Origin of the sequence: Pseudomonas boreofloridensis (assembly GCF_030580795.1) — a bacterium.
Taxonomy (GTDB): Bacteria; Pseudomonadota; Gammaproteobacteria; order Pseudomonadales; family Pseudomonadaceae; genus Aquipseudomonas; species Aquipseudomonas boreofloridensis.
The window spans coordinates 56,374-114,044 of the sequence record NZ_JAUQOQ010000012.1 but is presented as its reverse complement, the minus strand read 5'-3'; the positions used below and the strand labels follow the sequence as shown (position 1 = coordinate 114,044).

Below are 57,671 nucleotides of genomic sequence, written 5' to 3'. Positions count from 1 at the left end.
CCTGTTGCGCCAGCTCCAGGAGATCACTGGCAGCTATCCGTTAGCATTTCCTGGGCGTAATGACCGATCGCGACCAATGAGCGAGAACACGGTGAACAAGGTGCTCTCGACCATTGGTTATGAAAACCGACAGACAGGGCATGGCTTCCGCCACCTGCTAAGCACCAGCCTGAACACTCGTGGCTACAACAGCGATTGGATCGAGAGGCAGTTGGCTCATGGCGATCAGGATTCGATCAGGGACACCTACAACCACGCCACCTATCTTCAGCAACGTCGCAGCATGATGCAGGAGTGGGCCGACTCGATTGATGCGCTGTGCGCCGGCGCCGATGTTGTAGGCATCAAGCGACATGCGTAACCCACACCGATCAACCTACAGCCATCTGAGCTGCGGCTGTTCCTGGCAGAGCACCTAAGGAGCCTGTAATGACCACTCAACCAACCGTGAATTACAGCACCTGGGCGCTCCGCGGCGACGACCAAGCCGACTGGTATGAGTCGTATGCCAATAGATCGGTGTTCGAGCTCTGCGACGCGGCCTCAATCCTGGCCAATGTTCAGCCTGAGTACCCTGGCAAGTTGGATTCCGAGCGTGTCGCTGCCATCAGCCAATGGGTCGAGAAGCTGAAAGACAACATGCACGACCTGCTCGCACCAGTTGGATACAACCAAGACAACCCGCTTCATCATCGCGTGTCACACCAGAAGCTAAGGACTTGGTGTGCGGAGGCCGGTGCCTACTGGCCAATCCCCGAGCGAGCTGCGGATCGGATTGCTTCGCTTGAGCGAGAGCTTGAAGAAGAACGAAAACTCAGAATCAGGGCCCAGCACATTCAAGACCCGGTGATGAGCCCCTTTGTACAGCAGAATCAAAGCCTCACAGTGCCCCCAGTCCTCAAGCTTGGCGAGCCCGAGGACGTCTATCGCCACCTTGATTACCTGACCGCAGACCAGGCTCTGGACTGGATGAAGCGCATATCTGGCCACCATGTGGAGAGGGAAACACTGTGGGCAATGGTTGGCTTCGATATGTGCGATGCCTTCATGGACGGTCGAGCGGTTCGAGGGCTTACATATGCTGCAGAAGGAGAGTTTGAGCACTGGGAAGTATTTGGTCTTGGCATTTGCCAAGTAATGAATGCTGTTAGGCCCGTTGACTGAACGAAGCAACGAAACACTAACGCCCGTTCAACGATCGTTAGCCAGGGCCGAAACCTCTCTGCGTTGCTCGTACACGCTGCCGGCAAAACGCATGGAGAGGATATGAAAACCACATTCATCCTGTTGGCCCAGTACGACGGTCTGGCGGTAATCCCGCTTGAACGAGTATGCGCCGACTATTTCGGGCATCTGACGCCAACGAAAATGAAGATGAAAATCGCCAAGGGTGAGATCCAGCTCCCGTTGATCGCCATGGAGAAAAGCCAGAAAGGCGCCCGCGGTGTTCACTTGAATGACCTCGCAGCCTACATCGACGCCAGAAGAGATGAGGCGCTGAAAAGGGTAATTTGAACGCCGCCGTTCCGCCCTTTACTGCTCCGCGCGAAAAGGTGGGATTCCCCCACATTTAAGTGGCGAGCCAAGGCGTCTATGTACTTCAGGGTGTCCGGCAAGCGCAGCCATTCAGCTGGCTTCTTGCCGAACCGCTTGGCCACATCTGTAGCATCGATCCAGCCGTCACTGTTGAAGCGCACCGGCTCGCCGTCGTACTGGAAGGGGATGATTTTTGACATACAGCGTTCTGGTTCGGGAGCGACCCTAGCCTGCCACCACCGACCATTCGGGCGACGGTGGACAAAGCTTTGGTGGGGTGGGCTGTCGGTCTCCCGACGATCAAAAGGAATCGTCATTCCAAATAAACTTGGTCAGCCAGCTTTACCAAATATTTTTTCGAGCGAGTCCTTGAGATGTTTATCCATTTCTTCTTCAGGCATTGAGAATGTAGGCAAATTTTCCAAGTTATTTTCCTCCTTTGCATCAGCCACCGTAGTGATGAATTCGTCATCGTAGACAATCACCTCGGCGCCCTTTGCAAATCCCTTGCCTTTACCTTTGAACGTAGCCGTCCAGAAAGAAGCGCTCTCTGTTGCTATCAAGTCAACTACAAATGACCGAGATACGAGATCACATTTATCCATTTTCCCATCGACCGGACGCCCCAATAGAACCCAATCAATATGCTCACTCTTCTTTGAGTAGCAGACACTAAAAATATAATACTCAATCATCACATCAATCCGCATCCTGCCGCCTGAGATTAGGCCCAAGCATAATGAGGGCGCTTCCGCGTCTTTCAAGGGTCAAGATGGCCGTTTGCCATCAGTTAATGCCGATGACGGCAGTCCATCTCCACCTGCGCCTTCCGTCATCTCATCAGTCAGCAGTGTGGCTGGGGCGGCATATGCCTGACCAAGGCCGGCCATGTCAGCGGGGTCACGATCCGGCGTAACGGATTCAGCCTTTGCTGATCCGCTTTCCCGTCTTCCGATGCAGGATTTGCCGCTTTCGATGCAGCTTGTGCCCCTTCTGTTGCAGCCTGTTGCCCGCCTCCCTGCAACGATATCAAGGCCCACCGGCTCGACGCGGGGCGCCAGCGCATCCTGCTCAGCAATAAGATGGGTGACGCTGATCCGGGAGAATCAGTTGTTCGGGGCGAGCGCACGATGTAAAACACTCATCTTCAACGGCACTGGATGGCCAATGGAAAACAAATTCTTAACAGGTACCACGGCTGTACTGGCCGCACTGCTGATATCAGGATGTGTTAAACAGCATGCTAAGTGGCACGAGGTGCCACTGACCCCCTCCTTCCCGTTTCCCTATGTCTCGCCGACTGCTCACCCAGAACCCAGGCCCGGAAACCAGTTGACTCCCAACCAGTCTCTTGGCACCTCACCAATCACGCCAACTGGGCCTGCGTCGTCATACAACGGCACCAGCTACTCTCGATCATCTGGCGGCAGTTCTGGATTTGGCGGTGGCAATAGTGGTGGCGGCTACAGTGGAGGCTCATATCTGAGTCGCGGGGCACGGGTGACGCTCGCCATTACACTGTTGTTTCTGATCTTCGTAGCGCCTTGGCTGTGGTTCCTCTATCCGTCTTGGAAGCGTGCAAGAAAGTCCAATGGCCCGGTTACCCCGGCCGCCCCGCCACCGCAAGCTCCGCAAATCCCTACGCGTGAAACTTGGGACGCCCTTGGCCTATGCCCTGATTGCGGTAGCCGCATGGTTGCCCGGGTAGCCAAGCGTGGTAGGCACAAGGGAAAATCATTCTATGGGTGCTCCAAATTCCCTAGGTGCACGGGTATCCGGCAAACGATTCCAGATCAGTTGCCGGCGGCGGCTTCAAAATCTGGAGCCCTGGACGGCACGGTGTCACCTGGCTCCCACCAGTGACTCTGACCGAACTCGCGTAGAGCACAATGCTGGATGCCGTTCAGATGCCCTGGCAAGAGCTCCGGGGATTCCCGCATCACTCAGGGTGCCTAAGCTCTCCGGCGTGCTCTACCGCTGCAGCTCTGGTACTGACTACCTTTTCTCTCGCCCACGCTAGTACCTCTGCCTTGATCCAGGCAACAGTACGAGGGCCAAGCTTGATCTGTCCTGGGAAATCCCCAGCCTTCATCTTCTCGTAGATCGTACTCCTGCCCATTCCTGTGATCCTCTTGACCTCACGCAGCCTGATGAACTCGATATCGTCTGCAAAGTGCTTTGTCTCGCCTGCAGGACAAAGGGTTGCTCCTTTCATCTGTGTAACCTCCAGCAACGGGTTGGTTTGATCGCCAAGAATCTCGACGATGGCAGAAGCCTCGACCGAGTAAGGCCCGAGGAGCGTAGTCGCTGGTGAGGACAACCCCCATCCAAGGATCTCCGCGGCGGACATGGGGCAACCGGAAGTCAGTCTGGAATCACCTTCGAAGCGCGGCTGGTAGCTTGACTTGATGTCTATCCAATCAGAGCGTCAGCTTATCGACAGCCGCAGAGCGCGGCAGGAGGCTTACATGGAACCCGAGATTATCCACATCCCCGAGCTGGCGAAGATGCTCGGGCGAACAGAGTCATCGATCCGCAGTGCGCGGCAGGATGGGGCCAGCTGGCTGCCGCCGTTCTTCAAGCAGGGCAAGCGCCTGTGCTGGCGGGTCGCGACGGTGCGCAAGTTCCTGGAAGAGTACGAGCAGGGCCAGCATGTGCCTGCAAAGCCAGGCCGGAAACGCAACGCGCCGCCGACTAATACTCAACCCAATACTCCGCTTACACAAAGTTCACTCACGCGCAAGCGAGAACTAAAAAACTTACTCCCCTGAACGCGCCTTCCTGCTATCTGCAAGCGCTCTAATTATACCCTCTATCATTTCCTCCCTACCCTTCAAGGTCGGACGCTCCTGAGTGCCGGCCTCTTTTAGCAGTAAAAGCATTTCCTGCACCTCATCTGCAGACGAGGATAGATCACCCTTCCACCTAGATAGCATCTTTACTTTAAGCTCATTGAGCGACATGAATTCAGAGTTTAACGATCTAATTTTTTCGTAATTACCTTTTGAAATTGAATCCTGGGGCCTAATAAATTCACCATTAAAATCAACATATAATGATGCATTTTTTAAGCGATTAGACTCCTTATGAAAATCCTTTTGCACGGCTTTAAACGCAGATACTGCGGCGGTGGCATCGTCCACTTCGATTGCCGCAATCTCAGCCTCTGAACGCGGAAGAAAATACGCGTTCATTTTGTTCTTGCTTTCATGTCGTCTAAAAGCACTGGAAATACCTTTGACACTTACTTCCCCGCCAGATAAGCACTGGACAACCGCGGCGCACAAGATTTCAATCTTCCCACACTCTTCCATTGAAATCTGATGCATAAGGTACGCCCTAGGAAACGCCCCCACGTCAGCCAGAACTCCCCCCTCATAAAAAAGTCGATCCGCATTTTCAAAAATGCTCAATGCACCATCTATCAACTTCAGCGCAAACGCTTCCTGCTCAGCTGTAATTTTCATTGACTATCCACTTGTGAATCCATCCAGCGCTAATCCTGCTCGAACGGCGCATCCTCTACAAGGACTTCGACAAACGATGACTGAGAGTTTCGATGAGAAAAACAGGTTTCAGCCAGCCTCCACAGAAGCGTACCAGTGTGGTCATCACCAGTCCCTTGCAGGTGCGGAGGATTAGAAGCAGCGATGACGTAAACGGTGGAAATGCTCCCCTAGCGGCGTCATAGGTGTCGGAAGCGGGAAAGGAATGCTTTGTGTAGTGAGTACACGAGCCCAGGCACAGAGCCGCTTGTGCCAGCCTTTGCTCCCACTGCACGCTAGGATGAATACTGTCAGCAGGGTGGCCTGGCATGCCTCACGCGATACTGAGAACAAAAAAGCTGAAATCAATCACAGGGGTGATGGGGTCAGGTCGACATACGTTCCGAGAAATACCAACTCCGAATTCAGATGGAGCGCCCAGCATGCATATCTGTGGTGCTACAAGCTCTGCCGAATTGGCCCGGGCAGTTCTGACTAGGCTTCCAATGAAGCGACGGAGAGATGCTGTGCTCTGCATCGAATACTTGATCACCGCGAGTCCAGAAGCCTTCAAGAGGCATGGCGGTGCGATGCCAGACACCGGCGGTTACTTTTATCGAGCCATGGCCTGGCTAAGAGCGCGCCATGGAGCAGCAAACATTGCCTGCGCGGAGCTGCATCTGGACGAGAGGACTCCGCACCTGGTTGCTTACATCACGCCTCTTACTCAGGACGGGCGGTTGTCGGCTCGTGATTTCCTCGGAGGCCCCGCGAAGCTACGCAAAATGCAAACCGACTTCCACCACTCGTGTGGTGAGCCTTTCGGCCTGTCTCGCGGTATAGAGGGCAGCAAGGCCTCACATCAGAAGATTGCGCAGTATTACCGGGCGCTCGCTGCTCCCAAGCCAGTAGTTACCCGAGCAGACTTAGCAGCGGCTGCTGTGGGGATATACACGCAGAGCTACATGGCACTACTTGGTAGGGCCAAGGCTTCAGCTACGCACGTTAAGCTCCAAGCTAAGGCCATGTTGGCTTTGCGGGAGCGTGAGGCTGCCCTAGGGCGTTGGCAGGTTCAGCTCAAGCACTCTCAGCGGAGGCTTGAGGATCGGGAGCTTGCGCTGGAAAGACAGGCGGATCGGTTGAATGAAGTTGACCGAGCGCTTGAGCTCGCGCTGCTCAAAGCAGATTACGAGCGCACACGGGCTGACGAGCTGGAGCTAAAACTTTGTAGCGCAATCAAGAAATCACCCATCCTCAATATGGGAAATATGGCTCTCTAGGTCCGGTGAGAGCCACTTAAAAAGTACCTAGCAGGTGCGCCAAACAGCGAGTTAAGCAGAGGGCACAGGCGCCTCCTGGCCTTGTAATTCAGCAATCAACTCTTTCTTACTCACGCCATCGAGATCTGCGCGCTGGGTTTTCAATTTTTCCAGCAGGTAATCATTTGTCAGCTCGAACTCATCAAAAATAGTCGCCCATGTTTTTACATATGCCTTCACCTTGTCATCACTTGTGACCAGCCCTGGCTCGCCATGAATCTGCATACCGCGGCATCTACTATGAATCAGACTCCCTTTGCTGGAGATATTCCTGCCAACCAAAATAAGCTCAAACTTCACATGCTCGCTATTAAAAACAGGATCATTACTTAACACGGAGGCGTACTCATCGAGCTGCTGCAAGTGCTTATTGTTTAGAGAAATACCTGGCCGTTTTATTTCAATTATTACGCAACGAAAATACTTCCGTCCTCTTGAGTCGAATTCGGGTTTCTTCCTAGCCAGAAAAAGATCGACCTGTCGCTTAGCCCCCACAAGGTCTACACCCACCTCTAAATCCATCTCTTCGACAATGCCAACACCTGTGACCTGGGCGCGTAATCTCTCTGAAATCTTAGTGAAGGTATCTTCTTCTGCACCGAGAATGTCGTAGGACGGCCCGAACAGCCAAGTATTATTCTCAATAACCTTTTGAAGATCGGGAGTTTCCAAAACCTCACGAAAATGCACATTTATAATTTGCTTCAACTGCGCAATAGCGTGCTCTCGATTTTGGAGCACCTCTATGGTTTCAATGACATTGTTAAGCTTCGTTTTATTCAGCTGAATGGCAAACTGTTTTATTGACGCTGCATCTAAGCTTAGAACGCTCTCTAATACCTCTAACATCCCATCATTTTCATTCGAGACTGAAAGCTTGTCTAGCAGCCTGATTATTAGCCTTCGCTGCCGCTTACTGCTCCGCATCAAAACAGTAGGATCACGAACTATCACACTTTTTACGATACCCTTAACATGATTAAGTCTCCAAGCGCTTTCGGCAGAGTCTAAATCATCATAGGTTGGAAAATCCCCATCCTGTTCGTACCGATTAACCTCTTCCTCTGCTTGCTGGACTAAGAACTCACTATAATTGTCGCGCAAAAACTCATTCAACGCCTTAGTCAATGCACGATAAGCTTTAGTTTGGAAGAAATTAGAAAATGGTTCAGACAGCCCTTGATCGCTGACAGAGTACCTTTCAAACAAATCAGACTTCACATAGATGCTAGTGAAATAACCGGGCTTCTTGTTTAGACTACTCAGTTGCTTATTCAAAACCTTCAATGTCGACGAAACAAAATTTATAAACGACTTTTCACTACCCGGACGTTCATGCCAACGTATCAACTCCACACTGAAATCTTGGCCATCCACTGAAACAGCGTGCGTGTATATGCTATGCGATGGAGGTGTAATGCTCTTACCATTCAAAGTCAATGACTTATGAGGAAGCAGTATTAAATGCCCGCCAAACTCTCTACTGAAATCATGGATCAGCTCCGCCTCAACAGGAAGGGCTTTCTGAAACCCTCGAATCTCTACACATGTACCCTGAGGGTAAGAACTCAGCAATGCATGCGTAGTTTCTGGCCGAATGGTGACACCAACAATATCGCTAAGATTCGAGCTCTCCACGCTAATTTTCGCGTCTTCGCCCTCGTGCCTTGTATACCAGGTTGCGGAATTTCCTATTTTACTGAAAGCCAATCGCCCTCGCCCTTGCGAGCCATGGGTATCATAGGAATCTTTCTTCAAAGAGTCATTAAAGCGCCGAAAGTTCTCGTGCGGCTTTCTGAAATCAATCCCAACCCCATCATCCACAACTGTTATAGACTCAGTGCCATGAGCTTCGTTCTCCGTAATATTAACTTTCACGGCATTTGCTGCAGCATCGAAGCCGTTCCAGACAAGTTCAGAAATAGCTTGCCAAGGCTCAACAGATTTGAAGTGCTTTTGTATTCCGCTGTGGGTAATTGCATTAGAACCTGAGAAGTCAAAAGCAGCGAATTCCTTTTCCAACGGTGGTTCCTCTTGTGGTGCAAAATGGCAATGTGGCTGGATTCAACTCCAGAGCTGTCTTGACGTCGAAGGCATGCTCTTCAAGCTTATGCTCAATCCAAACCAGCATGCCCTTTCAGGTCTACTACGACGTCGACACTCCTCCAGTGGGCCTCGAACCTAGTCGATGAGCGCAGTGGCGCTGGAATATAACAAAGGGTGGCAATCTGATTGCAAGACAATTTCAGAATGAGCCTCACACGTCCTGAGCAACGGACTCCATGACGCAGCTGTCGCTAAGGTGAGCATGATGACTGGAGGAGTTTTGCTATTGACATCACTGAAGCGCGCTGCCTCGCGCGCGCGCGCGTTTGGGGAGTTCAATATGACCAGGCGAAAGGCGCCAGCGAAGCACATCGATTGGTTTCAGGTGATTACTGCGCTATCCCGCAAAGGTTATTCCATGCAAGCCCTGGCAGATGAGCTGATGGTGGCCCGTACCACCCTCATAGGTTGGCGCCAGGGGGCAGAACCGCCCCATTCGGGTGGCGATCGCCTGTTGACCCTGTGGAGCCATGCAACCGGCCTGGAGCGCACACGGGTGCCAACCGTAACCATCGATGACTGGTGGGCCTTTCACGCGAAGTGAAAGTCAACTGGCCCTCACCATCGCTAGTTCGGAAGGCTGGGGGAAGGTACTCTGCCTGCGCGATGACAAGGAGCGTAGTTATGACAACAGAAATAATTTCGATGGGGCAAGCCGCTGCAATCATTGGCTTCATCAGTGCCGTATTTGGCCTGTACCGAATACTGGTGCAAAAGAAAGACGCCGTGATCCAGTTGCTCAAAGAACGTCTGGCCCAAAAGGACGAGCAGATTGCAGCGTTACAAGCCCAGACACCCGACACGTTCGTATCCATCCTCAATGATCGGATCAAGGTCACCCAGGATGAAATTTGCCGCCTCAAAGCCGATGAAGACACTCATCGGAGCGAGATCAAGCTGAAGGTGGAAGAGCTCCAAGGCATTCAGGGCAAGCTGTCAGTCCTATCTGATCTGATCCGTGAGAGCGATTTGATATGCCCCCACTGCGGCGATCCGTTGGCGGGCCGCCATGTACATACGATCTATGGAGGCAGGGACGGTGAACAGGAGGCGGACATCCTGATCAGTAACTACGAGTGCGGGTACTCGATCGCAGACGATGGCAAAGAGCTGTCCCGCTGCCAACATCACGTGCCGACATAGGCCGCCGCGGCAGCTCTAGAAGGTTCAAAATCCCTTGGGAGAGAAGCCACGAGAGCTAATGTGAGTACATTTGTGAGTATGATTAAAACCATACACGTATAAAATGCTTTTAAATCATGGAGATACAAACCAAATTAGGGTCTCCCTCGGGCACCATGATTGAACAGGAAACCGACCTTAGGGTCGGTTTTTTTGTGGGCGGGTTTTGGGTTTTAAACGGCCAGACCAGAGAGGGCATGCGAGACGGTATGGCGCTGCCTGTGCGACGCCGAGCCGGACATGGCCGGATTCTCATGCTGTTGGGTAAGGCACCTCAGTTCACGGACGCTTTCAGGGCCGGAACCATGCCAACACCTGAACTGAACACCGCGTAGTCCAGCCCCCAGAGACTCGGCTCTTGATCTTCGTCGAGCGGGTCGTCATCGCCTAGGAACATCGCCAGCCGCTTTTCATAGTCGAACTGGGAGTGCTCAACGCCACCCGTAGACAGGCGTGACGATCCTGCGCAGCCTGCCAAACTGATAAAGAACAACGCGGTGGACATTATGAGTAATGCGCGCAGTGTTTTTCTCATCATCGAAGCCTCACCCGCTGAAACCGTCTACGGATTGCTCGCTGCTTGCCGCCATTTCTGCCTGGTCGGCCCTGATGATTACAGCCCGCTGCCTTTCGTAGGCATCCAGAGATAGCCCTTGACGCTGCAGCGCTTCCAGCCGCAACTGGCGCACTTCCTGCGCAGTATAGGGACGTAGTTCGGGATGGGTGGCACAGCCTGCAAGAAGACTGAGACCAACAACAGTGATGACAACCAGAAGAGGACGGACAATGGCGTTCATGGTGCAGCATCCTGTGCCTGACATTCGAGGGTCTCGAATCGATGGATCAAGCTTATGAGGCGCCGCACAAGGTGAAAAATCGTCCCGCTTGATAGTTGCTATCACTGATTCGAACTGTTCTGCGAGGCGGCCTGGGATCGATTTCTGAGCTGCCTACACGGCAGTGAACTCATGGCGTGGAGTTCGAGGGCGTCGGCCCTGCTTTCTGAGCTGCCGTGTAGGCAGCTCAGAAAGACTCATAATCAGCAAGCCGTAGCTTCAACTCATCACCTGCCGAATAGGCAGCGTAAAAATCGATACATCAGCCACACAAGCCGCCTGCCCGTACCCGGTAACCCACCGTGAAACAGGCTGGGCACATCTTTGCCTTACAGCTCCGACACCGTCGTCCCCTGCCCAAACACCCCTGCCATCGCCTCAACCACCACCTTCACCCGCGCCGTATGCGCCAGATCCTGATGCAACACCAGCCACGCTTCATAAGGCGTGGCACGCCGGCGCTGCGGCCATAGCCGCGTCAACTGAGGATCGCGCGCCGCCAGATAGTCAGGTAGTTCACCCAAGGCCAACCCTGCCCGCACGAACGTGGCCAACATCAAGCTGGAGTCCAGCTCGGCCACCACCCGCCCCTGCTTGATGGGCACGCCCACCAGCGTCCCGTCCTGGCGCTCGGTCACCCCGGCCTGGTACAGGGCAATGTCGTGTCCGGCGAAATGGTCCTGTGGCTCTGGCGTGCCATGGCGTTCGAGATAGCCGCGAGTGGCATACAGCCCCACGTCCCAACTGGCCATCCGCCGCACGATCAGATCCGGCTGCTCAGGACGCACGGTGCGCACGGCGATGTCGGCCTCCCGGCGCGCCAGATCCAGCAGTCGGGTGGTGGTGGTCAGGATCACGCGAATGTCGGGATGGCTCGCGCGCAAGCGCTCGATCGCCGGGACCAGGAAATCGACGGCCAGCGCATCGGTGGTGGTGACCCTCACCTCGCCCTCGGCGCGTGCATCGGCGCCCTCGCTCCGACGCTCGAACGACACGGCCATGCGCTCCATGTCCTGCGCTTTGAGCAACACATCCCGGCCGGTCACGGTCAGCGTCAGGCCACTGTTGCTGCGCAGGAACAACCGACTGCCGAGTGTGCGCTCCAGCCCGGCCAGGCGTCGGCTCACGGTGGTCTGGTCGATACCCAACTGCTGCGCCGCGCCAGTCAGGGTGCTCGCACGATGGACAGCAAGAAAAATACGTATGTCATCCCAGTTCATGATCACCTTCTACGCACCTGCAAAAATGCAGCCGATGACTGCATTGGCGTGCATTTTCACATGAACCCAGCCTGTCTAGCATGTGCCGCTTTCCTTCAACTCACTACGACAGCCGGCCTGTCATCCGGGAGCCTCATGCCTCGTTCCTCATTCATCCTCGTCGTCGCGATGCTCAGCGCCTTCGGCCTGATCGCCTCGGACGTCTACTTGCCCGCCATGCCCAGCATGACCCACGCCTTCGGCATCGCCGAGTGGCAGATGCCGCAGACCGTGTCGTTCTATCTGCTGGCGCTGGCGGTATCGCAATTGGTGTACGGCCCACTTTCCGACCGCTATGGCCGCAAACCGGCATTGATGGGCGCCGGCCTGCTGTACCTGGTCGGCTCGCTGGGCTGTGCGGCGGCGGGCAGCTACTCGGCATTTCTGGCATGGCGCATGATCGAGGCGATGGGCGCCGCTGCCGGGCTGGTCATTGGCCGCGCGCTGATCGCCGATACCTGTGACAAGCGAACCTCGGCCAAGGTCTATGCGATCGTCTACCCACTGGTGTCACTCTCCCCCGCGCTGGCGCCGGTGATTGGCGGACACCTGGCGGCCCAGTTCGGCTGGCGCGCAGATTTTCTTTTCGTCGCGGGATTCGGGGCTGTTGCACTGCTTTTGGCCTTGATACGACTCCCTGAAACGCTGCCGGCAGCGGCGCGTGTACGGACCAACCCCTTCAACGGTTTCAGCCAAGTACTACGCGACCGTGGCTTCCGCCGCTACACCCTGGTGGTCTGCGCGATCTACTGCGCGTGGTTCGTCTACCTCACGCAGTCACCCTTCCTGCTGACACGCGCAGGGCTGAGCGAAGAACAGATCGGCTGGATGTACCTGCCGCTGACAGCGGGCATCATCGGCGCGAATTGGCTGACGAAACGCGGGTTGGAATACTGGCCCTATGACCGGCTGGTGGCCGCCGGGGTGGTCTGCTTCGTGGTTGGCGGTGTGGTCTTTCTGGGGGTTGCAGCGATGGACTGGCGAAGTGCGGCCGGGGTGGTGCTGCCGATGTGCCTGGTGAGCCTGGCCAATGGCTCATCATTGTCACTGTCCGTGTCGGGAGCCATCGCCGCAGAGCACGGCCATGCCGCCACCGCCTCTGGGCTGGTGGGTTTCTGTCAGATTGGCAGTGCCGCGCTGATGGCCATGGCGATCAGCGCAGTGTTCGGGACCAGCCTGGCTGTGCTGGCGGGGGCCGTTGCGATGTTCAGCCTGATCGCGCTTGGCGCGTGCCTAGGGGGCTGCTTGCATCATGGGCGCGACTGAGTGGTTCGCCACTCCTTACTCAACACCGCATACTGATAAGTATTCTCGTACACCGGCACCCCGTGATCGTCCTTCATGAACGACACGAACTCCATGAACAGTCCCTCCCGGCGCATGCCGAGCTTTTCGCAGAGTCGCTGGGACGGCAGGTTGGTGTCCTCAACGTAGGCATACAACCGTCGCAGGCCCCGTTCGTTGAACAAATAGTCCACCAGCGCTACCGCCGCCTCGTGCGCATAGCCCTGCCCGGCGAAGCGGGGATTGAAATTCCAGCCGATGGAAAACGTGTCCGGCTGGTCCTTTTCCGGGTGAGCGAAGACATCGCCGACCAACGCGCCATCGTGCTTGAGACACACGGCAAAGTATTCGTTGTCGATACCGCGCTGCTTCGCTTCTTGCGCGGCAGCGGCCGTGTCGGACAGCGCCAGTGAGAAAAAGCAACTGGCGGTCGGTCGATGCAGGTAGTCGAACAGCGCGGCGGCATCACCCTCGCAGAAGCGACGCACGATCAGTCGGTCGGTTTCATACAAGGTTGCGGGGGTATTCACGGAAAACTCCTTAACGGCGGCTCAACGCCAGCCGGGCAGCGAACAGGATGAACAGCACGCCGGTGGTGCGATCCATCCATGAGACCACCGAGCCCTTGCGCAGCACACCGGACAACGAGCGGGTGGCACCGATCAATGCCGCGGCCCAGAGCAGGCCGAGCACCACGTGAATGGCGACCAGGCCAAAGGTCCAGGTGATCAGCGGTGCCCCCTGGGGGATGAACTGCGGCAAGAACGACACATAGAAGATGCCGATCTTCGGATTGAGCAGATTGCCGAGCATGCCCCTGAGGAACCAGTTCCGCGTGGGACGTGCGTCTTGCTCGGCCGGGGCCAACGACTGCCGGGGGCGCAGCAGCATGTTCAGGCCCAACCATGCCAGATAGGCCGCGCCGCAGTACTTGAGTATGTCGTAGGCCAGTTCCGACACGGCGATCAAGGCGCCGAGACCGAAAGCCACCGCCGCGCCCCAGATGAAGCAGCCGGCGTTGATACCCAGCGCGGCGCGCAGCCCCTGCGCGCGGCCTTCGACGGCCGATGTTCTGAGGATCAGGGCCGTATCCAGGCCTGGGGTGATGGTCAACACTGTGGCGGCGAGGGTAAAGGCAAGCAGGTTATCGGCGAGGGTCATGGCGAGTCGGCCTTGTGGACAGTTGGCCTAGCGTAGCCTGTGGGAAGGGTTTTCCGTAGTCCGGGCGCGGGTAAATTTCAGTATTTTCTTCATCGCCTGTAGGCCATCTTTTGTTCGACGCGGACGGAAAATTCGCGCTTGTCGGCGATCACAGGCCGCTGCCAGGCGGCGTCTGAAATGGCTGGCTCAAGCCGCCGCCGGCGCGTCGGCTACCCCATTGCTTTGGCTACGCAGCAACAGCAACAAGCTCCAGACCTTCACCACCTCGGCGACGAGGCTGAGGAAGAACACCAGCCATCCCGCCGTCTCGATCAGCGGATCGGGCCAGAACAGCGCAACCGGGATCGAGGGCACCAGAATCACCCGAAACGGCGCCTGCGCCAGCCCGAGATAAGCCGCCATGCGCGCGCCTTTCAGAAAGAGACAGGCGCTGATGAACACCGTCAGATAGACCGCCAAGCTGGCGAAGCCAATGGCGTAGGCGAGTTCCGCATGTTCTGACGCCAAGGCCAGAATGCTGTGCAGGTCGGTCCAGAACGGGATGTCACCGCGACGCAGGCTGTCGACCACATAGACCAGGACGATGAGCATATCCATCGCCCCCCAGCCCAGCTGAGTGAACCGCTGAAATCGCTTGTCGGTCAGGCTCAAAGGTGCATCTCCTTTCGTGTCCATGAAGGCTGTCCGCGAGAGCGCGAACCGCCGTGCCGCTGCATTTAACGGCGACTCAGCGGTCAACGCATGAGGATGCGGGAGAGATAACCTGTGGGATGTATCTGTGTGTGTTGTCGGTATGCCCATGGTCACAAAAAGAAAGAGGATCCATCGTCCAGGTCCTATCAAGCGGCCGACGGTTGGCTGCGCGCCACCACGACCCGGTTGCGCCCGGCGCTCTTGGCTTGGTACAGCGCCATGTCCGCTTCATGCAGCCAGCCATCGGCACTGAGCTGGTGCGCGCCGTAGGCGGCGATGCCGATGCTCAGGCTCAGCCGCTGCTCCGGCAGGTCGGGATGCCTATAGCACTCCACCGCCTGGCGCAATCGTTCGAGGATTTCCTCGGCCTGGGCCAGGCCAGCGCCGGGCAACATCACACAGAATTCGTCTCCGCCATAACGGGCCACCAGGTCGGTCTTGCGCAGGTGCGTCGGTAGCAGCGCACTCAGGGTGCGCAGGATGTCGTCGCCCATCAGGTGGCCATGAACGTCGTTGATCTGCTTGAAGTGATCGATGTCGATCAACGCCAGCACACTGGCTTGGTCGGCGCGGCGGCAGCGCTGGAATTCGCGTGTCAGCAGGTCTTTCCAGGCGCCGTGGTTGATCAGTCCGGTCAGGCTGTCGGTCTGGCTCAGGCGCGCCAGGGCGCGCTTGTGCTGGCCCAGTTGAACCGTGACCTGGTAACAGATCAGGCCGATGGCCATGGGGTAGATCAGCAGGATCGGCAGGCAGGCCAGCATCTGCGCCTGGGTGGTGGGCGGAAACAGCGGCGGCCCGTACAGCCACAGACCCAGCGCGATACCCAGCACCTGGGCAATGACGGTCTTGACCAGCATGTGCCAGCCACCGGCGGCGATCTTGTCCATGGCAATCATCGACAGGATGATCACGCTTGGCAGCGGGTTGAGCCCCATCGCCCCGGCCCAGCAGCCGCCGGCGAAGCCGTCGAATACCAGGTTGCGCTGCTCGGCGACGAAAGGCTGCCGGGAGCGTCGAGCGATCTGGTAGGCCAGATGTGGCCAAACGAAGCCATGCAGCCCGAGCAGCGTCCAGACCCACCACGCCGGTTGCAGGGGCCACAGGCCAATGAGCACGCAGAAGAAACCCAGACCGGTGCCGATCGCACGTGGCGGGTACATGCGCTTGGCAAAAGAAAGGCCCTTGCCCGTTCGCTGGTTCATCGGGAATCACCGAAAAAAAACTGTCCTGGGTTGCACCGGACAGGCAACCAGGCTGGCGACAGGCCCTGGGGTTCGGCGTTTTGGCATTGTGCCACTACTGAAAAGGGGAGTTCAAACGGGAGGGGCCGAATCCTACGCATTTCATCAGCCTTCGGAAAACTGAACCGTTTAACGTTCCCATCCCTCTGCGCGAACCTTACCCCGCCCCCGGCGTCCGATCCTTCATCCGCTCCATGAAGAGATCCCTGCGTGAAAAACTACCTCGTGCGCAAATACCGCTTGGTGTTCAAGACCTTCAACTACATTGGCTGGTCGCTGCTGTGGCTGCTGCTCTGGGACATCCTGGTGACCCTGGACTTCATGCTGTTCCTCGACAGCAAGTTCAGCCTGCCGCTGATCCCGCTGACCCTGCTCGGCTCGGCACTGGTGGTGCTGGTGAGTTTTCGCAACAGCAGCGCCTACAACCGCTGGTGGGAAGCGCGAACGCTGTGGGGGGCGATGGTCAACAGTTCGCGCAGCTTCGCGCGGCAGGTGCTGACGCTTGTGGACGACACCGACGACGGGCTCAATCCGGTGAAAGCCACGCTGCTGCGCCGTCACGTGGCCTATGTGAACTGCCTGGCCGCGCACCTCAAGGGCGAGCCGTGCCCGGCCGAACTGATGGCGTTCATCCCGCAGCACGAATTCGAGCGACGCAATGGCTCGAACAATTTCGCCAACGACATCCTCGCAGGCTCCGCCGCCTTGCTCTCTCGTGAGTACAAGGCTGGGCGGCTGGACAGCATTCGCCTGGCACGGCTGGAGTCGACCCTGGTGGACCTGTCCAATGCCCAAGGTGGCATGGAGCGGATCGCCAATACCCCGCTGCCCTACCCCTACGTGTACTTCCCACGGCTGTTCATCACGCTGTTCTGCGTGATCGTGCCGATCGGCCTGGTGGAATCGCTGGAGTGGTTCACGCCGCTGGCCTCGACCGTGGTCGGCTTCATGCTGCTGGCGATCGAACGCATCGGTACCGACCTGCAGAGCCCGTTCCGCCGCAGCGAGCACCAGATCACCATGGACACCATCTGCGAGACCATCGAGCGCAACCTGGAGTCGATGCAGCGCGAAGCGCAGTGCGGCGAGTGGGCGCCGTGACGAGCGGCGCCAGTTCGCGGCTGAAGACCCGCAGGGTCAGGCGCGTACGTAGCGCTGGCGCAGTACGTCGCTCAAGGTATCCACCAGCAACACCAGCACCAGCATGCCGATGATCACGGTGCTGGCCTGCGCCTCCTGGAACAGGCTGAGGGTGGTGTAGAGCATCTGCCCCAGCCCGCCCGCGCCGACGAAACCGAGCACGCTGGCCATGCGGATGTTGTTTTCCCAGCGGTACAGGCTGTAGGCGAGCCACTGCGGCCACAGGTTGGGCAAGGTGCCGAAGCAGAACGCCGCCACCTGCCCACCGCCCTGCAGGCGGATGGCCTGCGCAGGCTCGGGCGGTGCGTTTTCCAGCGCCTCGGCGAACAATCGGCCCAGCACCCCGGCTGTGTGCAACGCCAGGGCCAGGGTGCCGGCGTTCGGGCCAAGCCCGGCCGCCAGCACCGTCAAGGCCGCCCAGACCAGTTCCGGAATTGCCCGCAGCGCATTGAGCAGCAGCCGCGCTGCGCCTTGCAGCGGCCAGCCGAAACGCCCCGCCGCCGGCAACGCGAGCAGCAACCCCAAGAGCATCGCCAGCAACGTACCCAGGCCGGACATGGCCAGGGTTTCCAGTGCTCCATGGCCCACCGCGCGCAAGTGCTCGGTCGAGAGGTCAGGGCTGAGGAAGCGCGCCGCATAGTCAGCCATCTGCGCCGAGCCGCCGTTGCCCAGCACCGAGGCCAGGTCCAGTTGCAGGTAGGCGAACGACGCCACCACGGCGGCCAGCAGTGCCAGCAGCACCAGCCAATTGGTCACCCGCTTCACGCCAGCCTCCCGCGCAGCAGGCGGCTCAGGCCATCAGCCAGGGTCACCAGCAGCAGGAACGCCAGCAGCATGCTCGCCACCTCGGCGCCGGCGAACATGCGCATCGACAGGTCGATCTGCTGACCGAGCCCGCCAGCGCCGACGAAGCCCATCACCACCGACGCGCGCACCGCACACTCCCAACGGTAGACGCTGTAGGACACCACCTCGGCCGCCGCCAGCGGCAGGATGCCGTAGGCGAAGGCCGCCAATCGCCCGCTGCCACCCTGCATCAGGGCATGCGCCGGACGCTGGTCGACCGACTCGAAGATCTCGGCATAGACCTTGCCGAGCATGCCGCTGTAGGTGATGGCGATGGCCAGCACCCCCGCCGTCGGTCCCAACCCGACCGCCCTGACGAACAGCAGCGCCCAGACGATTTCCGGCACGCTGCGCAGGAACACCAACAGCCCGCGCACCGGCAAGCGCGCCAGTTGCGACCATGGCCCCGGCCGGCCACCGCGCGATGCGGCACGCAACGACAGCGCGCGACTGGCGAGCAGGCTGGCGGGCACGGCCAACAGCAACGCCAGGGCCATACCGGCCGTGGCCACGGCCAGCGTCTGCACCGTCGCCTCCAGCAGCAAGGCGAGGAAATCGCGATCATGGGCCGGTGGCCAGAACGCGCCGAGAAAGCTGGCCATCTGCTGCCGGTTCTCGGCCTGCAGCAGCACCCCCGGGTTCAGCTCGCTCAGTTGCACGCCCGGCCACAGCACCGCCAGGCACACCACGGCCAGCAGCAGACGCGGCCAGGCCGCCGGATCGCGGGCATCGGCCTTCAGCATCGTGGCATCTGCACCGTCAGGGTCGGCGCTACGGTCACTGGCGCCGTCAGGTGCTCGTTGGCATAGAGCTCGTCGAGCATGCTCTGCGCGACCGCCGCCGCCGCACAATCGAACGCCACCTGGCCGTCACGAATGCCGATGATGCGCGGGAAATGCGCCAGCGCCAGGTCCACCGCATGCAGGCTGGCGACCAGGGTCACGCCCCGCTCGCGTGCATGGCGGTTGAGCAGGCCCAAACTATGCTCGGCCAGTACCGGGTCCATCGCCGAGACCGGCTCGTCGGCCAGCAGCACCTCAGCCTGTTGGTACAAGGCGCGGGCGATGCCGACGCGCTGCAACTGACCACCGGACAACTGCCCGCACTGGACGAACACCTTGTCGGCCAGCCCCAGCTCGGCCAGCACTTGGCGTGCGCCGGGTACATCGGTGGGGTGCAGCAGGTTGAGCAGCCCGCGCAGGGTGCCCCACTGCCCCAAACGTCCGGCCAGCACGGCGGTGACCACCCGTTGGCGCGGCGGCAAGGGCGGCGCCTGGTGCACCAGCGCAACCCGCGTGCGCAAACGCTGGCGAGCGCGGGCCGACAGTGCCCAGGGCTGTTCGCCGAGTAGGTGCAGGCACCCGCTGCTCGGCTGCACGGCGGTGGCCATCAGGTGCAGCAAGCTGGACTTGCCCGCGCCGGACGGGCCGATCACCGCCACCCGCTCGCCGGCGTCGATACGCAGGTTGACGTGGTCCAGGGCGCGAACCTGGCCGTGGCGCAGCCCCGCGCCCTGCAGTTCGATACTCACTTGAGCAAGCCGGCCTCACGGGCAGCCTGCTCGGTGCCGACGTAGTTCTCCGGCTGGGTTTCGATGAAGCGGCTGGCCGCCTGCAGATCGAGGATCGCCTTCTGCTCGGGCTTGGCGGGATCCAGGGCGAGGAAGGCTTGCTTGATCTTCTCTTTGAGCGCCGGGTCCATGTTGCCGCGCACCGTCCAGTTGTAGTCGTAGTAGGTCGGCGTGGTCGCAAAGACGCGCACCTTGGTGGTGTCGACCTTGCCGGCATCGACCAGCTTCTGCCAGACGCTGGCGTTGAGCACACCGGCATCGACCTTGCCGGCCTGCACCCAGGCGACGGTGGCGTCGTGGGCATCGGAATAGGCGACCCGGCTGAAGTAGCTTTCCGGCTTGATGTTGTCCTGCTTGAGCATGAAGTAGCGCGGCATCAAGCTGCCGGACGTCGAAGAGATCGAGCCGAAGGCGAAGGTCTTGCCCTTCAGATCGGCCAGGCTCTTGACCTCGGGGTTGGCGGTGATGAACTTGCTGGTGAACTGGGCATCCTGCTCGCGCTGTACCAGCGGTGTAGCGGTGGGATCTTTCAGGTGCACCTGAACGAAGGTGAAGCCGCCCAGCCAGGCCAGGTCGAGGCGGTCGCTGGCCAGCGACTCGACCACCGCCGGATAATCGGCCACCGGCACGAACTGCACCTTCATGCCCAGTTGCTGCTCGAGGTACTCGCCCAGCGGTTTGAACTTGCGCAGCAACTCGGTCGGCGCTTCATCGGGAATGGCGCTGACGCGCAAGGTCTCGGCAGCCTGAGCCACCACGGCACAGCAAGACAGGACGAAGCCGGCGGCCAGCGCCAGGGGACGTTTCAGCACGGGAGGGGTCTCCTTTGGAGACAGCTGCGAGCGGTGAGCTGCAAGCTGCAAATGAACGCGGATCGCGGTTGGGTGTAGCTGGGCATTCTAGCCGCAAGCACGCACGACTGCTTCATCTTGCCGCTCGAAGCTTGAAGCTCGAAGCTGCTCTATTGCTACACTCGCGCATTCATTCGATTGCGAGGTGCCCATGAGCGAGCCGATTCGCCTGACCCAGTACAGCCACGGCGCAGGTTGTGGCTGCAAGATCTCTCCCAAGGTGCTCGACGTCATTCTGGCCGACAGCGGCAGCCAGGCGCTGGATCCCAAGCTGTGGGTCGGCAACGCTTCGCGTGACGACGCCGCCGTGTATGCGCTGGACGATGAGCGTGGCGTGGTCTCGACCACCGACTTCTTCATGCCCATCGTCGACGACCCCTACGATTTCGGCCGCATCGCGGCCACCAACGCCATCAGCGACATCTACGCCATGGGCGGCGATCCGCTGATGGCGATCGCCATTCTCGGCTGGCCGATCAACGTGCTGCCGCCTGAGGTCGCCCGCGAAGTGATCCGGGGTGGTCGCGCAGTGTGCGCCGAGGCCGGCATTCCGCTGGCCGGCGGGCATTCGATCGACGCGCCCGAGCCGATCTTCGGCCTGGCCGTGACCGGTGTGGTCGGCAAGCGCCAGCTCAAGCGCAACGACACCGCCACCGCAGGCTGCACGCTGTACCTCACCAAGCCGCTGGGCATCGGCATCCTCACCACCGCCGAGAAAAAGGCCAAGCTGCGTGTCCAGGACCAGGGCCTGGCGCGCGACTGGATGTGCACCTTGAACACCCCCGGCAGCCGCTTCGGCAAGCTCGACGGGGTCAAAGCCATGACCGACGTCACCGGCTTCGGCCTGCTTGGCCACCTGGTCGAAGTGGCCGAAGGCAGCGGCCTCACCGCGCGCCTGCAATTCGACGCCGTGCCGCGCCTGCCGGGTGTCGAGCACTACCTGGCCGAGGGCTGCATTCCCGGCGGCACGCTGCGCAACCACGAGAGCTACGGTCACAAGATCGCCGCCTTGACCGATGAACAGAAACACCTGCTGTGCGACCCGCAGACCAGCGGCGGCCTGCTGGTGGCCGTCAGCCCCGAGGGCCAGGCGCAGTTCCTCGCGGTGGCCGCAGAACTCGGCCTGGACCTGGCGCCGATCGGCACCCTGGTCGAGCGACAGACCTACGCAGTCGAGGTGATCTGATGCGCCCCGACTGCACCGACTTCCACCCGCTGTTCCTCGATGACGTGCCGATGATGGACATGCGTGCGCCCATCGAGTTTGCCAAAGGCGCCTTCCCCGGCGTGGTCAACCTGCCGCTGATGAACGACGCGGAGCGGCACAAGGTCGGCACCTGCTTCAAGCAGCAGGGCCAGGGCGCGGCCATCGCCCTGGGCCATCAACTGGTCAATGGCGCAGTCAAGCAGGCGCGCCTGGAGGCCTGGGCGGCCTTTGCCAGTGCCAACCCGCAGGGCTACCTGTACTGCTTGCGCGGCGGCCTGCGCTCGCAGATCGTCCAAGGCTGGCTGAGAGAGGCCGGTATCGACTACCCGCGCATCAGCGGCGGCTACAAGGCCCTGCGCAACTATCTGCTGGATACCACGGCACAGGCGGTGGCGCAGTGCGACTTCGTGCTCATGGGCGGGCTCACCGGCACAGGCAAGACCGACGTCCTGCTGCAACTGGATAACGCGCTGGACCTGGAAGGCCACGCCAACCATCGCGGCTCCAGCTTCGGCAAACGCGCCACCGCGCAGCCGGCGCAGATCGACTTCGAAAACCAGTTGGCGATCGACGTGCTGAAGAAACGGGCGCGTGGCGTGCAGCAATTCGTGCTCGAAGACGAGGGGCGCATCGTCGGCAGTTGCGCGGTGCCGCTGCCGCTCTACCAGGGCATGCAGCGCTATCCGCTGGTGTGGCTGGAAGATAGCTTCGTCCAGCGTGTCGAGCGGATCCTGCGCGATTACGTGATCGACCTGTGCGCCGAGTTCGTCGCCTTGCACGGCGAGGATGAGGGTCGCCAGTTGTTCGCTGAACGTCTGCGCCACAGCCTGGGCAACATTCGCAAGCGCCTGGGCGGCGAACGTCTCCAGCGCCTGCAGGCGCTGCTGGACCAGGCCTTGGACGAACAGTTGCGCAGCGGCGACGTGGACCTGCACCGGGGCTGGATCGAAGGCTTGCTGAACGAGTATTACGACCCGATGTACGCCTATCAGCGCGAGGCCAAGGCGCACCGCATCGAGTTCGCGGGCGATGGCGTGGAGGTGCGCGAATATCTCAAGGCACGGGCGCAGCGCGAGCGGCCACCGGCACGCTGACAGCGCCTCGGCGCCGCGACCGCAGACGTCCCGGCGCCACGCCTCGAAGCATTACTGCTCGGGCTTGAGCAGACGCTCCATCTCCGCCGCGCGCTCCTGGGTCATGTCCATCACGCAGATGCCTTGCTCGACGCTGGCCATGCTGCCGCCGCTCAGTTGCGCGTGGAAGCCGCAGTTCTTGTCGCGAAAGGCAATCCAGTCGCGCTGCACTTCACGCAGGCGCTTGACCTGGGCGATCTCCAGCTTGCGGATCAACTGCTTGTAGGCGGTGTTCAGGCGTTGATCCTGCACGCGGGTTTCGTCGGTGACGCAGACATTCATCGCCAAGGTGCTGGCGGCCTTGTCCATGCACTGGACATAGCTCGGGGAATTGTCGTCGGCCTGGGCCGATGTGGCGAAGGCCAGCACGGCGTACAGCGTGGCAAAAGCATAGCGAGTCATCGAAGCGGGTCCGTTGCGTGAAGAGGATGCTGAGCCTAGCAGTGTCAGAGACTTTGCGCAGGCTCAGGCGGCATCAGCACCTGATCCACCTCGAAGCGCAGCGACGGCAGTTGTGTGGCGACATACAGCGTGAGCGCCAGGGCCGCAATCACCACCACGTCCACCCAGTTCCAGCCCGGCACCTCATCGGCGCGGCGGGCCTTGAAGCACCACCAGAGCTGGCCGGCGCAGAACACCAGCATCGACCCCAGCCACAGGTAGAAGCCGAGGCCGAAACCGGTGATGTCGTGGAAAGCGTAGCTGCGGTTGTCCGGCAGACGCTCGATGGTCAAGCTGCCGATTGCCAGGTACAGCGCCGCAGCGCCGACCAGCAACGCCAAACGCCGAAAGCGCCGATGGGCGAGCACCGCCAGCGCCAGCAACGGGTTGGCGAACCAGGCGTACACATCGAAGGCCACGCCCCAGGGGCCGTAGAGCAGCATCTGCAAGGCCGGCATCTGGCGCCCGACGTCCATCAGCGCGCCATCGAAGAACAGACTGGAGAGGTACAGCAGCAGGCTGAGACTCAGGTAATAAGCGGGCAACCGGACACTCCACGGGCTTGAAAGCGAACGCCGACCTTACCGCACCCACGCCTCAGGCGACAGGCGGTTCCAGCAGCAGGCCGTAGAGGCCCGAGTCGGACAGCTCTCCAGCCACGCACCAACGCGCACGCAAGGTGCCTTCCAGCACGAAGCCCTGACGCTCCAGGGTGCGCGCCGAGCCTTGGTTGCGCGGGTCGATCTCTGCTTCCAGACGGCGCATGTGCAGGGTGTGGGCCAGGTAGTCGATGAAGCAGGTCAGCGCCTCGTCCATGTAGCCCCGGCCCTGCACGGCGCGGGCCAGGCAGTAGCCGATCTCGCCCCGGCGCGAGTCGTGATCGATGTTGAACATCTGCACCATGCCGATCAGCTCGCCGTTGTCGCGCCGGTACATGCCCAGCTTGAGCAGCGTGCCCGTCGCATAGGCTTCGCGGTCGGCGGCCAGGGCGCTTTCGGCCTCGGCCAGTTCGGTCCAGGGCGCGTGATACCAGTAACGCATCACCTCGGGGTCGGCCATGATCGTCAACCAGCGCGCCGCATCGGCGTGGCGCATGGGCCGCAACTGCAAGCGCGGGCTGTCCAGGCACAGGTCACTGGGGAAACTGCGGAGGTGGATCACGCCGAACTCCTGTCCAAAGCTGGGAAGATGACAGTCTAGCGTCAGTGGCGTGATGAAAGTAAGTCGATGTAACCGTGGGCGCGGCCTCCTGTTGACCTGTTCCTGGAGCCTTGCACGACCGCTCCCACACACCACCACTGCCCGAGCTCTGCCAGGCGCAACGACACCCCGTTCAGAAGCCCATGCTGAAACTCACCACCACACCGTGGTCGCGGCCCTGATTGGACAATTGCCCCGAATACCCCACGCCCAACTTGCCGCTCTCGCCCACAGCCACGTCGAGGCCAGCCTCCACCACCGCCGCGTTGCGCGCGATCGCCACGCCTTCACTGCCGAAACTCGCACCCCCGCCGATGAAGCGCGACTTGGCCTCGGGCTGGGTATCACCGAAGGCATGTCGCCAACCGACCGAAAGCCGTGGGGTGACCTCACTGCCGTTGTCCAACGTGATGCGCTTACCGACGCGCACACCCACCGTGGAGAAGGTCACGTCCTGATCGACCTTGGCTTTCAAACGCCCCGCCCCGCCCTTCTCCCGCGCACTGTCGCTGTCGTGGTTGACATAGGCCAGTCCGGCGAATGGCTCTACCGCGATACCGCCCGCGTCCAGGGCGTAGCCCACCTCGCCGAACACCTGCGCGGTGCGCGCCTTGTACTTCGCCTTCAGGCGATCGTCGTAAGCGCCCGCCTGCACATCGCGCTTGGTGTCGATGTCATGCCAGGTGTAGCTGGCCCCCAGACGCGCAGCGAAGGCGTCCATCTGGTAACCCAGGTAGGTCGCCAGGTGGTAGCTGTCGACGCTGGCGTCCGAACGGCGGCGCTTCGCATCGATGCTGCTACGGGTGTAGCCCGCCGCGATGCCCACTTTCCACTGATCGTCCAGGGCACGATCGACCCCGAGCATGAAACCGGACAGGTCGCGGTCGACGCTGGCATGGTTGGCGCTGCCGTCGTAGTCGCCCCAGGCGCCAATGGCGCGAATCCAGCCGACCGGCTGACCCTGGCAACCTTCGCTGGTCAATTGCTGATTGGCGGTCGGGGCCAGGGTGCGACGTGGATCGTCGGCACGGCTGCAATCGGCCTGGCGCAGGCGGTCGTTGAGCGCCTCGCGCACGTGGCGGGTGTCCTCGATCAACACCGTGGCGGTGCTGGCGTGGATCTCGCCGGACAGGCTGTCGAACGCCGCCTGTGCCGAAGGCCGGTCCAGCGGCAGGATTTCATCGCGCAGCACGTTCGGCACCCCAGCGCTCTCTAGCGCAGTGGCCACGCCGCGCTGGTTGCCGGACACCGCAACCTCGGCGAGCGAGGTGTCGTTGCGGCTCACCGACAGGGTCACTTGGTTAGTGCCGTAGTCCAGCGAACTGGTGAGGAACGCCGAGTTCATCAGGTTGTTGCTGGCGAACACGCCATTGATACCGCCGTCGGCAGACAACAGCGTGTAGCGACCATTGCCACCGGACAAATTGGCCACGGTGAGGCTGCCGCCCAAGTTGGCGGTGCCGCCCACGTTGAGGTAGTTCACCGGTGCAGTCCCCAGGTCGATGACCAGGTTGCCGTCGCTGGCATTGGTGAAGTCGCCGCTGACATTCAGGTTGCCCGCCGGCCCCGGCAGCACCGTGCCGTGGTTGACCAGGCTGCCTAGCGTGCCATTGCCGGTCAGGCCGGCACCGTTGGCCACGTTCACACGCGCGGCCAGTAGACTGCGCGGGTTGGCGGCATCGCCCACTTGCAGCGTGCCCTGATCGACGTTGAACAGCCCGCTGAAGGGATGATTGCCCAGCAGCAACAGACGACCGAAGCCACGCTTGATGGTGGTGCCGGTGCCGCGCAACACGCCGTTGAAGGTGCCGTCGTTGGCTTGCGCGAACACCAGGTTGGCGTTGTTGGTCAGCGTGCCCTGCAGGCTGCTGGTGTTGCCTAACAGCGTGCCGCCACTGACCAGGGTGCCGCCGGTGTAGCGGTTGGCGCCACTGAGCACCAAGGTGCCGGCATCGAGCTTCTCGATACCGCCGCTGCCCACCAGCGGCACACTGATCTCGGCGCTGGCACCGGCATCGACACGCACTGGCGCCAGGCTGCCGTCGGCGCCATTGACCGGCGTCAGGCTGCCCTCGGCACCCGGCACCAGTTGGTAGCCATCGCTGAGGAATTGCAGGCCGCTGAATGACGGGTTGCCGACCACGGTGACGGTGCCGGGCTGACCACCGAACACGGCGTAGGCATCGCTCCAGGTTTCACCTGTGGTGCCGTTGGCATTGGTCCAGTTGGTGTTCGGCCCCCAGGTGCCACTGCCGCCGCCGATGCTGCCGTCGGGGTTGGTCTGGTTACCGTTCCAGAACTGCACCGGATCACCCGCACGCTGCACCACCAGGTTGATCTGCCGGGCGATGGCGGTCTGCAACGCCAGGTCGCCCAGGGCCACGCTGCCCGGCACGGCGCCGAAGGCCAGGCCGTTGTCGGTCAGCGCCCCGCCGTAGCTGAACAGTCGATAGACGCCGGTTGAGAATCCACCGACATCGGTGACATTCAAGGTGCCGTCGAGCACCAGGTTGCCCTCGACCTTGACCACCGTGCTGGCGGCATCCGGAGCGCCCAAGGCGAAGTCCAGGGTGCTGCCGGACGCCAGTTCGAGCCCGCCCAGGGTCAGCGGCGTGCTGCTCTGTCCGGCCACCAGGCTGGCGCCGTCGGCGAGCCGCACCTGCCCGGCGTAGACGCCACTGCCGCCCAGTCGCGCGCCGCGGGCGACCTGCACCCTGGCGCTGTCCAGGCGACCGTCGACACGCAGGCTGCCGGCATTCACCGAAGTAGTACCGGTCAGGCCATTGTTGCCTGTGAGCAGCAGCTCGCCGCTGCCGTTCTTGCTCAGGGTGCCGCTGCCAGTGAGATTGCCGGTGTAGCGGCCGTCGGCTGCCTGCTCGAAGGTCAACGCGGCATTGTTGAGGATCGCGCCTTGCAGGCTGTTGCTGTTGCCGATCAGGCTGCCGCCGTTGATCTGGGTGCCGCCGCTGTACACGTTGCTACCGGTGAGGGTGAGTGGCGCAGCGCCGTTCTTGATCAGGCCGCCCTCGCCGCTGACGCTACCCGCCAAGGTCAGCGCCGCGCTGCCGCCGAGGGTCAAGGCGCCTTCGAGCAGCACGGTATTGGCCAGGCTGACCGCCGTGTTGCTGTCCAGCAGGGTGCCCGCTGCGGCGGTAAGCAGGCCACTGCCCAGGGCGCCGTCGTTGCCCACCACCAAAGCGCCGCGATTGAGCGCGGTGCCGCCGCTGTAGCCGTTGGCCGTATTGAGCACCAGCGTGCCGCCATCCTGCTTGGCCAGAAGACCGGTGCCGTTGATCGGCACGCCGACCGTGGCGGTGGCGCCGCTGTCGACGCGCACGTTGGTGGTGCCGCTGGTCTGCAGTTCACCCGTGCCCGCGCTTTGCAGCGAATAGCCGTCGGTCATGAACTGCAGGCCGGTGATCGCCTGGCTGCCATCGAGGGTGACGGTGCCCGCCGGGCCTTGGAACACGGCGAAAGTGCTGTTCCAGGCGTTGTTGACCGCGCCGTTGGCATCGGTCCAGTTGCGGCTGACGGCGTCCCAGGTGCCGTTGCCGCCGTCGATCTGGCCATTGCCGGTGATGTCGGTGCCATCCCAGAACAGCACGTTGCTGGCACCGCCCACCACCAGGTTGACCTGGTTGGGCACGCTCGCTTGCAGCGCCACCTGAACATCGGGCAGCGGCGTGCTGCCGATGCTGATGCCGTTGTCAGTGAAGGCGCCGCCATACAGGAACAGCCGATGCACGCCGGCACCGAAGCCGCCGATGTCGACCACGTTCAGCGTGCCATGCAGGGTGAGGTCGTTGGCCACCTGGACCAGCGGCTGACCGTCAGGGTCCGGTGCCCCGAGCTGCGCCGTCACCACCGCATCAGGCTCCAGGCTCAGGCTGCCCACTTGCAAGGTCGAGCCGGTCACGGTGGACAGCGTCGCCCCATTGCTCACCGACACCGCGCCACCGAGGTTGCCGCTGCCCGACAGGGTCGCGCCACTGGCCACGGTCACGTTGCCGCTGTCCAGCGAGCCGTCCACTTGCAGTTCGCCGGCTTGCACGTTGGTATCGCCCACATGGGTGTTGACGCGGGTGAGTGCCAGGCGACGCACGCTCAGTTTGTTCAGGGTGCCGGTGCCGCTGATCTGGCCATCGAATACACCGCCCTGCACGTTCAAGCTGTTGCCCTGGGCGATCTGGATCGCCCCGGTGCCGCCGATGTCGCCCAGGGTAGTGCTGCCGTCGAGGTTGAGCCGGGCGCCGCTGCTGACATTGAGCGCGCTCTGAGTGCCGAGGGCGGTGGTGCCCAGGGTACTGAGGCTGCCGGAGAGGATGTTGAGGATACCGCTGAAGGTGTTGTTGCCCGACAGGGTCAGGTCGGCGGCGCCGTTCTTGTTCAGCACGCCGTTGCCGCTGAGCACGCCGGCCAGTTGCAGATCGTTGCTGCCTTCGACGTCGAGCGTACCGCTGACGTTGACCGGATTGGCCAGTCTGACCGCTTGGCTGCTGTCCAGGCTGGCCGCACCGGTGACGTCCAGTGAGCCGGTGCCGAGGGCGGCATCGTTACCCACCACCAGGGTGCCGCTGCGCAGTTCGGTGCCGCCGCTGAAGCGGTTGGCGCCCAGCAGGCTGAAACGCGCGAAGCCGGCCTTGAACACACGCCCCGCGCCGCTGACCGGACCGCCCAGGGCCAGGTCGTTGCCGCCGAGCACGGTGAGGTCGCCGGCCAGGTTGACGGCGTTGGCCAGCGTGACCGCCTGACTGCTGTCCAGGCTCGTGCCGTCAGCCGTGCTCAGCACGCCGCTGCCCAGCGCAGTGTCGGCGCCCACCACCAAGGTGCCGCCTTGCAGCGAGGTGCCACCGGCATAGCGGTTGTCGCCGGAGAGCGCCAGCGCCGCATCGCCCGCCTTGACCAGGCTGCCGGCCCCGGCGACGGTGCCGCTCAGGGTCAAGTCATTGCTACCGGCCACGGTGAGTGGCCCGGTCAGGTTGATTGCGTTGCCGATGTTCACCGCTTGATTGGCATCCAGCGTGGTACCGGCGACGGTATCCAGCGCACCGCTGCCCAACGCCGAGTCGCTGCCCAGCACCAGCATGCCGCCACCGAGCTGGGTGCCGCCGCTGTAGCGGTTGCTGCCACCGAGCACCAGGGTGCCGCTGTCGAGTTTGGTCAGCCTGCCGCTGCCCACCAGCGGCAGGTCGAGCGTCGCCGTCACGCCGCGATCCACCCGCACCGGCGTGTCACCGCGTTCGCCGTCGATCAGCTCCAACTGACCGGCGCTGCCGTCGATCACGCGGTAACCGTCGGCAGCGAACTGCAGGCCGGTGACGCGCTGGTTGCCTTCGACACTGACATCGCCCGACGTGCCCTGGAACACCGCGAAGGTGTCGCCCCAGGTGCTGTTGACGGTGCCGTCGAAGTCGGTCCAGTTGGTCGTGCTCGCGTTCCACACCCCGGCCCCGCCTTCGATCTGGCCGCTGGCTTGGGTCTGGCTGCCGTTCCAGAACAGGATGTTCAAGCCGCTGCCGCTGACCAGCAGGTTGACCTGATTGACCAGCGCGGTCTGTAGCGCCAGGTTACCCAGCGCCACGCCCAGCGGCAGGTTGCCGAAGGCCAGGCCGTTGTCGGTGAGCACGCCGCCGTAGTCGAACAGCCGGTACACACCGTTGCCGAAGCCGCCGATGTCGCTGATGTTCAGCGTACCGCCCAAGGTCAGGTCCCCGCCCACGGCGAACAGCGCCGCGCTGTTGATGCTCGGCGTGGCCAGCCCGACATCGACGTTGGCCGCGTTGTCCAGCACCAGTGAGCCAAGGCCCAGGGTGCTGCCGCTGTTGCCGATCAAGCGCCCGCTCGCACCGATGCCGACCGGCGCCGCAACCGTGCCGCTGCCGCTCAAGCTGGCGCCGCTGGCAACGTTAAGCCCGGCGCTGGATAGCGTGCCATCGACCTGCAAGGTGCCGCCATTGACCTGGGTGTTGCCGCCCAAGGCGCTGACGCCACTCAGGATCAGCCGCCCATTACCGACCTTGGCCAGGCTGCCGAGCCCGTTCAGCGCCCCGGCGAACGCCGTGTCGAGATCATTGCTGCCAAGGCTCAGGGTGGCGCCGCTGCCGAGGTTGGCCTGACCACTGCCACTCAGCGCGCCGAGGCTGGCGTCGCCGTTGAGGTTCAACTGCCCACCGGCAGCGAGGTCCAGAGTGCCGACATTGGCCAACACGCCGTTGCCCTGTGTGGTGAGCGAACCGGCCTGCACGGCGACGTTGCCGGTGAACGTCTTGCCGCCCACCAGGGTCACGTCGTCGGCGCCAGTCTTGATCAGGTTGCCGGTGCCGCTCAGGTCGCCCGTGAGGACCAGCGCGTTGTCGGCATCGAGCGTGAGCGTGGCGCCATTGCTCAGGGCGACAAGACTGCCCAGGGTCAGCGGCGCTGCAGTGCCGAGCGTGGCATCACCGGTCACGACCAGAGGCCCGCTGCCCAGCGCGCCACCATTGCCGAGGGTCAGGCGCCCGGCTTCGAGCTGAGTGCCGCCTTGGTAGCCATTGCTGGCGGAGAGGGTCAGGTTGCCGTCGCCTTGCTTGACCAGGGCGCCGGCGCCGTTTACCACGCCATTCAAGGTCAGGTCGTTGCTGCCCACGACGCTCAGGTCGGCATCGAGTGCCACATCGTTGGCCAGTGTGGTGGCGGCGCTACCACTGCTCAAGATCGAAGCGCCGGCGACGGTGAGACCGCCCAGGCCCAAGGCACTGTCGTCGCCGACCACCAACTGGCCGGCGCCCAGCGTGGTGCCCCCCAGATACGTATTGGCGCCGTTGAGGATCAGGGTGCTGGCACCCGACTTGTTCAGACCGCCGGCGCCGTCGATCACACCGTTCAAGGTGAAGTCGGCAGAGCCTGGCAGGGTGAGTACGCCACCCACTGTCAGGTTGTTGGCCAGACGAGTGTCGGTGTTGGCATCGAGCGCGGTGCCGTCGGCCGCGATCAGCGACCCGCTGCCCAGGGCGCTGTCGTTGCCGACGATCAGCGTGCCACCGTTGAGTTGGGTGGCGCCCCCGAAGGTGTTGGCGCCTGCGAGGGTCAGGCTGGCGCCGCCATTCTTGACCAGCGCACCGCCACCTGCGATCACGCCGTCGAGCACCAGATCCTGCGCGCCACCGAGGGTCAGGTTACCGCTGGTCAGGTTGATCGCATTGCTCACCGTCAGCGCCTGGCTGATGTCCAGCACGGCATCGTCGAGCACGCTCAACGCACCGCTGCCCAAGGCATTGGCGGTGCCCAGCAACAGGCTGCCGGCTTGCAGCAGCGTGCCGCCGGTGAAGCGGTTATCGCCCGCGAGTTGCAGTTGCCCGCTGCCCTGCTTGGTGAGGGTGCCGTCACCGCTGATCGCGCCCGACAGGGCCAGGTCCTGGCCGACGTCGAGGGTCAGGTTGGCGCCACCGGCCAGGCCGATGGCATTGGCGATTTGCAGCGCGGTGGTGCCGGACAGCGTGCCGTCGCCGATGACCGACAACGCACCGTTGCCCAACGCTGCATCGTCGCCCAGCGTCAGGCTGCCCGCGCCGAGGACCGCGCCACCGTCGAAGGTGTTGGCGCCCGCAAGGGTGAGGTTGCCCGGTCCGGCCTTGCTCAGGCCGCCGAGGCCAGTGATCGGCCCGGAGAGACTGAGGTCGTTGCTGCCGAGGAGCGCCAGCGTGCCCGCCAGGTTGACGGCGTTGTCGAGGTTGACGGCCACGCGGCTGTCGAGCTGAGTGCCGTCGGCGGTGTTCAGTGCACCCAGGCCGAGCGCCGTGTCGCTCTCCAGCAGCAGGGTGCCGCCGGCCAGGTTGGTATCGCCTTGATAGGTATTGCCGCCGCCCAGGGTCAAGGTGCCGCTTCCAGTCTTGGTCAGGCCGCCTGCGCCGCCGACGCTGCCGTTGAGCGCCAGGTCCTGCGCGCTGACCAAGGTCAGATCGCCCAGCAGTTCGAGGGTGTTGGCCAGGTTCACTTGAGCAGTCGCCGACAGGGTGGTGCCCGCCGCTGCCGTGAGCGTACCGCTGCCCAGCGCGGCATCACTGCCGACCTGCAGCGTGCCCGCGTCCAGACGCGTGCCGCCCTGATAGCTGTTGCTCCCGGAAAGGACGAGCGAGCCGCTGCCATTCTTGATCAGCCCAGCGCTGCCACTGAGCGTGCCATCCAGACGCAGGTCGCCCGTGCCGGGCAAGGTCAGGTTGGCGTTGAGGGTCACTGCGTTGGCCAGTGCGATCTGGCCAGGCGCCACGAGGCTGGACGCACCGCCCACGGTCAGGCTACCGCTGCCCAGCGCCAGATCGCTGCCCACCACGAGGCTACCGGCATTCAAGGTGGTGCCGCCGCTGTAGCGGTTGGCGTTGCCGAGGGTCAGCGTGCCAGCGCCATTCTTGACCAGGCTGCCGGCGCCCTGGATCACGCCGACCAGGCCAAGGTCGGCGCTGCCGTCCAAGGTCAGCGCGCCGCCGAGAGCGAAGTCGTTGCCAAGGGTGACCGCCGTGCGGCTGTCCAGCGCCGTGCCGCCTGCGGTCGTGACCGCGCCGCCACCGAGCGCGCGGTCGTTGCCGAGCACGATCCGGCCGCCTTGCAGCAAGGTGCCACCGGTGTAGCTGTTGACCCCGCCGAGCACCAGCGTGCCGCGGTCGAGCTTGGCCAGTCGGCCGCTGCCCGAAAGATCGACTTCCAGCGTGGCGTTCACGCCGGGATCGACCCGCACGGCGAACGCGCCGTTGGCGGCGTTGACCAGCTCCAGCCCGCCGCTGCCGATCAGGCGGTAGCCATCGGTGACGAACTGCATGCCGCTGGCCGCTTGGGTACCGACCAGGGTGACTTCGCCCGCTGCGCCCTGGAACACCGCGAACTCGCCGCCCCAGGCACTGTTGAGCGTACCGGCGAGGTTGGTCCAGTTGCCGGTGCTGACGTCCCAGGTGCCGCTGCCGCCGTCGATGGAACCGTTGGCCAGCGTCTCGAGACCGTCCCAGAACTGCACGCCACCAGCCGCGCCGCCGACCAACAGGTTGACTTGCGCGCCGACCGACGTCTGCACTTGCAGGTCGCTCGGCATCACGCTGCCGGGCAAGGTGCCCAAGGCCAGGCCGTTGTCGAGCAGTGCGCCGGTGTAGTCGAACAGGCGGTAGATACCGGTGCCGAACCCGCCAAGGTCGGTGACGTTGAGGGTGCCGTCTAGGGTGAGGTTGCCGTTGACGCTGACCAGTGCGTTGCTGCCGCTGACCGGCGCGCCGAGGCCGAAATCGAGGATCGAACCGCTGTGCAGGGTCAGCGCGCCGGTGCTCAGGGTGCTGCCGCTGTTGGCCAGCAGGTGCGCGCCATCGGCAATATCCACCGCGCCCGGCAGGCTGCCGCCACCACCGAGGCTGGCGCCCGCATTGACCTGCACGGAGACGCTGGCCAGCGAGCCGGTGACCTCAAGCAGCCCGGCGTTGACCGTGGTGGCGCCGGTCAGCCCGTTACTGCCGGTGAGTTGCAGGGTGCCGGGGCCTTGCTTGATCAGCCCGCCGCTGCCGCTCAAGGCGCCGCTGAAGAGGCTGTCCAGGCCATTGCCACCGACGCTCAGGTCGCTGCCCGCACCGAGGTTGACTGCTCCCGCTCCGTTGAGCCCACCCACGGCCGTGCTGGCGCCGAGCGCGAGACTGGCGCCGGCACCGACGTTCACCGCCGAGGCGTTGCCCAGTGCCGTCGCCGTTGCACTGGTGAGGGTGCCGCCGAGCAGATCGACCACGCCAGTGAAGCTATTGTTGCCGCTGAGGGTGAGGTTGGCTGGACCATTCTTGACCAGACCGCCGCTGCCGCTGATGGCGCCTGCCAGGCCGAGGTCGTTGCTGCCGCCCAAGGTCAGGTCGGCATTGAGCGTAATGGCGTTGCCCAGTGTGAGCGACGTGCTGTTGTCCAGGCGCGTCGCACCGGCAACGTTGAGGGCACCGCTGCCCAAGGCGGCGCCGTTGCCCACCACCAGAGCCCCGGCATTGAGCGTGGTGCCGCCAGCGTAGCTGTTCGCGCCGTTCAAGGTGAGCGTGGTCGCGCCGTTCTTGATCAACTGCCCTGCCCCGCTGATCACACCGGACAGGTCCAGGGCATTGCTGCCAGCGAGGGTAAGGTCGGCATTCAGCGCGATGTCGTTGCCCAGGTTGAGCGCCGCTGCGGTATCCAGCGTGGCCGTGCCGCCGACGTTCAATGCGCCACTGCCCATGGCGCTGGCGTTGTCCAAAAGCAAGGTTCCGGCATTGAGCAGCGTGCCGCCGATGAAGGTGTTCGGTGCGCCGAGCGCGAGGGTGCCGACACCGTTCTTGACCAGGCGACCGGTACCGTCGATCACACCGTCCAGACGCAGGTCGTTGCTGCCGAGCAGGGTCAGGTCGGCGTCGAGGGTGACCGCGTTGGCGACCGACAGCGCCACCGTGTTATCCAGGCTTCCAGCCCCGGTGACGGTCAAATTGCCGAGCCCCAACGCGTCGCCATTGCCCAGCACCAAGCCACCCGCTGCGAGGGTGGTGCCGCCCAGGTAAACGTTGGGGCCGGACAGGGTCAAGGTCGCAGCGCCCTGCTTGAGCAGGCTGCCGGCGCCACTGACCAGGCCGGCAAAGCCGAGGTCGGCGCTGCCATCGACGGTCAGGGCTCCGCCGAGGTTGACGGCATTGCCGAGGTTGACCGCCGTGCGGGTATCCAGGCGAGTGCCCGCGGCGGTATTGAGCACACCGCTGCCCAACGCGGCATCGTTGCCGAGCACGAGGCGCCCGGCATTGAGGTTGGTGGCGCCGACCTGGGTGTTGGCACCGTTGAGGGTCAGGGTGCTGGCGCCATTTTGGGTCAAGCCGCCCGCGCCGCTCAGGAGGCCGTTCAGGACAAGGTCGTTGCGGCCGGTCAGGTTCAGGTTGCCGCCCAGGTTCAGCGAATTGCTGAGGTTCAGCCCGGCCACCGTGCTGTCCAAGGTGGTGCCGGCCGCGGCGTTGAGGGCGCCGCTGCCCAGGGCGGCGGCACTGCCGAGCACCAGGGTGCCGGTGTTGAGCGTGGTGGCGCCAGTGTGGGCATTGACGCCACTGAGGGTAAGGGCGCCAGCGCCGTTCTTGACCAGGCCGCCGGCCCCGCTCAGGGTGCCGGCCAAGGTCAGGTCGTTGCTGCCGGTCAAGGCCAAGTTAGCGTCGAGGTTGACGTTGTTGCTCACGCTCAGCGCGGTGCTGTTGGCCAGGGTGGCGGCGCCGCCGACGGTGAGCGCGCCGCTGCCCAGGGCGGCGGCACTGGCCAAGGTCAGGGTGCCCGTGTTGAGCGTCAGACCGCCGCTGAAGGTGTTGCTGCCGCCGAGGGTGAGGTTGGCGGCGCCATTCTTGATCAACGCCCCGGTGCCGGCGATCGTCCCGTCCAGGCGCAGGTCGTTGCTGCCCGCCACGTTCAAAGTGTTGCTGCCCAGATCGACAGCGTTGGCCACACTGAGCGCTGCGCTGGCATCGAGACCGGCGTTGCCGCCAAGGGTCAATGCGCCCGTGCCCAGGGCGGTACTGCTGCCCAAGGTCAGCACACCGGCGTTGAGCGTGGTGCCACCGCTATAGCTGTTGTTGCCGTTGAGCGTCAGGCCGGCCGCGCCATTCTTGACCAGCGCCCCGCTGCCGCCGATGGCGCCACCGAGGGTCACAGCGTTGCTGCCGACGAGCGCGAGCGTGTTGCTCCCGAGGTTGATCGCATTGCTCAGGTTCAGTGCGGCGCTGGTGTCGAGCTGTGTGCTGGCCCCGAGGTTCAGCGCGCCGCCGCCCAGCGCAGTGCTGTTGCCCAGAATCAACGCGCCGCCATTGACGCTGGTGCCGCCGCTGAAGCTGTTGTTGCCGTTGAGGGTCAGGTTGGCCGCACCGTTTTTCACCAACGCGCCCGTGCCGCTGATCACGCCGCCCAAGGTGGTGGCGCTGGAACCGGCGAGCGCGAGTGTGCTGGCGCCGAGGTTGATGGCGTTGGCCAGGCTCACCGCCGCACCGGCGTCGAGCACCAGGCTCGCCCCCAGGTTCAGGGCGCCGCTGCCCAAGGCACTGCCGTTGCCCAGGGTCAACGCGCCGCCATTGACGGTGGTGCCGCCGCTGAAGCTGTTGTTGCCGTTGAGGGTCAGGTTGGCCGCACCGTTCTTGACCAGCCCACCGGTTCCAGCGATAGCGCCCGTGAGGGTCATGGCGTTGCTGCCAGGCAGGGTCAGGGTGTTGCCGGCCAGGTTGATCGCGGTGCCGAGGCTGATGGCAGTGCTGGCATCCAACGCCGCGTTACCGGTCAGGCCCAACGCACCACTGCCCAAGGCACCTGCGTTGCCCAACACCAGCGTGCCTGCGCCGAGGGTGGTGCCACCGGTGTAGGTGTTGCTGGCGTTGAGGGTCAGGCTGGCGCTGCCGCTTTTGACCAGCGCTCCCGTTCCGCTTACCGTGCCACCCAAGGTGACGGCGTTGGCGCCGGTCACGTTGAGTGCGGCGCCGTTGAGTTGCATGGCATTGGCCAGCACCAGCGGCGCGCTGCCCTGCAATCGGGACGCGCCGGTCACGTTCAGCGCACCGCCGCCCAGGCTCGCCGCGCTGCCCAGTTCGAGGCCTCCAGCGGTCAGGTTGATGCCGCCGCTGAAGGTGTTGTTACCGCTCAGCGTCAGCAGGCTGGCACCGCTCTTGATCAGCGCACCGCTACCTGACAGGACGCCGTTGAGACCCAGGGGGTTGCTGCCGGAAACCGTCAGGCCATTGCTGCCCAGGATCAGCGCATTGCTCAGGTTCACGCCAGCGCCGCCGCTTTGCAGTGCCCCGCCGTTGGCGGTGATCGCGCCGGAACCGAAGGCCGCGGAGTCGTCGACGCTGACCAGCCCGCCGTTGAGCGTGGTCGAACTGCTGCCGGTCAGCAGCGGCCCACCGAGGGTCCAGGTGCCGCTGTCGACGATCAGGCGGTTGAAGTTGACGTAGGTGCCCGCCGCGATCGTGCCACTGCCGGCCGTACCGCTGCCGCCGCCCACGGCGTTCTGCAATGCGAGGGTGTTGTTGCCGCCGGCGCCGCCATCGACCGTGCCGGTGGCGGCGAACGACAGGTTGGGATTGCTGACTACCAGCAATTGCAGGCCGGCGCCGCCGCCTTTGTTGACGCTGGAGCCGGTGATGGCGTTGAAACGGTTGGTCGAGCCGGCACCCATCGACAGGCTGCCGTTGAGGGTGCCGACGTTGGTGAAGGTGTTGCCGCTGCTGGAAGCCTGGAACGCCGCGCGACCGGTGATGGTGCCGGTGTTGGTCATGTTCACCGTGCCGCCGCCGCTGACGGCGACCACGGGCGTGTCTTCGCTGAGCACGCTGACGCTGAGTGCCGAAGAGCCGATGATCCCCGCATTGCTGATCACGGTGCTCCCGCCTGCACCGTTGGTGACCTCCAGCGCCGCGCCGTTGAGATTGGCCAGGTTGACGTCGAGAACGCCCCCGGTGCCTCTGAGCACGCCGGTGGCCAGGTTGTTGATCACCAGGGTGCTGGGGTTGGCATTGCCGATGCGCGTGCTGGTGCTCAGCAGGCTGACTGCGCCCAGTAGCGAAGGGTCAATCGTGCCGGCGTTGTTCAGCGTGATGTTGCTGCCGGACAGATTCAACGCCGTGCCGAGCAGGCCAAGCGCAACACCCAGGCTGGCGCCCTGCTGAACGTTGACCGTGAGATTGTTCGCGCTGCTGGCATAGGCCGGGGCCAGTGGACTGAGCGCGCCGGTGCAGGTGACCACGCCCCCACTGAGGCTACAAGCGGCCAGTGCCGACTGGCTGGTCAGACCGAACAGCAATCCGCCGACGGTGAGGCTTACGGCCAATGACAGGTGCGAGAGACGAGCGGGCGAAACGGCGATGAGACTTCTGTCCACGGAGAGCTCCTTCGTGGATCAGCTGATTCAGTCCTTGAATGCGTGCACAGCGCTGTTGCCGGTTGATTTCACACGCGCGACGAAACACCTGACCCTGGCGACAAATTTCCTTGTTGGGGAATGTGTGGTCGCAGAACAGGCAGTCAGGCGCGGCACAGGGACGGTCAAATCGGGTTAATACTTTGTCTAGGCAGCCCGGATTACGCGGGCTGCAGCGATTTCAAAAGTGGATCCAAGCGACGAACGGTGGTGTTCCGAGAGCGGATCAGGCCACCTCGGCCCCCTCGTCCGGCCAGTGCGGCTCGTTGGCGCCGGGCGGCGTCAGCGGTGGCAGACCGTAGGCGGCACGGGCCGCGTCGCAGCTCGGATTGTGCGTGCCATGCTCCCAGGACGCCTCGAATTCGCGGCACGGGCTGGAGCGTTGTTCGTAGAGCGTGCAGCCCACTGTGTTGCCGATTTCCCCCTCCAGACCGATGCAGCGGCAGGGTTTGGCATCGGTGCCGATCATCGCCACGCGGGTGGGGTTGATTTGCACCACCAGATCGTCGGGCACCGACCCGCCCGAGGATTGGCATTCACCCCAGAAGAAGGACACACGAAAGTAGCCGCAGCAAGCGCCGCAGGTCAGGCAAGGATTCTGTTCGGACATGATGGCCAGAAAGGGAGGTTATGGGGAGCGAGCGGACGCCCGCGCCGCCATTTGTAATCCAACCCCACGCCCCTGAACAGAGGCCCACGCAAAAAAAACCAGCCGCTGGTCGCGCCAGGCGCTAAGCGCCAGCTACAAGCTACAAGCTACAAGCTACAAGCTAGATCGCGGTGGCACTGACAACGCAGTTCTATCTTGCAGCTTGCCGCTTGCCGCTTGCCGCTTGCAGCTGCGGCTTGCCGCGTGCCGCTTACTTCCCGGCGCGGAACATGTGGCGGATGCCGCGGATGGCCTGGCGGATGCGGTCCTGGTTTTCGATCAGGGCAAAACGTACATGATCGTCGCCATACTCCCCGAAACCGATACCAGGGGACACGCAGACCTTGGCCTCGGCCAGCAGCTTCTTGGCGAATTCCAGCGAGCCCAGGTGTGCGTAGGCTTCCGGGATCTTGGCCCAGACGTACATCGAAGCCTTGGGGTTTTCCACCATCCAGCCCAGCTCATGCAGGCCCTTGACCAGCAGGTTGCGACGCTGGCGGTACTGCTCGGCGATGTCCCGCACGCATTGCTGATCGCCTTCCAGGGCAGCGATCGCCGCCACTTGCAGCGGCGTGAAGGTGCCGTAGTCGTGGTAACTCTTGATGCGCGCCAGGGCATTGACCAGCTCGGGATTACCCACCATGAAGCCGATCCGCCAGCCGGCCATGTTGTAGCTCTTGGACAGGGTGAAGAACTCCACCGCGATGTCCTTGGCCCCGGGGACCTGCATGATCGATGGCGCCTTCCAGCCGTCGTAGACGATGTCGGCATAGGCCAGGTCGTGAACCACCAGCACGTCGTACTGCTTGGCCAGGGCCACCACACGCTCGAAGAAGTCCAGCTCCACGCACTGCGCGGTGGGATTGGACGGGAAGCCCAGGATCATCATCTTCGGCTTGGGGATCGATTCGCGAATCGCCCGCTCCAGCTCATTGAAGAAGTCCACGCCCGGCACCAGCGGCACCGAACGCACCTGGGCGCCGGCAATCACGGCACCGTAGATGTGGATCGGGTAGCTGGGGTTGGGTACCAGCACCGTATCGCCCTGGTCGAGGGTGGCGAGCATCAGGTGCGCCAGGCCTTCTTTCGAGCCGATGGTGACGATGGCTTCGCTGTCCGGATCGATCTCGACCTCGTAGCGTTCGCGGTACCAGTTGGAAATGGCCCGGCGCAGGCGCGGAATGCCGCGTGAGGTGGAGTAACCGTGAGTGTCTTCGCGCTGGGCGACCTGTACCAGCTTCTGCACGATGTGCGGCGGGGTGGCGCCGTCGGGGTTGCCCATGCTCAGGTCGATGATGTCCTCGCCACGGCGACGGGCAGCCATCTTGAGTTCGGCAGTGATGTTGAAGACGTAGGGGGGTAGACGATCGATGCGCGCAAAGCGGCGCGGCGAACCGGAGTTGGCCATGATTTCCTCGAAGACGTAAGCGCCCGGAACCGTCCGAGCGACGTTGGCCACTGCGGTGGCCGAGGCAGACGATAAGCGCAGCGGTAATGTTTTGTAAAGTGAGGGCTGCCGAAGGCAACCCTCCCGCCCGATGATTCAGTGCAGCGACTGGTAGCTGTCGCAGGTCAGTTGCTGCAGGCCCAACCCTTCCTTGGTCTGCATGCCCTCGTTGGCCACCTTGCTGAACTCGGTCGGGTTCAGGCCATGATGAACGATGCGCTCCTGCTGGCTACCTTCGGTGATTGCCGTGTAGGACTGTTGACGCAGCGCCAGGTACTGGCTGTCGGCAGCGGCCATGGCCTGGTGGCAGGTCTCCAGCGCCTGGTCATCGAGCCCCTGGCATTTGTCCAACGCGGTGCCCCAGCGCTTGAGGCAGGTTTCGGCGAAATGCCGGACGATCATGCCCGGCTCGGGCAGCACCTTGCCTGCACTGGCGCCGTCGGCGGAGGCATTGCCCACCAGAGTGGCATGCCGGCCGGGGAGCGGGAAGATGCTCATGCGCGTGCCGAACGCGGTCACCGGCACCACGCAGGCGAAGCCCTTGGAGCGTTCGTCACGGGCGTAGAAACCGACATACTCCTTCACGTTCGCGCCCAACTGCACGCGATCAGCCTGGATGTTCCCCACACCCGGGACAGGATCAATGGCGAAGATGTTGACCGGTACGTCGCGCAGTTGCGGATCTGCAACCATGGCATTGGCCAGCATATGGCAACTGATCCCGCCACGGCTCCAGCCCACCAGATTGACCACGCTGGGAATCAATGGCTTGCGCATCTGCTTGATCAACTGTTCCTGCAACGCCTGCGGGGTCACGGCACGCTCGCCGTAATCGTAGGTGCGCCAGAACCACGAACCTGCGGCAGAGGCGTCGGGAATCGGAATGCCGGCCTGCTTGAGATGCTCGTATTGCTGCTCGGTCAGTTTGGTCCGTGCCCAGTTGCTCTTGCCCTTGATGACCTGCAACGCATGTTGCACATTTTCGTTCCAGCCTGTGCCGAACAGGGTGCCTGTCACCTTGAGGTGGTCGCCGTCATCGACGAACAAGGCATCGTCCTGCAGATTGCCACTGCCCGGACCATCGACCGCGATCCAGTCGACGAACTCTCTGCCGCCGGTATGGCTGGCCAGGGTGGCGATCAGTTCGCCGTTCCAGAAATTGGGATTACGGTCATCGAAGCGATGGGAGCCGGTGCCGCAGAAGTACACGGTGAACGCACTCATCTCGGTGCCTCCAGAAGGTTGGGGCATCGAAACTATGCGGTACGACCGTAGGCCAGCAGTCGGAAAATCTGCCGGGTTTCGGGCGCACCATGAAAAAACCCGGCGCTAGGCCGGGTTTTCAGTGAAGCGTGAAGCGGTTTCAGCGAGCGTAGGTCATCAGCACATCGGTCGCGGTCTGGCTGTCCACCGACATCATCAGGCTCAAGGCCATGACGGTGAGGATGGAGAAGCCGAACACTTTGCGCGCCCACTTGCTGTCGTCTTCGGCCTTGTAACCACCCCAAGCCATGTACAGCCAGTACAGGCCCATGGCAGCGGCGACGGCCAGGTAAGCCAGGCCAGCATAGCCACCGAGGGTGAGCATGACGGTGGCGAGCACGAAGGCCAGCACGTACAGCACGATCTGCTTCTTCGCTGCCAGGATACCGCGGGCCACCGGCAGGACCGGAATGTTGGCCGCGCTGTAGTCCTTGAAGCGGAAGATGGCGATGGCGAAGCTGTGCGGCATCTGCCACAGGCTGAACATCACCAGCAGCGTGACCGCTGCCAGGTCGAAGCTGTTGCTCACGGCGCAATAGCCGATTACCGGAGGCATGGCACCGGACAGGCTGCCAACCAAGGTGCCGTGCACCGATTTACGCTTGAGCCACAGGCTGTAGAAGCCCACGTAGACCACGAAGCCGATCAGCGCGCAGTACGCCGACAGCGGGTTGGCCTGGACGTACAGCAGGCTGAAACCCGCCACCCCGAGCAGGGTGGCGTAGATCAGCGCGAGGGGCAGCGACATGCCGCCCTGGACCATGACGCGGTTCTTGGTACGTTCCATCTTCTGGTCGATGTCACGGTCGATGCAGTTGTTGAACACGCAACCGGATGCGACCACCAGCGAAGTACCGACCACCACGGCCAGGAACAGGGCGAAGTCCACATGGCCCTTCGCGGCAAGGAAGAAACCGCCCGCCACGGAAAGCACGTTACCGAAAATGATCCCCGGTTTGGTGATTTGGATAAAGTGCTTCACGGACATGCAGTCTTACCTCACTTGGCCAGCATTTCGAAGTGGATGCTGAACATGATCCACAGCGACAAGCCGACCAGCAGTGCGATCACCAGGGTGGTGAACAGGAACGTCGACACGTTGGAGCTCTGCTCTTTCGAGCGATCCATGTGCAGGAAGTACACCAGGTGGACGACCACCTGGATAACGGCCATGGCGACGATGACCAGCACGGTCAGGTTCTTCGGCAGCATCGGCGACATCGCCAGCGCGAACGGAATCGCGGTGAGGATGATCGAGAGGACGAAGCCGATCATGTACGACTTCACGCTGCCGTGGTTGCCTTCGTGATGAGTGTCGTGTGCGTTAGCCATTACAGAACCCCCAGCAGGTAGACGACGGTGAATACGCAGATCCAGACCACGTCCAGGAAGTGCCAGAACAGGCTCAGGCAGCTCATGCGGGTCTTGGCGGTCGGCGTGATGCCCTTGGTCTGGATCTGGTACATCAGGATCGCCATCCAGATCAGGCCCGAGGTCACGTGCAGACCGTGGGTGCCGACCAGGGCGAAGAAGCCCGAGAGGAAACCACTGCGCTGCGGGCCGTAGCCCTCCATGATCAGGTGATGGAACTCATAGATTTCCATCGCGATGAAGCCTGCACCGAACAGGAAGGTCACTGCCAACCAGCCCAGTACACCTGCCTTGTTGCCGGCGAACATCTTCAGCATGGCGAAGCCGAAAGTGATCGAGGACAGCAGCAGGAACGCCGTTTCGACCAGCACGAAGTCGAGCTGGAAGATGTCATGACCCGACGGGCCGCCGGCAAAACTGCCGGACAGCACCGCGTAGGTGGCGAAGAGCGACGCAAACAGGATGCAGTCGGTCATCAGGTACAGCCAGAAACCGAAGACGGTCATCTGGCCCGAGTCGTGGTGGTGATCGTCGTGCCCATGGTCATGGCCATGGGCGTCACCGTGAATTACTTGACTGGACATTGATTACACCCGTTCAAACGTTTTCGACACGTGCGCCACCGGTAGGCACACCGGCAAGCTGCAGGGCCCGTTGGCGTTCACCTTCGATGCGCGCCACTTCTTCGGCAGGCACCATGTAGCCCTGGTCGTCACGCGCAGCGTGGCGAACGAAGACCGCGATGGTCGCTACCAGGCTCAGGCCTACCAGCCACCAGATGTGCCAGATGAAGGCGAAGCCGAACACGGTCAGGAACATACCCATGAACAGACCGGTAGAGGTGTTGCTCGGCATGTGGATCGCTTCGTACTTGGCTGGCGCCTTGTAGGCGACACCGGCGTCCTTGGCTTCTTGCCAGGCATCCAGACCGACTTTCTCGGGCATGTGGGCGAAGTTGTAGAACGGTGGTGGCGACGAAGTCGACCATTCCAGGGTACGGCCGCCCCATGGGTCGCCGGTCACGTCCATGTTCTGCTTGCGATCGCGGATCGACACGTAGAGCTGGATCAGCTGGCAGGCGATACCGAACAGGATCAGCACGGCACCGACCACGGCGACGTACAGGTAGGGTTCCCACAGCGGGTTGTCGGAGTGGTTCAGACGACGGGTCATGCCCATGAAGCCCAGGGCGTACAGCGGCATGAAGGCGACGTAGAAGCCCGAGATCCAGAACCAGAAGGCCGCCTTGCCCCACTTCTCGTTGAGGGTGAAGCCGAAGGCTTTCGGGAACCAGAAGGCGAAGCCGGCGATGTAGCCGAACACCGCACCACCGATGATCACGTTGTGGAAGTGGGCGATCACGAACAGGCTGTTGTGCAGCACGAAGTCAGCACCCGGAACGGCCAGCAGAACGCCGGTCATGCCACCGATGGAGAAGGTGACCATGAAACCCAGGGTCCAGAGAATCGGCGGGGTGAAGCGCAGACGGCCCTGGTAGATGGTGAACAGCCAGTTGAACAGCTTCACACCGGTCGGGATGGAGATCAGCATCGTCGCCAGGCCGAAGAAGGTGTTGACGCTGGCGCCGGCACCCATGGTGAAGAAGTGGTGCAGCCAGACCGCGAAGCCCAGGATGGCGATCGCACCCGATGCGTAGATCATCGCGTGGTGGCCGAACAGGCGCTTGCTGGCGAAGGTCGAGGTCACTTCCGAGAACACGCCGAAGGCCGGCAGGATCAGGATGTACACCTCGGGGTGACCCCAGGCCCAGAACAGGTTGACGTACATCATCGGGTTCCCACCAAGCTCGTTGGTGAAGATGTGGAAGTCCAGATAACGGTCAACGGTCAGCAGGGCCAGTGCAGCGGTCAGGATCGGGAAGGAAGCGACGATCAGCACGTTGGCCCAGGTGCAGGTCCAGGTGAAAATCGGCATATCCATCAGCTTCATGCCAGGTGCACGCATCTTCAGGACGGTGACCAGGAAGTTCACGCCCGTCAATGTCGTGCCTAGACCTGATAGCTGTAGCGCCCAGATATAGTAATCGACCCCCACGCCAGGGCTGTACTGGATACCCGCAAGCGGCGGATAGGCCACCCAGCCGGTCTTGGCGAATTCGCCGACGCCCAGCGAGATGTTCACCAGCAGCACGCCCGCCAGCAGCAGGTAGAAGCTCAGGGAGTTCAGGAACGGGAAGGCAACGTCACGTGCACCGATCTGCAGAGGCAGGGCCAGGTTCATCAGGCCGGTGAAGAACGGCATCGCCATGAAGATGATCATGATCACACCGTGGGCGGTGAAGATCTGGTCATAGTGTTCAGGCGGCAGGTAGCCTTCGGAGCCGCCGGTGGCGACGGCCAGCTGGGTACGCATCATGATGGCGTCGGCAAAGCCGCGCAGCAGCATGACCATCGCGACGATGATGTACATCACCCCGATCTTCTTGTGGTCGACCGTGGTCAGCCACTCGGTCCACAGGTAGGACCACTTGCGGAAATAGGTGATGGCACCAACGACGGCGATACCACCGAGCGCGATCATGGCAAGCGTCACCATGACTATCGGCTCGTGATAGGGTATCGCCTCCAGGCTTAATTTACCGAACATCTCTTACTCCTCTGCACCGGCAGCTGGTTGCATACTCGATTCCACACCCTTGGTAGTGGCCAGGTCTTTGCTGCCTGCTTCTTCATGGCTCGGACGACCGCGGTTCATGCCTTCGTACTTGTCGACGATGAGCTGGAACGTGTCAGGCGAAGCCTCGCTGTACAGCGCGACTGGGTTGTTTTCGCTTGGTTTGGCCAAGGCGTCGTATTCGGCCTTGTCCAGCTTCTTCGGCGACGCCTTCACTTGCGCGACCCAGGCATCGAAGTCGGCTTGCGAGGTGGCGGTTGCCTTGAATTTCATACCGGTGAAGCCCGCACCGCTGTAGTTCGCCGAGATACCGTCGAACTCGCCATTTTCGTTGGCGATCAGGTGCAGCTTGGTGGTCATGCCGGCCATCGCGTAGATCTGGCCACCCAGGCCAGGGATGAAGAACGAGTTCATCACGGCGTCGGAGGTCACGCGGAAGTTGACCGGGGTGTTGGCCGGGAAGACGATCTTGTTGACCGTGGCGATGCCTTGCTCCGGATAGATGAACAGCCATTTCCAGTCCAGGGCCACCACGTCGATCTGCACCGGTTTCACATCGGAATCCAGTGGACGGTAGGGGTCCAGTTTATGGGTGGACTTGTAGGTGACGTAGCCCAGCACGATGATGATCAGGATCGGGATGATCCACACCGCCGCCTCGATCTTGGTCGAGTGCGACCAGTCAGGCGTGTAGGTGGCCGCCGTGTTGGAAGCACGGTACTTCCAGGCGAAGACCAGGGTCATGATGATGACCGGGATCACCACCAGCAGCATCAGGCCGATCGCGATCAGGATCAGGTTCTTTTGCTCAATGCCGACCTGGCCCTTGGGGTCGAGCAGGGTCCAGTTGCACCCACTGAGTAAAAGCATGCCTAAAAAGGGCAATATGCCAAACAGTCTGGGGTAACGCTTTTTACTCATCTCACGACCTCTAGATCAGCTTGCTTCAATGCAATGTGTTTTGTTCGCCAACACTTCGTCCTGCCCAGCGTTAGCATTTTTAAGCCCGAACTCCCTCCGGCCTGTGATCCGACTGCAGGATCTGGGCGTTGGAAGTATGGTCGAGCTTGGGGTTTTTCGTAGGCTAAAGGCCTGTACTTCAGACCAAGTCCATTTGGTGCGGAAAACGCGGAGGGGTGTCCGCCCGGATCGCCGTTGGGCGAAACTTGTCGAAGTCAGCAAAAGGAGCGCTGGGGCTTCCTTCAATCCTGCGACTTGCAAGCAGTGCCGAACGGAAATTGGGGGCGATTGTAGATAGGTAGCCCCCCCTTTACTATGACTTATTGAGCAACAGTCCTTTACTGAATCGGTAACAATCAGCGCTCAAAAATCAACTTCGCGACAGTTTGTCGCACCCTCGGCTGTAGACCCGAAACCCGCATGCTGCAAGGGCTGGAACTTGATCTACATCAGCCGAGGACAGGTTTTCGATACCGATTAAGCTGCGCAATGGGCCTGCGTCATACAAGGACTTTTGTCTAAGCCCGACGGCGATTTCGGTAGATCCCCAGTGGCACCAGGAGGGCAGTGAGGACGAAGGCCACCAGCGCCCATTGCGCCAGCGACAGCCCCAGGATCGGCGGGTAGGGCGTGGTGCAGAAACCATCGACCTGGAACGCCAGCGGCCAGACCTGCGCCAGTGGCAGGTCGTCGACGATCGGTTGCAGCACATCGACGCCACAGCTGACGGCGGGGTTGGCGAGTATATACACATGGTTGCCGGCCGCAACGATTCCGCCAATGGCGCTGAGCACCACCAACGCTTCGAAGAAGGTCAGGCTGCGCCGCCCCGGCATGGCGGCTGCGATGAACGCGAACAGGGCGATCAACAGCAAGGCGTAGCGCTGCAGGATGCACAGCGGGCACGGTGCTTCGCCCAGCACCACCTGCATATAAAGAGCGCCGCCGATCAACGACAGGCAGATCAGCCCCAGCAGTACCAGAAAGCGCCGTTCCCGATTCAGGCGCAGGTTGTGTTCGTTCATGACCGGTTCCTTCGTTGGAGAGTTGCAGGCCTGCTGCCCTATGGCCCATGCCCAAAGCCCGCCAGTCTACACGGCGCGGGCACCCGGCGATGGATGAAAAGGTGACAGTGCGGTGCGGCCCGGGCTTTCCATGGGAAGCTCAGACCGACAGTCTGCAGGTCGGTTCACCCATCCGATGACAAAGACGTGGGTGAGCGAAAGTGAAGGATACGGCGATTAACGGTGGGTTAAAAACACTGCACTACTTGTAGAGAAACCGAGCCGAGCGTGGCCCGGCCCGGTCTCTGACCCGCTACTCCAAGGCCGCAGCCGGTCCGAAGAACTCGAAGTGGCTCTGCGTTGGCGGCACGCCCAAATGGTTCAAGGACCGCCGGATCGCCGCCATGAAGCCCTTGGGTCCGAGGAAGTAGACGTCCATGTCGCGCTCACGGGGCAACCACTCGGCCAGCAAGTCCTCACTCAGCAGACCCACGGCATCGACGGACCGACTGCCGTCGTGCTCGTCGTAGCAGTAGAAGCGCTGCAGTTGCGGGTGGCGCTCGGCCAACTCATCGACCCATTCGCGAAATGCATGCACCGCGCCATTGCGCGCGCAGTGGATGAAGCGTATCGGACGCTGGGTCTGCAGCGCTGCTTCGAGCATGGCCAGAGTCGGGGTGATCCCTACCCCACCGCTGATCAGCACCAAGGGCTTGTCGCTGGCCTGCAAAGTAAAATCGCCCGCAGGCGGAAACAGTGTGACGGTAGTGTCGACTTGCAGATGATCGTGCAGGTAATTGGAGACCACACCCCCGTCCTCGCGTTTGACGCTGATGCGGTACTGCCGGCCATCGCTGAGCGACGACAGCGAATAGTTGCGGCGCTGCTCGCGGCCCTCGATGAACAACTGCACACCGATGTACTGCCCAGGCTCAGCCTTGAGCACCGCCGCGCCATCGACCGGCTCGAAGTAGAACGAGACGATTTCCGCGCTCTCTTGCTCGCGGCGCACCAGACGGAACGCCCGCCCGCCCCGCCAGCCGCCCTCGGCTTGCTCCTTGGCCTGGTACAACTGCTCTTCGGCGCCGATGAGAATCTCGGCCAATTGCCCGTAAGCCGCCGCCCAGGCTTCGATCACCGCCGGCGTGGCGATCTCGCTGCCCAGCACCTCTTCGATGGCACGCAGCAGGCAGCGGCCGACGATGGGGTAGTGCTCGGGCAGAATCTGCAGGGCCACGTGCTTGTTGATGATCTGTCCTACTAGACCGCCCAGGGCGTCGAGCCGGTCGATGTGCTTGGCGTACATCAGCACGCCGTTGGCCAGCGCGCGCGGTTGGTCGCCGCTGGCCTGGTGCGCCTGGTTGAACAGCGGACGCACTTCGGGGTACTCGCTGAGCATCATCTTGTAGAAGTGGGTGGTCAGTGCCTCGCCCCCGCTTTCGAGCAGGGGGACGGTGGCCTTGATGATTGCACGGTGTTCGGCATTGAGCATTGCTGCGACTCCTGAGCCTTGGGCTTCGAATGATTACACCGGTCGTTTCACCAATCGTGCCAACTGGCAGGCCCTGCGAAATCAAGCCCTGGAGCGGATTAATGTCATATTGACCAGTGTCCGCGTATAGTCAGGATGACCAACAGGAGTCCAAATGACTGCAAAACCCCTGCTCACCGCCCTCCTCCCTTTGGTCAGCGATCTGTCGCGCGACCTGCCCGATCAAGAGCGCTATCGGCGCCTGCTACAAGCCCTGCGCACGCTGCTGCCCTGCGATGCCGCCGCGCTGCTGCGTCTGAAGGGCGACTGGCTGGTGCCACTGGCGATCGACGGGCTGGCCACCGATACCCTCGGCCGGCGCTTCAAGGTCAGTGATCATCCGCGTTTCCAGGTGCTGCTCAGCCGCCCGCAACCGACCCGCTTCGCCAGCGACTCCCCATTGCCCGATCCGTACGACGGCCTGGTCGAAGCCACCGATGTCGATCTACAAGTGCACGACTGCATGGGCTGTCCTTTGATGATCGAAGAGCGCCCGTGGGGACTGCTGACCCTCGATGCGTTGACCCCCGGGCAGTTCCAGAGCCTGGAACTCGACGCGCTGGAAGCCTTCGCCAGCCTTGCCGCAGCCACCGTCACCGTGGCCGAACGCATCGACCAGTTGGCGCTGCGCGTGCAGGACGAGCAACGTCGGGCCGACCTTTTCCGCCAGGCCACTGACCGCAGCCAGGAGTTGATCGGCCAGAGTCCGGCGCACAAGCGCCTGCTCGAGGAGTTGCGTCTGGTCGCCGGCAGCGATCTCACCGTCTTGATCACGGGCGAAACCGGGGTGGGCAAGGAGTTGGTCGCCCAAGCCCTGCACCAGGCCAGCCACCGCGCCGACAAACCGATGATCAGCCTCAACTGTGCCGCCCTGCCCGACACTCTGGTGGAAAGCGAGCTGTTCGGGCATGTGCGTGGTGCGTTCACCGGTGCCCACGGCGAACGGCGCGGCAAGTTCGAGCTGGCCGATGGCGGCACGCTGTTTCTCGATGAAGTGGGTGAATTGCCGTTGGCCGTACAGGCCAAACTGCTGCGCGTGTTGCAGAGTGGGCAACTGCAGCGATTGGGTTCGGACCGGGAACACCGGGTGGATGTGCGGCTGATCGCCGCCACCAACCGCGACCTGGCCGCCAGCGTGCGCGCGGGTCAATTCCGTGCCGATCTTTATCACCGTTTGAGCGTCTATCCGCTGCCGGTGCCTGCGCTGCGCGAGCGGGGCCGCGACGTGTTGTTGCTCGCGGGTTTTTTTCTCGAGCAGAATCGATCGCGCCTGGGGCTCGACAGCCTGCGCTTGACCAAGGCGGCCGAAGCGGCGTTGCTGGCCTACGACTGGCCGGGGAACGTGCGTGAGCTCGAGCACCTCATCGGTCGTTGCGCACTCAAAGCGCTGGGGCGTGGCAGGCCCGCCTCGCGACTGCTGGCGCTGGACGCCATCGATCTGGAACTGACCCCCATCACCCGGCACGAACCCGAAGCGGATAGGCCGTCGCTGCACTACCCGGCAGTATACGAGGGCGGTTTGCGGGAGGCACTGGATGGGTATCAACGCCACGTGATCAAGCAATGCCTGCAACGTCACGGCCACAACTGGGCAGCCGCAGCGCGGGAGCTGGGAATCGACCGCGCCAACCTCGGGCGGTTGGCGCGTCGATTGGGGATTCATGGACAGCAACAAGTGCCAGGCGCCCGGCCTTGAGCAAGGCCCGACCTGAAATCAGGTCGGGCAATCGCCAACGCTTGGTGTCAGCCGGCACTCTCGCTCAAACTGACGGGAATACCGACCACTGTCGACAACTCCCCGCCGTTGACGCGATAACCGAAGTACGCACGTTTGTTGTTGACCTTCAACAAATCGATCCGCCTGAACGACACGACGAGTACATTCGATGGATCGTCGACCGTATAGGTCGGACTTACAAAGTCTCCTGAACTTCGACTTTCGCCTACCCACAACTCGACAACATCGCCCTGTTCGCTGCCGAAGAACGGATCAACTTCCGCTGACAGCTCATCATTCTCCAGCGTTTGATCATTGATTTCATGACGCTGATCGTCGGTAAAAGCAATCGGCGGCAGGGATAATTTCTTTGCGTCTGCTTTCATGTTCAAATCCTCAAGAAAAGTTTCTGCTGCATTGATAGGTGCAGGCGCGATCAAGTCGATGGCACGTCACAACTACCGCCGCCCCGGTTCAATGCAAAATACACATAGCCTCGATCTTGAGGAGAACTCGCGCCGGCATCATTAGACAGCGAATATTCAGCGAACCCCCCATTACGGCATATGTAATAGGTTTTGCTATAAGGCAGCAGCACATCTACATAGCCCCGATCAATATCCGCTTGGACCAAGGCCTGCTCACCCGTGATTCGAGAATCCTCGATGGGATCGACTTGGCCCGTTGGTGGAGTATATTGACCCAGCGGCACCCGCACGCCATGGAAGTCGTAGCTCACGCGTGGGTTTCTGGACAGTTCGATGTTCTTCACACCACTCAGAGGGATACGGAAACGGGTACCCGCCATGCCAACCGCTCTGATGATGATGTTGCGTGCGTTCGCATCCGGGAAAGTAGCGGGCGCAAGAGGGTCTTCACCACCTGGAACTTGCGATCCAGCCGACACCTTCACCAACTGGGTCGGTGACGAAACGTGGACAGGGATGGGCGCAGGATTGGCACCCAGCAGACGGGTAACCGTGAAGTACACATCGTATTCACCTGTGCCCGTCGCCTTGATCACCGGATCGAATGGGATGGGGTAGCGGATGTCCGCAGAGCCGTTGGCCGCATTGACGTGAATCGGCTGCAAGCCCGGATCACCCTGGCCATGCCAATACAGTTGGATGATATCGCCCTCCACCCAGATTGGGTTGCCATCCTTGCCCAGCCTGGGGATCAACGCCTCGGCATCTTTGCCGAAATCGCGCGCTTCAATGGTGTTGTCCGGGCTGGTACCGCATTTGACGACCGGCGGTTGAATGTTGCCGTGCACTGGATTTTCGGGGTCTGGATCAGGATCAGGACCGCCGGGGGTTCTGAGGTTGACCTGGACTTGGGTGATAGGGGCATTGACAGGGGCACGGTTACCGCGTCGCAACGTGTAGGTGACGTCCACTGGCCCGTTACCTTGCGCCAGCGCACTGGCGAAGGGGACAGGAAGGGTGACCAGTATCGGCGCATTGCCGACGTCTTGAACGGTCAGCCTGTAGGGAGGCATCGTCTGCCCCCCCCAGGTCACAACAATCTCGTCGCCCACGGATGCACCAGGATAGGCGGGAATCTGGACATCCACCTCGGGATAGGCATCGTTGTAGGTGATCAGTCCATCATCGGCTTCAGGGATCAGTGGAGCCTGGAGCGCTGGCAATTGGATGAACACGTCAATGGCCACCGGCGACGAAGGCGCGCTGACATTGCCTGCCCAGTCGGTCACCCGGTAAGCGAAGAAGCGACGCCCATCACCCATCGACTCCAGCTCAGCGCGCGTGATGAAGCCGGCAGTAGAAAGCGACGGGTTGGTGACATCGAAGGACTGAGGTAACCAGGTGCCCGAGCCGATGTCCTCGCGCGAGCCGATCCAAAACTCGATCTTGTCTTCGGCCTCACCCTGATAATACGGATTGATCAGCACTGGCAGCGCGTCATTGATCAGATCGGCATCGGTAATGCCGTCCAACTGTTCGTCCGTGAAAGCGATCGGTGGCGGTCTGACACCGGCAGGCGCAAGTTGGTCGAAACGCGTGCGCAACGGGTACCCCGCGGCTTCACCGTCTTCGGAGTCAGGATCGTAAATACCATAATCGAGGGCGATGACTACATCGGTGCCCTTGGCGGGAAACTCATCCATGCGAAACAACATTGTGAATTCTGTAAGAGCAGGGTCGTCCAGTTCGGCCTGGGTGATGACCTTCTCATCGCCGAAAAACACGCCGTCCCGGATGAGTTTAATCGTGTCGAAGGGGCGCAAGTCGGGGCTCTTGGGAACTTTAATTTCGAGATCACGCTGCAGTTCAGCGACCGGCACGATGGTGCGTGTCGGATCTCGAGCAGGAATACGCATCTGCGGCAACTGAAGAATGGAATTTTGCACCAGGCCTGCACTGTTTCTTTGTTGACTAGCGTTCATTGAACAGTCCTCGGGATCGTGGAAGTGGAAGACGAACCTGACCAGAAACTTTCAAGCTCCTTTTATTCACGCTTACCCTCGGCAGCCACGGCTCGACGAGAGCGTCGTTGTCTTGATGCCCATCCGCAGCATCAAGTTAGAGCAGCCCCGTCGCGCCTGTAACCTAGCATTTTTATCAGGTGCGCTATTTCAATGCCGCTCTATAGTCAGGCGTGCAACAAAATCCGTGTTGGAAGAACTCTATGAAATCAACAGGAGTCGCGCTGATGTCCGGATGCCGTTTTACATTCATTCTAATGAAGCGTTCACCCACACTCGTGGCGCTGTGCGCGCTTACCCCTTTCGCATTGGCGGCCAATCTGGGTCCCGGAGACAGCGCTACCGTCAACCCAGGCACCGCTCCTGAGACCTGGACGCTCGAGTCGGCCAGCCTCAGCGTGCTCGCAGGCGCAGAAACGTTGGGGATCAACGCCAGAGCCGGGTCCACAGTGTCGTTGGACGGTGTGTCGGTCAACTCAGGCGCCCAGCCAGGCGTATCCATGATCGGCTCGAACGCCACGATCCGTAACTCGACCATATCCTCGACTTCCGCGACCGGTCTGCAGGCTGTTCGCGCCTTGCAGGCAGGCGCATCAGGCTCCCTCGTCGAGGTGTCGAACAGCACGATTTCAGGGATCGGACGCGGCGTCACCGTGTCCTCGGGCAGCACGGTGACGCTCACCGACTCGACCATCACCGGCCTGGGTGCACAAGGCACGTCGATTGCCGGTAGTGGCCTTGGGGTATCGATCACTGGCGGCGAAGCGATCCTGCGCGGCAGTAATGCCACGGGCAGCCGCTGGGGGGCGGGTCTGTTCGCGCTCAACAGCGATGAAGCCGCACCGCGTCTGGTCCTGGACAACGCCGGCCTGACCTCCCAGGAGGGCAGCGCTATCGTGGTCGGCAACTTGCGCGGCGAGGCCATGCAGGCCGACATCGTCATCGCCAACGGATCACAACTCAACGCTGCGAATCAGACCTTGATCGAAGTCGGCTTGCCGTCCGATCCGGCCGGAGCCATCGCCCAGGCGCGGGTTTTGATCGATGCCAGCAGCCTCACCGGCAACATCAACGCAGCGACTGGTGCCGTGGCCGACGTGACCCTGGCAAACGCGGCAGCCCTGACGGGAGACCTCAACAACCTCAACAGCCTGGCCCTGGACGCCAGTACAGTGGTGGGCAATCTCAATCAACCGCTGGGGTCCAGCGCGACCGCCACGCTGAGCAACGGTTCGCGATTCACCGGCAACTTCAACAATGTCGGCACGCTCACGGCAGACGCCAGCGCCATTGAGGGCAATGTACTGTCCGCCGCTGGCAGCAGCACCCGCGTGGCGCTGGGCAATGCCTCGTCCCTGGACGGCAATGTAACCAACGCCGCCAGCCTGTCCCTGGACAACAGCCGCATGACCGGCGACATGACCCAGGACGTGCCGGGCAGCGGCGCGCTGAACCTGGCCAACGGTGCCGAATTCAACGGCACTGCACGCAATGTCGGCAGCACCACCCTGACCACGGGCTCACGCCTGACCGGCGATGTGGTCGATGGCGGCACGCTGTCGCTCGATGCCAGCAGCCTGCAAGGCAATGTGCTCTCGGCTGCTGGCAGCGGCACCCGCGTGGCGCTGGGCAATGCCTCGTCCCTGGACGGCAATGTAACCAACGCCGCCAGCCTGTCCCTGGACAACAGCCGCATGACCGGCGACATGACCCAGGACGTGCCGGGCAGCGGCGCGCTGAACCTGGCCAACAGTGCCGAATTCAATGGCACTGCACGCAATGTCGGCAGCACCACCCTGACCACGGGCTCACGCCTGACCGGCGATGTGGTCGATGGCGGCACGCTGTCGCTCGATGCCAGCAGCCTGCAAGGCAATGTGCTCTCGGGCACCGGCAGCACCACGGCGATCCGCCTGAACAACGCCTCGACCCTGGACGGTAACGTGAACAACGTCGCCAGCCTGTCCCTGGACAACAGCCGCATGACCGGCGACATGACCCAGGACGTACCAGGTAGCGGCGCGCTGAGCCTGAGCAACGGTTCACTGTTCACTGGAACCGTGCGCAACGTCGGCGCCACCGCCATCGCCAGCAACGCTCGCCTGAACATGATCAACGACTCGAGCGTCGGCGCCCTCAGCCTCGACGGCGGTACGGTCGACCTGCGGGCCGGTCAGGCCGGGTTCCGCACCTTGACCGCGACCAGCCTCCAAGGTGCGGGCACGTTCGTGCTGGGCACCGATCTGGCCGCCCATCAGAGCGATCTGGTGAACATCGAAGGCCAGGCGCAGGGCCAGCATGGCCTTCTCATCCAGAACACCGGCGCAGAACCGCTGTCGGGGGATCAGCCACAGCGGGTCGTGCACACCGAAGGCGGCCCCGCGCAGTTCAGCCTGATCAGCGAAACCGGCACGGTGGATGTGGGCGCTTACTCCTACTTGCTGCAACAACGCGATACGGACTGGTACCTGGCCCAAGCCGAGATCCCGATCATCTCGCCCAGTGCGACCACCGCCATCGCCGTGTTCAGCGCCGCACCCAGCGTGTGGTACGGCGAGTTGACCACTCTACGCAGCCGCATGGGCGAACTGCGTGACGGCGGCGCCGGCCAGGGCGGGGTGTGGGCGCGCACCTACGCCAATCGCTATCGGGTTTCGACCGCTGACCAAGTCGACTACCAACAGACCCAACAAGGTATCTCCTTCGGTATCGACACCGCATTACCCGCCGAAAGCGGACAGTGGCTGGTCGGGGTCATGGGCGGCTACAGCGACTCGGAGCTGAACATGCGCCTGGGCAGCAATGGCCGCGTCGACAGCTACTACCTGGGCCTGTACAGCACCTGGCTGACCGACAGCGGCTATTACCTCGATGCCGTGATCAAGGCCAACCGCTTCGACAACAAAGCCGATGTGCGCATGAGCGACGGGAACAAGGCCAAAGGTGATTATTCCAACTATGGCGTGGGCGGCCAGGTCGAGGCCGGCCGACACATCAAGCTGGATGACGGTTGGTTCATAGAGCCTTACGCGCAAGTCGCCGCTTTGTGGGTGGAGGGCGAGAACTATCGACTGGACAACGATCTTCGAGCCAGCAGTAACAAGGCGGACTCCTTGCTCGGCAAGGTCGGTACACACCTTGGCCGGACCATCCCCCTGCAATCGGGTGGCTTCGTGCAGCCCTACGTGAAAGTCGCCGCCGCCCGCGAATTCGCGCGCAACAATGAAGTCAAGGTGAACGACAACACCTTCCATGACGACCTCTCCGGCGCCCGCGCCGAGTTCGGCGGGGGCGTGGTCGCCAAGATCAGCGGCACGTTGCAGGCCCATGTCGATGTCGACTACAGCACTGGCAAGCATATCGAACAGCCTTGGGGCGTGAACGTCGGCGTACGTTTTAGCTGGTAATTTGAAAGCCAATGCGGCAGCAGGTGTAGGTTTTTTCCTGCTGCCCTTGGGAATCCTCCTACATCATCAGGAAGGCTTTCAGGATTGAATCTCGCCGTCATTTTTTTACGGTCGAATCCAATCATGAAATCTACCTTACTCGCCCAGCACCTGGTGGCGCTGGGCTTTATCGCTGTGCCGATAGCGGTCGACGCCGCGACGATCGTCGTGCCCGAGGGACGCACGCTCGCCGTGGAACCGTCATCGCCGCTCAACGACTACAACCTCAAAGCCGGCGCAACGCTCAATGTCAGGCCCGGAGCGGCCACCCAGCACATACTGGCCAACGGCGCCAAGGTGAACATCAACAACGCCGAGGTCAGCGCCCAGGGCAAGAACGGCATCGCGCTCTACAACAGTCACGCGGTCATCGATAGCAGCCGGATCGTAGCCACGCTCGACCCGGCCCGGCCTGATGAACAGGCTTTCGGCATTCGTCTGTCCGGTTTCCAGGAAGCATCCAGCGCCTTCATCTCCAACAGTTTCGTCTCCGGGATCGCCCGGGGCATCAACGCCGCCAACAGCGCACTGGTGGACCTGACCAACACCGAGGTTCATGGCGTGGCGGGTACGCCGGGCGTCGATCGGCTGCCGGGTGGTGTCGGTGTGGTCGTAGCTGGCGCCAGTGTCCGGATTCGTGAGAACAGCCGGATAATCGGCGACAACAACGGTGTCGTGACCTTCGGCGGCGCGCGAGGCCCTGGGGATCACAACGCTCACCTGCTGATCGACAACTCCACCGTCGAGGGGCGCGAGGGCAGCGCCATCAGGGTTTACACCCCTCCGCTTGTGGACACGCAGGTCAACATTCATGTCGCC

The 57,671-nt window shown here is 62.2% G+C and carries 46 protein-coding genes and 1 pseudogene (2 of these 47 only partly in view); 15 read left to right on the top strand and 32 right to left on the bottom strand.

Annotation, left to right across the window (positions count from 1 at the left end; translation table 11 throughout):
* The 3 genes from Q6A47_RS15730 to Q6A47_RS15720 form a co-directional block, all read left to right on the top strand.
* Window positions 1-361, top strand: partial view of a tyrosine-type recombinase/integrase gene (locus Q6A47_RS15730; protein WP_304484756.1) — the end only. The gene continues 848 nt to the left of window position 1, outside the view; only the last 361 of its 1,209 coding nucleotides appear in the window; the start codon falls outside the window, past its left edge; it ends in the stop codon at window positions 359-361.
* A 68-nt stretch (window positions 362-429) separates the two neighbouring features.
* Window positions 430-1,164, top strand: coding sequence for a hypothetical protein (locus tag Q6A47_RS15725; protein WP_304484755.1), 735 nt, complete (start codon window positions 430-432; stop codon window positions 1,162-1,164).
* A 102-nt stretch (window positions 1,165-1,266) separates the two neighbouring features.
* Window positions 1,267-1,515, top strand: coding sequence for a pyocin activator PrtN family protein (locus Q6A47_RS15720; RefSeq protein ID WP_304484754.1), 249 nt, complete (start codon window positions 1,267-1,269; stop codon window positions 1,513-1,515).
* Here the strand turns inward: Q6A47_RS15720 and Q6A47_RS15715 are convergent.
* Both Q6A47_RS15715 and Q6A47_RS15710 read right to left on the bottom strand, forming a co-directional pair.
* Window positions 1,470-1,736: a KilA-N domain-containing protein gene (locus Q6A47_RS15715; protein ID WP_304484753.1), complete on the bottom strand. Its 267-nt coding sequence runs from the start codon at window positions 1,734-1,736 to the stop codon at window positions 1,470-1,472. The two genes, Q6A47_RS15720 and Q6A47_RS15715, sit on opposite strands and share 46 nt — an antisense overlap.
* 132 nt (window positions 1,737-1,868) lie before the next feature.
* Entirely contained in the window at window positions 1,869-2,231 is a 363-nt protein-coding gene (locus tag Q6A47_RS15710) for a DUF3892 domain-containing protein (RefSeq protein WP_304484752.1), read from the bottom strand.
* 193 nt (window positions 2,232-2,424) lie between these two features.
* Here Q6A47_RS15710 and Q6A47_RS23040 point away from each other — a divergent pair, with 193 nt between their 5' ends.
* Window positions 2,425-3,399, top strand: coding sequence for a topoisomerase DNA-binding C4 zinc finger domain-containing protein (locus Q6A47_RS23040; RefSeq protein WP_369811519.1), 975 nt, complete (start codon window positions 2,425-2,427; stop codon window positions 3,397-3,399).
* 76 nt (window positions 3,400-3,475) lie between these two features.
* Here Q6A47_RS23040 and Q6A47_RS15705 read toward each other — a convergent pair whose 3' ends face one another.
* Window positions 3,476-3,886: a helix-turn-helix transcriptional regulator gene (locus tag Q6A47_RS15705; RefSeq protein WP_304484751.1), complete on the bottom strand. Its 411-nt coding sequence runs from the start codon at window positions 3,884-3,886 to the stop codon at window positions 3,476-3,478.
* A gap of 118 nt (window positions 3,887-4,004) precedes the next feature.
* Here Q6A47_RS15705 and Q6A47_RS15700 point away from each other — a divergent pair.
* Window positions 4,005-4,232, top strand: a pseudogene (locus Q6A47_RS15700) (helix-turn-helix transcriptional regulator); the annotation flags it as partial.
* A 63-nt stretch (window positions 4,233-4,295) separates the two neighbouring features.
* On the opposite strand, the gene Q6A47_RS15695 reads toward Q6A47_RS15700, so the two are convergent.
* Window positions 4,296-5,003: an AbiV family abortive infection protein gene (locus tag Q6A47_RS15695; RefSeq protein ID WP_304484750.1), complete on the bottom strand. Its 708-nt coding sequence runs from the start codon at window positions 5,001-5,003 to the stop codon at window positions 4,296-4,298.
* Window positions 5,004-5,350: 347 nt separating this feature from the next.
* Here Q6A47_RS15695 and mobV point away from each other — a divergent pair, with 347 nt between their 5' ends.
* Window positions 5,351-6,301: a MobV family relaxase gene (gene mobV, locus Q6A47_RS15690; RefSeq protein ID WP_304484749.1), complete on the top strand. Its 951-nt coding sequence runs from the start codon at window positions 5,351-5,353 to the stop codon at window positions 6,299-6,301.
* A gap of 51 nt (window positions 6,302-6,352) precedes the next feature.
* Here mobV and Q6A47_RS15685 read toward each other — a convergent pair whose 3' ends face one another.
* Entirely contained in the window at window positions 6,353-8,362 is a 2,010-nt protein-coding gene (locus tag Q6A47_RS15685; RefSeq protein WP_304484748.1) for an ATP-binding protein, read from the bottom strand.
* 442 nt (window positions 8,363-8,804) lie between these two features.
* On the opposite strand from Q6A47_RS15685, the gene Q6A47_RS15680 reads away from it, so the two are divergent.
* Together Q6A47_RS15680 and Q6A47_RS15675 are read left to right on the top strand one after the other, a co-directional pair.
* The gene (locus Q6A47_RS15680; RefSeq protein ID WP_304484747.1) at window positions 8,805-8,990 is read left to right on the top strand and encodes a hypothetical protein; all 186 of its coding nucleotides are present in this window, start codon (window positions 8,805-8,807) and stop codon (window positions 8,988-8,990) included.
* A gap of 80 nt (window positions 8,991-9,070) precedes the next feature.
* Window positions 9,071-9,589 (top strand): coiled-coil domain-containing protein, encoded by a 519-nt coding sequence (locus tag Q6A47_RS15675; RefSeq protein WP_304484746.1) that lies wholly within the window; start codon window positions 9,071-9,073, stop codon window positions 9,587-9,589.
* Window positions 9,590-9,902: 313 nt separating this feature from the next.
* Here the strand turns inward: Q6A47_RS15675 and Q6A47_RS15670 are convergent, their stop codons facing one another.
* From Q6A47_RS15670 to Q6A47_RS15660, 3 genes are all read right to left on the bottom strand, one after another.
* The gene (locus Q6A47_RS15670) at window positions 9,903-10,166 is read right to left on the bottom strand and encodes a hypothetical protein (protein ID WP_304484745.1); all 264 of its coding nucleotides are present in this window, start codon (window positions 10,164-10,166) and stop codon (window positions 9,903-9,905) included.
* A 7-nt stretch (window positions 10,167-10,173) separates the two neighbouring features.
* Window positions 10,174-10,425 (bottom strand): hypothetical protein, encoded by a 252-nt coding sequence (locus Q6A47_RS15665; RefSeq protein ID WP_304484744.1) that lies wholly within the window; start codon window positions 10,423-10,425, stop codon window positions 10,174-10,176.
* Window positions 10,426-10,793: 368 nt separating this feature from the next.
* On the bottom strand, window positions 10,794-11,684 hold the full coding sequence (locus Q6A47_RS15660; RefSeq protein ID WP_304484743.1) for a LysR family transcriptional regulator: 891 nt from the start codon (window positions 11,682-11,684) through the stop codon (window positions 10,794-10,796).
* A gap of 135 nt (window positions 11,685-11,819) precedes the next feature.
* On the opposite strand from Q6A47_RS15660, the gene Q6A47_RS15655 reads away from it, so the two are divergent.
* Window positions 11,820-12,989 carry a multidrug effflux MFS transporter gene (locus Q6A47_RS15655; RefSeq protein ID WP_304484742.1) on the top strand — a complete coding sequence of 390 codons (1,170 nt, stop codon included), beginning with the start codon at window positions 11,820-11,822 and terminating at the stop codon, window positions 12,987-12,989.
* Here Q6A47_RS15655 and Q6A47_RS15650 read toward each other — a convergent pair.
* The 4 genes from Q6A47_RS15650 to Q6A47_RS15635 all read right to left on the bottom strand — a co-directional run bounded on the left by Q6A47_RS15650 (window position 12,974) and on the right by Q6A47_RS15635 (window position 16,063).
* On the bottom strand, window positions 12,974-13,537 hold the full coding sequence (locus Q6A47_RS15650) for a GNAT family N-acetyltransferase (RefSeq protein ID WP_304484741.1): 564 nt from the start codon (window positions 13,535-13,537) through the stop codon (window positions 12,974-12,976). The genes Q6A47_RS15655 and Q6A47_RS15650 overlap by 16 nt on opposite strands.
* A gap of 10 nt (window positions 13,538-13,547) precedes the next feature.
* Window positions 13,548-14,168: a LysE family translocator gene (locus tag Q6A47_RS15645; RefSeq protein WP_116887601.1), complete on the bottom strand. Its 621-nt coding sequence runs from the start codon at window positions 14,166-14,168 to the stop codon at window positions 13,548-13,550.
* Between the two features lie 186 nt (window positions 14,169-14,354).
* Window positions 14,355-14,819: a hypothetical protein gene (locus Q6A47_RS15640; protein WP_304484740.1), complete on the bottom strand. Its 465-nt coding sequence runs from the start codon at window positions 14,817-14,819 to the stop codon at window positions 14,355-14,357.
* 188 nt (window positions 14,820-15,007) lie between these two features.
* Window positions 15,008-16,063: a diguanylate cyclase gene (locus Q6A47_RS15635; RefSeq protein ID WP_295484575.1), complete on the bottom strand. Its 1,056-nt coding sequence runs from the start codon at window positions 16,061-16,063 to the stop codon at window positions 15,008-15,010.
* Window positions 16,064-16,312: 249 nt separating this feature from the next.
* Between Q6A47_RS15635 and Q6A47_RS15630 the strand changes: the two genes are divergently transcribed.
* Window positions 16,313-17,203: a bestrophin family protein gene (locus Q6A47_RS15630; protein WP_039575412.1), complete on the top strand. Its 891-nt coding sequence runs from the start codon at window positions 16,313-16,315 to the stop codon at window positions 17,201-17,203.
* Window positions 17,204-17,239: 36 nt separating this feature from the next.
* On the opposite strand, the gene phnE is transcribed toward Q6A47_RS15630, so the two are convergent.
* The 4 genes from phnE to Q6A47_RS15610 are packed head-to-tail and all read right to left on the bottom strand — an operon-like array spanning window position 17,240 to window position 20,470.
* On the bottom strand, window positions 17,240-18,007 hold the full coding sequence (phnE, locus tag Q6A47_RS15625) for a phosphonate ABC transporter, permease protein PhnE (protein ID WP_304484739.1): 768 nt from the start codon (window positions 18,005-18,007) through the stop codon (window positions 17,240-17,242).
* Window positions 18,004-18,831 carry a PhnE/PtxC family ABC transporter permease gene (locus Q6A47_RS15620; RefSeq protein ID WP_039575406.1) on the bottom strand — a complete coding sequence of 276 codons (828 nt, stop codon included), beginning with the start codon at window positions 18,829-18,831 and terminating at the stop codon, window positions 18,004-18,006. The genes phnE and Q6A47_RS15620 overlap by 4 nt, the downstream gene beginning before the upstream one ends.
* Window positions 18,825-19,619, bottom strand: a complete 795-nt coding sequence (locus Q6A47_RS15615; RefSeq protein ID WP_304484738.1) for a phosphonate ABC transporter ATP-binding protein — start codon at window positions 19,617-19,619, stop codon at window positions 18,825-18,827. The genes Q6A47_RS15620 and Q6A47_RS15615 overlap by 7 nt, the downstream gene beginning before the upstream one ends.
* A complete protein-coding gene (locus Q6A47_RS15610; protein WP_304484737.1) occupies window positions 19,616-20,470 on the bottom strand; it encodes a putative selenate ABC transporter substrate-binding protein in 855 nt (284 codons plus the stop codon). Before Q6A47_RS15610 ends, Q6A47_RS15615 begins: the two co-directional genes overlap by 4 nt.
* Window positions 20,471-20,660: 190 nt before the next feature.
* Between Q6A47_RS15610 and selD the strand changes: the two genes are divergently transcribed.
* Both selD and mnmH read left to right on the top strand, forming a co-directional pair.
* Window positions 20,661-21,695, top strand: a complete 1,035-nt coding sequence (gene selD / locus Q6A47_RS15605; protein ID WP_029613065.1) for a selenide, water dikinase SelD — start codon at window positions 20,661-20,663, stop codon at window positions 21,693-21,695.
* Window positions 21,695-22,810 carry a tRNA 2-selenouridine(34) synthase MnmH gene (gene mnmH, locus Q6A47_RS15600; RefSeq protein ID WP_295484627.1) on the top strand — a complete coding sequence of 372 codons (1,116 nt, stop codon included), beginning with the start codon at window positions 21,695-21,697 and terminating at the stop codon, window positions 22,808-22,810. Before selD ends, mnmH begins: the two co-directional genes overlap by 1 nt.
* 51 nt (window positions 22,811-22,861) lie before the next feature.
* Here the strand turns inward: mnmH and Q6A47_RS15595 are convergent, their stop codons facing one another.
* From Q6A47_RS15595 to hmpA, 14 genes are all read right to left on the bottom strand, one after another.
* Window positions 22,862-23,251 carry a lysozyme inhibitor LprI family protein gene (locus Q6A47_RS15595; protein WP_295484639.1) on the bottom strand — a complete coding sequence of 130 codons (390 nt, stop codon included), beginning with the start codon at window positions 23,249-23,251 and terminating at the stop codon, window positions 22,862-22,864.
* 44 nt (window positions 23,252-23,295) lie between these two features.
* Complete coding sequence (locus Q6A47_RS15590) at window positions 23,296-23,835, bottom strand: hypothetical protein (protein WP_304484736.1); 540 nt, start codon at window positions 23,833-23,835, stop codon at window positions 23,296-23,298.
* A 52-nt stretch (window positions 23,836-23,887) separates the two neighbouring features.
* Window positions 23,888-24,451, bottom strand: a complete 564-nt coding sequence (locus Q6A47_RS15585) for a GNAT family N-acetyltransferase (RefSeq protein WP_304484735.1) — start codon at window positions 24,449-24,451, stop codon at window positions 23,888-23,890.
* Between the two features lie 172 nt (window positions 24,452-24,623).
* Window positions 24,624-38,342 (bottom strand): autotransporter-associated beta strand repeat-containing protein, encoded by a 13,719-nt coding sequence (locus tag Q6A47_RS15580; RefSeq protein ID WP_304484734.1) that lies wholly within the window; start codon window positions 38,340-38,342, stop codon window positions 24,624-24,626.
* A gap of 265 nt (window positions 38,343-38,607) precedes the next feature.
* A complete protein-coding gene (locus Q6A47_RS15575) occupies window positions 38,608-38,991 on the bottom strand; it encodes a YkgJ family cysteine cluster protein (RefSeq protein ID WP_029613082.1) in 384 nt (127 codons plus the stop codon).
* A gap of 250 nt (window positions 38,992-39,241) precedes the next feature.
* Complete coding sequence (gene alaC / locus Q6A47_RS15570; RefSeq protein WP_029613083.1) at window positions 39,242-40,438, bottom strand: alanine transaminase; 1,197 nt, start codon at window positions 40,436-40,438, stop codon at window positions 39,242-39,244.
* Window positions 40,439-40,573: 135 nt separating this feature from the next.
* Window positions 40,574-41,701, bottom strand: coding sequence for a hypothetical protein (locus Q6A47_RS15565; RefSeq protein WP_304484733.1), 1,128 nt, complete (start codon window positions 41,699-41,701; stop codon window positions 40,574-40,576).
* A gap of 139 nt (window positions 41,702-41,840) precedes the next feature.
* Window positions 41,841-42,728: a heme o synthase gene (cyoE, locus tag Q6A47_RS15560; protein WP_039575376.1), complete on the bottom strand. Its 888-nt coding sequence runs from the start codon at window positions 42,726-42,728 to the stop codon at window positions 41,841-41,843.
* An 11-nt stretch (window positions 42,729-42,739) separates the two neighbouring features.
* On the bottom strand, window positions 42,740-43,072 hold the full coding sequence (gene cyoD, locus Q6A47_RS15555) for a cytochrome o ubiquinol oxidase subunit IV (RefSeq protein WP_029613086.1): 333 nt from the start codon (window positions 43,070-43,072) through the stop codon (window positions 42,740-42,742).
* The gene (gene cyoC / locus Q6A47_RS15550) at window positions 43,072-43,695 is read right to left on the bottom strand and encodes a cytochrome o ubiquinol oxidase subunit III (protein WP_029613087.1); all 624 of its coding nucleotides are present in this window, start codon (window positions 43,693-43,695) and stop codon (window positions 43,072-43,074) included. The genes cyoD and cyoC overlap by 1 nt, the downstream gene beginning before the upstream one ends.
* A gap of 13 nt (window positions 43,696-43,708) precedes the next feature.
* Window positions 43,709-45,718 carry a cytochrome o ubiquinol oxidase subunit I gene (cyoB, locus tag Q6A47_RS15545; RefSeq protein WP_029613088.1) on the bottom strand — a complete coding sequence of 670 codons (2,010 nt, stop codon included), beginning with the start codon at window positions 45,716-45,718 and terminating at the stop codon, window positions 43,709-43,711.
* A gap of 3 nt (window positions 45,719-45,721) precedes the next feature.
* The gene (gene cyoA / locus Q6A47_RS15540; RefSeq protein ID WP_039575374.1) at window positions 45,722-46,666 is read right to left on the bottom strand and encodes a ubiquinol oxidase subunit II; all 945 of its coding nucleotides are present in this window, start codon (window positions 46,664-46,666) and stop codon (window positions 45,722-45,724) included.
* A 557-nt stretch (window positions 46,667-47,223) separates the two neighbouring features.
* Complete coding sequence (locus Q6A47_RS15535; RefSeq protein WP_304484732.1) at window positions 47,224-47,730, bottom strand: disulfide bond formation protein B; 507 nt, start codon at window positions 47,728-47,730, stop codon at window positions 47,224-47,226.
* Between the two features lie 292 nt (window positions 47,731-48,022).
* Window positions 48,023-49,201: an NO-inducible flavohemoprotein gene (gene hmpA / locus Q6A47_RS15530; protein WP_304484731.1), complete on the bottom strand. Its 1,179-nt coding sequence runs from the start codon at window positions 49,199-49,201 to the stop codon at window positions 48,023-48,025.
* Between the two features lie 154 nt (window positions 49,202-49,355).
* Here hmpA and norR point away from each other — a divergent pair, with 154 nt between their 5' ends.
* A complete protein-coding gene (norR, locus tag Q6A47_RS15525; protein ID WP_304484730.1) occupies window positions 49,356-50,936 on the top strand; it encodes a nitric oxide reductase transcriptional regulator NorR in 1,581 nt (526 codons plus the stop codon).
* A gap of 47 nt (window positions 50,937-50,983) precedes the next feature.
* Here norR and Q6A47_RS15520 read toward each other — a convergent pair whose 3' ends face one another.
* Together Q6A47_RS15520 and Q6A47_RS15515 are read right to left on the bottom strand one after the other, a co-directional pair.
* Window positions 50,984-51,343 (bottom strand): hypothetical protein, encoded by a 360-nt coding sequence (locus Q6A47_RS15520; protein WP_029613090.1) that lies wholly within the window; start codon window positions 51,341-51,343, stop codon window positions 50,984-50,986.
* A gap of 50 nt (window positions 51,344-51,393) precedes the next feature.
* Window positions 51,394-53,367, bottom strand: coding sequence for a hypothetical protein (locus tag Q6A47_RS15515; protein WP_304484729.1), 1,974 nt, complete (start codon window positions 53,365-53,367; stop codon window positions 51,394-51,396).
* Window positions 53,368-53,609: 242 nt separating this feature from the next.
* Between Q6A47_RS15515 and Q6A47_RS15510 the strand changes: the two genes are divergently transcribed.
* The gene (locus Q6A47_RS15510) at window positions 53,610-56,813 is read left to right on the top strand and encodes an autotransporter outer membrane beta-barrel domain-containing protein (protein ID WP_369811516.1); all 3,204 of its coding nucleotides are present in this window, start codon (window positions 53,610-53,612) and stop codon (window positions 56,811-56,813) included.
* Window positions 56,814-56,936: 123 nt separating this feature from the next.
* Window positions 56,937-57,671: the 5' end (the start) of an autotransporter outer membrane beta-barrel domain-containing protein gene (locus Q6A47_RS15505; protein WP_304484727.1), read on the top strand. Its footprint extends 1,509 nt past the window's final position; 735 of the gene's 2,244 nt are visible here — the first part of the coding sequence; the start codon lies at window positions 56,937-56,939; the stop codon falls past the right edge of the window.

Bases quoted from the DNA above. Each gene is read 5' to 3' on its own strand.
- alaC (WP_029613083.1), bottom strand. From the start codon at position 40,438: ATGGCCAACTCCGGTTCGCCGCGCCGCTTTGCGCGCATCGATCGTCTA.
- cyoC (WP_029613087.1), bottom strand. From the start codon at position 43,695: ATGTCCAGTCAAGTAATTCACGGTGACGCCCATGGCCATGACCATGGG.
- Q6A47_RS15520 (WP_029613090.1), bottom strand. From the start codon at position 51,343: ATGAAAGCAGACGCAAAGAAATTATCCCTGCCGCCGATTGCTTTTACC.
- Q6A47_RS15575 (WP_029613082.1), bottom strand. From the start codon at position 38,991: ATGTCCGAACAGAATCCTTGCCTGACCTGCGGCGCTTGCTGCGGCTAC.
- Q6A47_RS23040 (WP_369811519.1), top strand. From the start codon at position 2,425: ATGTCAGCGGGGTCACGATCCGGCGTAACGGATTCAGCCTTTGCTGAT.
- cyoD (WP_029613086.1), bottom strand. From the start codon at position 43,072: ATGGCTAACGCACACGACACTCATCACGAAGGCAACCACGGCAGCGTG.
- cyoB (WP_029613088.1), bottom strand. From the start codon at position 45,718: ATGTTCGGTAAATTAAGCCTGGAGGCGATACCCTATCACGAGCCGATA.
- norR (WP_304484730.1), top strand. From the start codon at position 49,356: ATGACTGCAAAACCCCTGCTCACCGCCCTCCTCCCTTTGGTCAGCGAT.
- Q6A47_RS15535 (WP_304484732.1), bottom strand. From the start codon at position 47,730: ATGAACGAACACAACCTGCGCCTGAATCGGGAACGGCGCTTTCTGGTA.
- Q6A47_RS15660 (WP_304484743.1), bottom strand. From the start codon at position 11,684: ATGAACTGGGATGACATACGTATTTTTCTTGCTGTCCATCGTGCGAGC.
- mobV (WP_304484749.1), top strand. From the start codon at position 5,351: ATGCCTCACGCGATACTGAGAACAAAAAAGCTGAAATCAATCACAGGG.
- Q6A47_RS15720 (WP_304484754.1), top strand. From the start codon at position 1,267: ATGAAAACCACATTCATCCTGTTGGCCCAGTACGACGGTCTGGCGGTA.
- Q6A47_RS15670 (WP_304484745.1), bottom strand. From the start codon at position 10,166: ATGATGAGAAAAACACTGCGCGCATTACTCATAATGTCCACCGCGTTG.
- Q6A47_RS15705 (WP_304484751.1), bottom strand. From the start codon at position 3,886: ATGTCCGCCGCGGAGATCCTTGGATGGGGGTTGTCCTCACCAGCGACT.
- cyoE (WP_039575376.1), bottom strand. From the start codon at position 42,728: ATGTCCGTGAAGCACTTTATCCAAATCACCAAACCGGGGATCATTTTC.
- hmpA (WP_304484731.1), bottom strand. From the start codon at position 49,201: ATGCTCAATGCCGAACACCGTGCAATCATCAAGGCCACCGTCCCCCTG.
- selD (WP_029613065.1), top strand. From the start codon at position 20,661: ATGAGCGAGCCGATTCGCCTGACCCAGTACAGCCACGGCGCAGGTTGT.
- Q6A47_RS15715 (WP_304484753.1), bottom strand. From the start codon at position 1,736: ATGTCAAAAATCATCCCCTTCCAGTACGACGGCGAGCCGGTGCGCTTC.
- cyoA (WP_039575374.1), bottom strand. From the start codon at position 46,666: ATGAGTAAAAAGCGTTACCCCAGACTGTTTGGCATATTGCCCTTTTTA.
- Q6A47_RS15655 (WP_304484742.1), top strand. From the start codon at position 11,820: ATGCCTCGTTCCTCATTCATCCTCGTCGTCGCGATGCTCAGCGCCTTC.
- Q6A47_RS15680 (WP_304484747.1), top strand. From the start codon at position 8,805: ATGCAAGCCCTGGCAGATGAGCTGATGGTGGCCCGTACCACCCTCATA.
- Q6A47_RS15515 (WP_304484729.1), bottom strand. From the start codon at position 53,367: ATGAACGCTAGTCAACAAAGAAACAGTGCAGGCCTGGTGCAAAATTCC.
- Q6A47_RS15595 (WP_295484639.1), bottom strand. From the start codon at position 23,251: ATGACTCGCTATGCTTTTGCCACGCTGTACGCCGTGCTGGCCTTCGCC.
- Q6A47_RS15620 (WP_039575406.1), bottom strand. From the start codon at position 18,831: ATGCTGAAGGCCGATGCCCGCGATCCGGCGGCCTGGCCGCGTCTGCTG.
- Q6A47_RS15635 (WP_295484575.1), bottom strand. From the start codon at position 16,063: ATGAACCAGCGAACGGGCAAGGGCCTTTCTTTTGCCAAGCGCATGTAC.
- Q6A47_RS15725 (WP_304484755.1), top strand. From the start codon at position 430: ATGACCACTCAACCAACCGTGAATTACAGCACCTGGGCGCTCCGCGGC.
- mnmH (WP_295484627.1), top strand. From the start codon at position 21,695: ATGCGCCCCGACTGCACCGACTTCCACCCGCTGTTCCTCGATGACGTG.
- Q6A47_RS15710 (WP_304484752.1), bottom strand. From the start codon at position 2,231: ATGATTGAGTATTATATTTTTAGTGTCTGCTACTCAAAGAAGAGTGAG.
- Q6A47_RS15695 (WP_304484750.1), bottom strand. From the start codon at position 5,003: ATGAAAATTACAGCTGAGCAGGAAGCGTTTGCGCTGAAGTTGATAGAT.
- Q6A47_RS15565 (WP_304484733.1), bottom strand. From the start codon at position 41,701: ATGAGTGCGTTCACCGTGTACTTCTGCGGCACCGGCTCCCATCGCTTC.
- Q6A47_RS15665 (WP_304484744.1), bottom strand. From the start codon at position 10,425: ATGAACGCCATTGTCCGTCCTCTTCTGGTTGTCATCACTGTTGTTGGT.
- Q6A47_RS15645 (WP_116887601.1), bottom strand. From the start codon at position 14,168: ATGACCCTCGCCGATAACCTGCTTGCCTTTACCCTCGCCGCCACAGTG.
- Q6A47_RS15675 (WP_304484746.1), top strand. From the start codon at position 9,071: ATGACAACAGAAATAATTTCGATGGGGCAAGCCGCTGCAATCATTGGC.
- Q6A47_RS15510 (WP_369811516.1), top strand. From the start codon at position 53,610: ATGAAATCAACAGGAGTCGCGCTGATGTCCGGATGCCGTTTTACATTC.